This is a genomic window from Brevibacillus fulvus (assembly GCF_016908525.1).
Classification (GTDB): domain Bacteria; phylum Bacillota; class Bacilli; order Brevibacillales; family Brevibacillaceae; genus Brevibacillus_G; species Brevibacillus_G fulvus.
This window is the reverse complement of the sequence record NZ_JAFBEB010000002.1, coordinates 229,387-287,057: the sequence shown is the minus strand read 5'-3', so window position 1 is coordinate 287,057 and position 57,671 is coordinate 229,387. Positions and strand designations below refer to the sequence as shown.

Below are 57,671 nucleotides of genomic sequence, written 5' to 3'. Positions count from 1 at the left end.
AGATCAGAAATTAAAGTTATCCGGATCGGCGCCGAAACGTTTGTTTTGGTTCAACCCATTGATTTTTTCCACATCTTCCGCAGAAAGTTCGAAATCGAAGATGTCGCTGTTTTCGATAATCCGCTGTTCTTTTACCGATTTCGGAATGGTGACCACACCTTGTTGCAAGTCCCAACGCAAGACGATTTGCGCCGGCGTCTTTTGGTATTTTTCCGCCAGTTCTTTTAACAGTGGCAGATCCAGATTGCCTTGCATCAGCGGGCTCCATGCCTCCATTTGGATGTTGTTTTCCTTCGTGAATTGGAGCAGCTCCCTTTGCGTGAGCAGCGGGTGGAATTCAACTTGATCAACCATCGGGACAATTTCGCAATCCGCCATCAAATCTTGCAGGTGATGCACATGGAAGTTGCTGACGCCGATCGCGCGGACAACGCCGTCTTTATACAGCTTCTCCAGCGCTTTCCACGTGTCTTTGTATTTTCCTTTCACCGGCCAGTGAATCAGGTACAGATCAACATATGTAAGGCCAAGCTTTTTGCGGCTCTCTTCGAACGCGCGTAGCGTGGAATCATAGCCTTGTTCGGAATTCCAAATTTTTGTCGTAATAAACAAATCTTCGCGAGCAACGCCGGATTGTTGGATTGCACGTCCAACGCCTTCTTCGTTGCCATAGACAGCTGCCGTATCAATACTGCGGTAGCCGTTTTTGATCGCTGTTGCAACCGCATGTTCCACTTCGCCTTCAGCAGTCACTTTCCAGACCCCGAGACCGAGCCAAGGCATCTTTACGCCATTATGCAGAACAGTGGTATCAGCAATATGTTTGCCCATCCAAACTCTCCTCCAGTTCAATTGGATAAATATAGCAGCACGCTGCTCTTACTATCATACCACAACATTCCGTTCCAACTTACACTTTGCCCCGCAATTCTCCATAAAAAAACCGATCTCCCGTTACCAGGAAATCGGTTGTTTGCTTCGGCTCGTCAGACGAGAATGCCCCCGCCGCTTTTCCGGTATTTCAAAATTCCTTCGGCCGCCCGGTAAGCCAGCGCGCCTACCGTTCCCGTCGGGTTATAGCCGCTGTTATGCGCAAAAGCGGAAGCACCGACCACAAACAAATTTTCCACATCCCACATCTGCAAATAAGAGTTTACGGCAGAGGTGGCCGGATCTGCACCCATAATCACTCCGCCGGTGTTATGGGTCGACTGGTAAGGCGTAATATCGTACGGCCCGAGTTCCTTGGCTGTCTCAACCAGGCTCGGCTTCATTTCTTTGACGATATCCTCGCATCTGGAAGCGAGATATTGCGTCAATTGACGATCCTGCTCCTCAAAATCAAAGGTGATGCGAATGAGCGGATCGCCGTAAGCATCGCGATAGGTCGGGTCAAGATCCAGATAATGATGGCGGAATGGCATGCAAGCGCCTTGTGCCGCGACACTGATCGTACTGTTGTAATACTTGATCGACGCTGCCTTGAACTCTTTTCCCCATCCCGGTGTTCCTTTGGGCACAAGATTGTTTTGAATCGGCCGCTTACCGGTTTGCGTATAGGCAATATTGGCGCCATGGATGAAATTGAGGTCAGAGTGATCAAAGTTGTCCCCGTTGAAATCATCCAGGCAAGCTCCGAGCGATCCGGCACCGGCGAACGTATTGAATTCGGAATCATTAAAGAAGCCGACCGACTGCCCCTTGAACACTTGGTATGCGTAGTTCTTGCCGATCACGCCGGTATTGTTGGCGGCATTGTAGGGACGGCCCAAATTGGACATCAGCAACAGCCGTACGTTATTGAACACAAAGCTGGTCAGCACGACAATGTCGGCCGGCTGTTCAATTTCTTCTCCCGTCGTCACATCAACATACAGCACACCTGTTGCTCTGTTTCCAGTATGTAAAATCCGTCGGACATTGGAATGGGAGCGAATCTCAAATTTGCCGGTCTTTTTCGCCACCGGTATCACGGTCACCACCGGATCAGCTTTCGCTCCGTATTCACAGCCAAACCGCTCGCAGTAGCCGCAATACTGACAAGCGGCTCTGGCTACCCCGTCAGGGTTGGTGTAGTTCTCGGACAGATTGGCGGACGGCACCATATAGGGATGAAGATTAAGCTTCTTGGCCGCTTCAATAAACATGTTGACCGTTGGCGATTTTTTCATCGGCGGAGTCGGATATTTGTCCGAGCGTTTGCCGCCCAGAGGATTCTCTTCGCCAGAAATCCCCGCCATTTTCTCGAATTTGTCAAAATACGGCTCCAGCTCATCATAGGTGATGCCCCAATCTTGAATGGTCATCTCCGCCGGGATTTTATTGGCGCCATACCGTTCGATCGTTTGCGTGCGGATTTGAAAATCATACGGCAAAAAGCGGTACGTTTGTCCATTCCAGTGCACACCCGCGCCACCCAGCCCGTCCCCGAGCAAAAAGGACCCATAGGAACGCATCGGCAATGCCCTGACTTTTTCGTTACTGCGAAATGTAACCGTTTCTCTGGAAAGATCTTGCATCAGTTCATAGCGGAGCGCGTAGCGAAGCTCATCGTGAACCATAAAATAATCTTCGGTTTTTCTTTCTTTGCCGCGCTCCAAACCTACGACGGTCAATCCGGCTTTGGTCAGTTCGGAAGCGAGAATGCCCCCGGTCCAACCAACGCCAACAAGTACTACATCCACTTTCGGAAGTCTCTTCGGCATAATGGACACCTCTTTTACATTAATGAGATAAATGATCTCGCAAACTGGCAGGCTTGATTTGCGGCAGTCCCTCCTTCTCGATGATATTGGCGTAAGACATTTGATTGCCCGGATACTTTTTCAAATTCCAGCCACTCATGTTTTTGTTGCCGCCGTACAACGGATCAGCGTATACCCCTTCCAATGTGTTTGTGACCAACATTTTGAAAAAGCCGCTGGCAGATGTCGTCGTCAATTTGATTTCGTCTTTTTCAAAAGCGGTCAGAACCGCATCTTGTTCTTCCGGAGCCAAATCATAGAAGTTCTTTTTATACTTGCTCATGCTGTAATTCTGCATTTCCCTCAAGCCAATTTCGTAAATTTCCCTTCTGCGCAATCGCCCTTGATACCCTTGAACCTTTTCGCCGGGGAAAAACGGCGGTTGCATATAATCACGGGCATTAAAGCCGTATTCGCCAGCCAATTGGTGGTCAATGAAGAAGGCCACGCCGAGATCACGGGCCCCTGGTCCGTTGTCATCCTTGGGAAAAATTCTTTCAGTTGCAGCGTCGACAACCTTGAATTGCTCCTGGGTAAAAAACATCAATGCCTGGTTAAAATCGGGAGTTTGTTGCGGCGCTGACTGGTTGGGGGCTGGTGTTTGCTGCTTCGGCTCGCGTCCCAGCAAGCTTCCCAGAACGCCGCCGACGACCAATCCCCCGATCGCATAACCGGAGTTTGCTAAAAATTTTCGCCTCGATATTGTGGAAGAATCTTTGTTTTCTTCTTGATTTGCCAAAAGAATCCACCTCCTATTCCTTGGTTTGCTCAAATTTGCCAAAAATTATCCATGCTTCTTGGCAAAAACCACCACCCATACAAAGAACAGTGCAGGGAACGATAGGAAAAGAGAATTTCCACAGAAACTTTGGAGGGATCAATCATGAATCGCAAGCCATTAAAAGCGGTGCTTCCCGCACTTTGTGTCGCCTTAGTCTTGTCGGCCTGTGGAAATCAGAATCAGCAAGGAGCAGGCAACGGCAACAACACGGCTGGAACCAAGGCAACAAACCAAAAGCAGAATAAGTCCGGCCAAGCTCAGGGAGGGCAAGCGCAAGGAAAACAAACGGGGCAAGCGCCAAAATCAACCCACACACAAGGCAGAAACAAACAAGATGCCACCTTGATTCCAAGCATCAACAGCGATAAGAAACGCACCACCAACGAAATGGGGGCGCAACATTATGGAATGGGGGCCAATGTGCTCAGTTCCATCGGCAGCTCCGCTCTGCCGGGCGGAGGTGTCTCCACCAAGCTGGAGTCCATGCTGGGCAGCGCAGGAATCCACGGCGTACAAGTATTAGTGATCGACGACACCGTGATCATCGGTCAAAACAACGATCATCAAGGTTCGGCTATGCAGTATGATGCCATGCAAAACAAACTGCTCAATCGCTTCTCCGGCACATCATCAACGCAATCGGATCAGGACTTCGGCTTTAAAGGAACACCTGGCATGCCCGGTGCAACGATGTCAGGCGGAAATCAGAAGCAGCCAGGCCAAACGGGCGGAGCCGGTTCCGGCGGAGAGGTTTCTGCTGGCGGGGCTTCTGGCGCTGGCGGCGGGGCTTCTGGCGCTGGCGGCGGGGCTTCTGGCGCTGGCGGCGGGGCTTCTGGCGCTGGCGGAGCTTCTGGCGCTGGCGCCGGAACGTCGACCGGGCCTGCAGGCGGCAGCACAGCCGATGCATCCTACGGCAGCGCAAACCTTTATACCGGTGGAAACGGCGGAAATGGCAATGCAGGCGGTAACAACGGCGGAAATACAACCGGCGCTGGCACAGGCGACTCTCTGCAAGCGGCCCGTCAGGAAATCGAATCGATTTTTGGGGGCAATGTCCGTGTGCTGACTGTGACCAACCCTGAGGCTGTTTCCGCAATGCAGCGGATCCGAAACAGTTTGCAATCGCAAAATGGCAGAGACAAACGATTCACCGCCGATCTGGCATTGGTCATGAGAGCGGCTCGCGGAGACAATCAAAGCCAATCCACTCAGCGATCCAACCAACAATCTAGTCAGCAATCCAACCAACAGCAATCACGCTAAACAAAGCCCGTGCGTCATCCGCTCCACTAATTCACAAAAACAAAGACGGCTGCCAGATTGGCAACCGTCTTTTGTTTTTTTCTCTGTTTACGCTTTGGGCAGCTCAAACGAGCTTTTCAAGGAAACCGTCAAATTAAAGACCAATTTTTCTTTGGTCGTATATTTTGGATCAACATTAAAGTAACCATGACGGAAAAACTGAAATTTGTCATGCGGTTTGGCTTCACTCATATTCGGCTCGACATATCCTTGGACTATTTTAAGCGAATTGGGATTCACTTTTTCCAGGAAGGTCTTGTTGTCGTCATCCTCTTCATCGAGAATGAGCGGCTCATACAAGCGAAACTCTGCCGGAACCGCCTGTTTTGCCTCAACCCAGTGGATCGTTCCCTTCACCTTTCTGCCGGTAAAGCCGCTGCCGCTTTTCGTTTCAGGGTCATAGGTGCAATGAATTTCCACAACATTGCCTTCGCTGTCTTTGATCACCTCTTCGCACCGAATGAAGTAAGCGTGTTTCAGGCGAACTTCGTTACCAGGGAAGAGGCGGTGGTATTTGGCTGGCGGGTTTTCCATAAAATCATCTTGCTCAATGTAAATTTCGCGGGAAAACGGGATTTTTCGCGTACCCATTTCCGGATTTTCCGGATTGATTTCCGCATCCAGCCATTCCACTTGTCCTTCCGGATAGTTGGTAATCACCACTTTTAACGGCTGTAGAATTCCCATCGTCCGCGGCGCTTTCAGCTTCAAGTCTTCGCGAATGAAATGATCCAGCATTTTCGAATCGACCAGACTGTTGCTGCGGGAAACTCCCACTTCACGGCAAAAGTTGCGGATCGATTCCGGCGTAAACCCTTTGCGTCGCAGTCCGGAGATGGTCGGCATGCGCGGATCGTCCCAACCGTCCACCACTTGCTCGTCCACCAACGCTTTCAAATACCGTTTGCTCATCACCGTATTGGTCATGTTCAAGCGGGCAAATTCATATTGATGTGGAACATTCTCCATCTCACATTCTTGAATCAACCAATCGTAGAGCGGGCGATGATCTTCAAACTCCAACGAACATAACGAGTGGGTTACCCCTTCGATCGCGTCTTCCAACGGATGAGCGAAGTCATACATCGGATAAATGCACCATTTGTCGCCGGTGTTGTGATGTTTGGTATGGGAAATCCGGTATAACACCGGATCGCGCAAATTTATATTGGGCGAAGCCATATCGATTTTGGCGCGCAACACTTTTTCCCCGTCTTTAAACTCACCATTGCGCATCCGCTCAAACAGTTCGAGGTTTTCCTCAACCGAACGATTGCGGTAAGGACTTTCTTTGCCCGGTTCGGTTAAAGTTCCGCGCGTTTCCCGAATTTGCTCGGCAGTCAGATCACAGACGTACGCTTTGCCTTTCTTGATCAGCAAAACCGCCCGATTGTACATTTCCTCAAAGTAATTGGAAGCGAAGCAGAGATTGTCCCATTCAAACCCCAGCCATTTGACATCCTCTTTAATCGCTTCGACATACTCAACATCTTCCTTCACAGGATTTGTATCATCAAACCGCAAGTTGGTCTTGCCGTTAAACTCGTCCGCCAGTTCAAAATTGAGGCAGATCGCTTTGGCATGGCCAATATGCAGATAACCGTTCGGTTCAGGAGGGAAACGGGTCACGATTTCCTGCACTTTTCCCGCTTTTAAATCTTCCATCACAATCGTACGAATAAAATTCGATGAAGCCGGCTTGTTTTCCACCACAATCAACCTTTCACGATATATCTAGACGAAACCATTTTCCTCTTTCTAAATAATACTGATAATGCCACAAGAGTTCAACCTGCCTTTAAAAGAAACCGCCCTTGCACATTCCGCTCCGTTCTAAGCGGGAACCTTCCCTCTAGTTCTTCTTGTGATATCTGTCTATTTCCTGTTTTGCCGGCAATCGCTAGGTATATACCGTTTCCAAAGCCGCCAGCGGATTCATACTGTACCATATGCCACGCAATATGAAGGAGGAAGAAACATGGCCAGAAGGGAGCTTCCCGAGCGGACAAGAGTCAGCCCTGAATTTCAGGAATGGTTGAGAAGCAATCAAGTGAGCCGCCGGCAGTTGCGCAGGAACCCGGAACTGTTTCACACCTATTATGAACAATGGCAACGCACTGTCGCAAAACCAAAAAGCAACCGAAGATCGCTATCGCTTTTCAGCAAGTTGTCGCGGGTAGACTTGAATCAAGTGAGCAATCACCTTTCAAAAGCAAGCGAAGTGATCGGCATGATTCAAAATTTTAAAGGGATTTTTGGAAGCGGAGGTCGACCGCACGACTTTGACTAAACCGGCCCGCGAACGGCGGTGATTTTGGCCACAACAGGCAACCGTCCAAGCAAACTGGCGCGCCGCTTCATACTCTGTACTATCTTTGTTTAAAAGGAGGTCTTGGCGAATATGGGATTCTTTAACGACTTTGACGACTTTGCCTTGATTTTGGTGTTGTTCATTCTGTTGGTAATCGTTGGTGCCGCTGACTAATAAAAAACGCGAAAAGCCCTTCCTTAGCGAAGGGCTTTTCCTATGTTCGACTAATTGGTCAACGCATTTTTCAGCTGCGAAGAGAGCGTATGCAGCTCGTTTGTTTCTTTGTTGATCTCATTGATTTTCTCATGTTGGGTTTCAGCTGTGGCAAACAGCTCTTCCATGCTGGCCATCGATTCCTCGGTTACATTGGTAATGCTCGACATCGAACAGGCCACTTCTTCCGTTCTTTGCCGGACTTGGACGATACTGGCCAAAACTTGGTCGACCGCTTGCATAAACCCTTCCATTCCGGATTTGACCAACTGAATAGACGAGACCGTTTCCATCGCCAGCTTCTGTCCTTTGGTCACGGAAGCTTCCCCGTCTTGCATCTGTTTTACCGCGTTTTGGCTTTCCTGATGCAAGCTTTCCAGAATGGCCGCAATTTCCTGTGTCGCTTTCGCGCTTTCTTCGGCCAGTTTGCGAACCTCATCCGCCACCACGGCGAATCCTTTGCCGTGCTCGCCGGCGCGTGCCGATTCAATCGCCGCATTCAAGGCGAGCAAATTGGTCTGGGAAGCAATTTGGTTGATCGTTCCGACAATTTGCTCCACTTTGTTTGATTGTTCGTTCAACTGATGAATCGTTTTGGAGGCCACTTTAACCGTTTCCACGATGTAGTTCATTTGTACGGACAAATCATTCATTGTAACAATGCCCATCCCGAGTCGCTCATTGTTTTCCTGAGCTTCCTGCTTCATTCTGTTCGCTTGTTGATTGATATGCAAGATTTCCGTCTCGATCGACTTCACTTCTTCGTCGATCTTGACTGTGGAATTGGTCTGGGTTTCCATGCCGGAAGCAAGCTCACGAAAAGCCACCATCATATCATCGGTCGTTTGTTTTGTTCCTTCTACATGCTGGAATACTTTGGAGCCGGTTTGGTCCAATTGAACCGTCGCTTCTTTAATATTTTGAAAAATGCGTTCGAGCCGCTTTTCATTCTCCACCGCTTCCTGTCGCGATGCTTCCGCCCGCAGCAAAGCGGCTTTTCCCGACAGGCACAAGTAGATCAGACCGATCATCATAAAGACAATGCCGAGAATTTTCAGCACCAGATCGATCTCCGTATTTGTCGACTCAAAAATTTGATAGAAGCCGCTATAGAACCCGACCAAATTGGCGGCAATCTCAATCAATCCTGTGGTGGCGATCAGCTTCCAATCCAGGAAGGCAGCCAACAATCCCAAGATGATAAATGTTATGTAACTTACTTCCGGATAATCGGTGAAATGATCAAATGAAACCGAATAAAAGATGAAACCGAAAGCTACCAAATAACGAATAATTGGACTCTTTCCATTGACAAAATAATAGGGTGAAACAATCAGGGTAGCCAGCAAACCGATGGAAACAACCTTCCAAAAGGAAACATCGAACTGGTAGGCGATCCATCCCCCGATCCAAAGCTGATTCCACAAAATAAAGATCATAAAACCTTCTTTGTCTCTTAGTACCCTTCCAATAAAATTGAGCATATGGTTCCTCCTATTAAGTTGTGCCTACTCATCTATTTTATATGCTGTTAGAAAATAAGACAAACCTAAGTTTCATCCTCTTCATACCAAGGATTCAGATGGACGAGCACTTCATCTACTTCGTTATATTTTTCCATGATCACTCTTTTGATCTCGCGGGAAATATCATGCCCCTGCTGAATTGTATACTCTCCGGGAATGGAGACCCTGGCATCCACCAGAATATAATGTCCGTGTTCTCTCGCCCGCAACCGGTCAATCCGCTTAACCTCGGGAATCGAACGGATCAACTCGGCAAACCGATCGATTTGCTCCTGATCCAAGTTTTTCTCCATCAAAATATCAACCGCTTCTTTTCCCATGTGTATCACCAGTTTGAGCACCAAAATGGAAACGACCAAACCGGCCACCGCATCCCCATAGGCGAAGTAGGGAATATGGTAGGCGTCTCCCACCAATGCCAGGCCAATGCCAATGACAGCAGCGATTGAAGCGTACACATCGGCCAAATGATCGTAGGCAGTGGCAATCAGTCCTTTGCTGTTCTGCTTTTTGCCGATGCGGTAAGTATAGACATAGAGCCATTGCTTCCAAACAAGAGAGATGATCGCAGCAGTCAAAGAAATGTAGCTGGCCGGTGCAGGTTCTTCAAACAGCGCGACAATCGATTCAAATGCAATATAAATGGCGGCGATGCCCAAAATGATGGCAACGCTTCCCGATGCCAACACTTCGGCTTTGCCGTGACCGTACGGGTGCTCCTGATCCGCCGGTTTTTGGGAAATGCGCATCGAACTGAATGCAGCCGCGGTTGCGATCACATCTCCGGCGTTATGGATGCCATCAGCCATCAGCACCTGACTGTTGGTCAAAAAACCGACAATTAATTTAAGCAAAGTAAGAATAATATTGCTTAGTAGACTGAACCACATTGCCATCGATGATGCAGCAGTTGCCGTTGTCATAAAATTGTTCCTCCTGCCAGTTTTATTGCCCTAGGGAAACAAAAGCCCTTGACCATCTTTGGTCAAGGGTTCGCTTTCATTCCATAGTATGTCAAGATTTTGCCGAAAGTATGATTGATCACTCATCATGTCCACCACTTTTTTTAACGTAAAATCTATTATAGCATAAATGGGAGACAATGACCAACAAGTGTCCATTTGGTGATCGTGTGTATAGCTCTCCCTTCTGTTTGGAATCCTAAAATTATCATAAAGCGGGAGGCTTTTACATGGTATTAACCTATGTTCAACAAATGGCTAGTTTTCCAAACGGTTGCAGACTTTCTGGCATGAAGTGAATTGTGATGAAAAAGACGGATTCGATATGGGATAAAGTACTATGGAGCATCGCGATTCCCGGTTTTGGACAATATTTAAACGGGCAGTATGTGAAAGGTACAGTATTGCTTGTCCTGGAATTTTTGATTAACAGCAACGCCCGGCTAAATACGATTATCTTGCTCAGTTTTCAAGGAAAAATTGCGGAAGCGCTCGACAGCACCAATCTCCAATGGCTGATGTTTTATCCCTGTGTCTATATGTATGGAATCTGGGACGCTTACTATGTGGCAAGCGGCGGAAAGACAGAACATTCGGTCTATCCGTTTGTTTTGGCGGCCTACTTTGGAACCGTCGGCATCATCTACGCACCCGTTTTTCGTATCCAAGGCACGCTGCTCGGTCCTGTGTGGCTGCCAATGATTACGGCAGGCATGGGAATTGCGATCGGATTGTTGCTCAAACACTTCCTTCTGCGTTTTTCCCGACAAGAAAAAAAGGAGCCCTCTGAATCCGAGTCTCCCTAATTTCCCTGGCACAAAGGCAATGTGCCATTTTTTTTCGCCAAACGTCAGGCAAAATAGGTCAGCGGTGTTTTTCGCCATTCGCCGAGGAGTCGTTCATCCTCCGCCGAGATCAAAGCTTGTTCTCTCGCGGTTTCTACCAATGACGTATAATCGCTGAGCGTGCGCAACGGAATCCCCGCTTCGGCAAATTGCTCGGCGGCCTGCGGAAACTGATAACTGAAAATGGCTGCCACTCCAACCACTTGGCCCCCTTCAGCCGTTACCGCCTCCGCAGCCTTGAGCGAACTGCCCCCGGTTGAAATTAAATCCTCAATGACCAGCACCTTTTGACCTTTGGCAAGCAATCCCTCGATCTGATTTTTCCGGCCGTGTCCTTTCGCTTTGTCACGCACATAAATCATGGGCAGATCAAGCAATTCCGCCACCCATGCCGCATGGGGAATTCCGGCCGTCGCTGTGCCTGCGATCACCTCGGTCTCCGGAAATTCGCTGCGGATCACTTCCGCAAAGCCGGCGGCAATTTCCCGGCGAACAGCCGGATAGGACAAGGTAAGCCGGTTATCGCAATAAATCGGCGATTTGATTCCCGACGTCCAGACAAACGGTTCCTGCGGCCGCAAATGGACCGCGCCAATCTCTAGTAAACGGGCTGCAATGACCTTGGCGAGATGGTTGTTATTCATTGTGATGCTCCTCCCTTTGCTGTTACCGAATGCAAAGATTGCAAAATTTGTTCCCAGGCCGCCAACGGGTCGGGCGCAGCGGTGACAGCACGCCCGATCACGATATAATCGCTGCCCAAGGCAAACGCTTCCGCCGGGGTCGCAACCCGAGTCTGGTCTCCCTTGTCTGATCCCGCCGGGCGAATTCCCGGGGTGACCGTCACGAATTCGCGGCCGATCCGTTCTTTGAGCTGCGGCACTTCCAGCGGGGAAGCGACCACACCGTCCAACCCCGCCTGTTTGACCAGTCGGGCATACTGGATCACCGTTTCTTCCACCGTACCGGGGATCGCCAGTTGTTCGTTCATCATGCTTTGGCTCGTGCTGGTCAGCATGGTGACGCCGATTAACAATGGCCGCGGCGATCCGGCTTTTGTCCCTTGCTCCAGTCCTTCCCGCGCCGCCTGCATCATCTGTATACCTCCGGCTGCGTGCACGTTGATCATGTCAACGCCCAGTTGAGCCAGACTGCGAACGGCTCCTTTCGCTGTATTGGGAATATCGTGGACTTTCAGATCGAGGAATACGTTCAGTCCCCGTTCCTTAAGTCGATAGATGACCTCCAATCCAGCTGCATAAAACAGCTCCATGCCCACTTTCACATACGCAAGCCGTCCGTCAAGACGGTTGAGGAAATGCTCCATTTCGGTTATATTCGCGTAATCCAAGGCGATAATGATTTGTCGGTTCCAATCCTGTTGGGCCACTGCTCTCTCTTCCTCTCTCTATACGGTTACCCCGATTTTCCCGAGTTGTTGCCGGGGCATGGCATCTGTTGCAAACGTGGTCGTTTCTAACACATGCAGCAAAGCCGTCGCTGTATCCAGCGAGGTCAGGCAGACCGCTCCGTTTTCCACTGCCTCCCGTCGAATGCGGAAGCCGTCACGCTGCGGGGTTTTGCCTTTCGTCAGTGTGTTCAGCACAATATTGGCCTGTCCGCTTTGGATCACGTCAAGCAGATTCGGCGTCCCCTCCGACAACTTTTGCACCCGTGTGACAGGGAAACCGGCTTGTTCCAGAAATTGCGCAGTGCCGGTCGTTGCCAGCAGCTTGAATCCAAGCTGATAAAAACGCTTGACGATGTCAGCTGCTTCTTCCTTGTCTTTGTCAGCCAATGTGACCAACAGGGAGCCGTGTGTCGGGATCTTCATGCCAGCCGCCAGCAAACCTTTGTAAAGCGCCTTGGCTAATGTCCGTTCCCTCCCCATCACTTCGCCGGTCGATTTCATCTCCGGCCCGAGTGTAATGTCGACCCGCCGCAATTTGGCAAAGGAGAAGACCGGTACTTTGACCGAAACCATCTCGTCTTCCGGATGATATCCGGGGGTGTATCCTTGCTCGACGATCGATTGCCCCAAAATGGCCTTGGTGGCAATATTGGCCATCGGAATTCCGGTCACCTTTGACAAGAACGGCACTGTCCGGGATGCGCGCGGATTCACTTCAATTACATACGGCTTGCCTTTGTAGATGACAAACTGGATGTTCAACAATCCTTTGATTTCCAGAGCGCGGGCCAATTTGGTCGTCATCGCGATCAATTCCTGCTTCAAAGCTGGTGACAGGGATTGCGGCGGATAGACCGCGATCGAGTCTCCGGAATGTACGCCTGCCCGCTCGATATGTTCCATAATGCCCGGGATCAACACATTGTCTCCGTCGGAAATGGCATCCACCTCTACTTCGGTGCCGAGCATGTAGCGATCGACCAGCACCGGATGCTCCGGGTTGATTTTGACGGCCTGTTCCATGTAAGAAACGAGTTCCTGCTGGTTATACACTATCTCCATCGCCCGTCCACCGAGAACGTAGGATGGCCGCACCAATACAGGAAAGCCCAGATTCTCCGCCGCGACCTTTGCCGCTTCGACAGTGGTGACCGTCTTTCCCGGCGGTTGCGCCAGTTCCAGTCGCCGCAACAGCGCTTCAAACTTTTCGCGATTCTCCGCCGCATCGATTTGTTCCAGGGCGGTACCGAGAATGCGGACGCCGCGCTTGGCCAGCTTGTCAGCAAGATTGATCGCTGTTTGCCCGCCAAACTGCACAATCACGCCTTCCGGTTTCTCTTGTTCGATGATGTTCATTACATCTTCTATATACAGCGGTTCAAAATAGAGCCGGTCAGAGGTGTTAAAATCGGTGGAGACGGTTTCCGGGTTGTTGTTGATGATCACCGCTTCATATCCTGCTTCTTTCAGTGCCCAGACAGCGTGCACGGTAGCATAGTCAAACTCGATCCCCTGCCCGATCCTAATCGGTCCCGAACCGAGCACGATCACCCGTTTTTTCCCGGTCTCGATCCGTTCGTTTTCTTGTTCATAAGTAGAGTAGTAATAGGGAGTCTGTGCTTCAAACTCGGCTGCGCAGGTGTCCACCATTTTAAACACGGGCGTTACCCCTGCAGCGAGCCGCTGCCGATAGACGGTTTCTTCGGTCAATCCCGTCAATTCGGCGATTTTGCGATCGGTGAAGCCAAGCCGCTTGGCCTCATATAATGTTTCCTGCTCCAATCCGCGCGATCTCAGCTTCGCTTCAAAACCAATCAGCTTCTGCAACTTGTTCAGGAAGAAACGATCGATTTTGGTCAATTCGTGCAGCTGCTCCACGCTCCAGCCGCGGCGCAGCGCTTCGGCCAGCAAAAACAGACGTTCATCATCGGCATTGATCAAGCGTTGTTGCAACAGCTGATCTGTCAGTTCGCCGACACCAGCTGTCTCCAGATGATAGCTGCCTACTTCCAGGGAACGGACCGCTTTCATGATCGACTCCTCAAACGTTCGGCCAATCGCCATCACTTCGCCCGTCGCCTTCATTTGCGTTCCCAGCCGACGGTTGGCGGATTGAAACTTGTCAAACGGCCAGCGCGGAATTTTTGTCACAACATAGTCAATCGTCGGCTCAAAGCATGCATATGTTTGGCCGGTAACCGGATTTTTCAGCTCATCCAGCGTATAGCCAATGGCGATTTTGGCCGCCATCTTGGCGATCGGGTAACCGGTCGCTTTGGACGCCAGTGCGGAAGACCGGCTTACCCGGGGGTTGACTTCAATGACATAGTATTGATAGCTGTGCGGATCGAGCGCATATTGGACATTGCACCCTCCTTCGATGCCAAGGGCGCGAATGATTTTCAAGGCTGAGGAACGCAGCAGTTGATACTCCCGGTCCGACAACGTTTGGCTCGGCGCAACGACGATACTGTCTCCCGTATGCACACCGACCGGATCGATATTTTCCATGTTGCAGACGACAATACAGTTATCGTTTGCATCCCGCATCACTTCATACTCAATTTCTTTCATTCCGGCGATACTTTGTTCAATCAGGCATTGGGTAATCGGTGAATTCTTCAACCCGCTTGCGACAATTTCCCGCAGGCTCTCTTCATTCTCACAGATGCCGCCGCCGGTTCCCCCCAACGTATAGGCCGGACGAACGATGATCGGATAACCGAGCTCATTGGCAAAATCAACGGCTTCCTGCACGGTGCTGACGATCGTCGATTCAGGAACCGATTCTCCCAACTCCATCATCAGGCTGCGAAACTGTTCACGATCTTCCGCCTGTTTAATGGACTGCAAATTGGTTCCCAACAGTTTGACACCCTCCGCTTCCAGCACGCCTGCTTCCGCCAAAGCGACCGCCATGTTCAGCCCTGTCTGTCCGCCCAATGTCGGAAGCAACCCATCCGGCTTCTCCTGCCGGATCACTCGCGCCACAAATTCTGGCGTAAGCGGTTCGATATAGACTTTGTCCGCCATGTTGGTGTCGGTCATAATCGTCGCTGGGTTGGAGTTGATCAAGACCACTTCCAGCCCTTCTTCTTTCAAAGCCTGGCAAGCCTGTGTTCCGGCATAATCAAATTCCGCAGCCTGGCCGATGACAATCGGCCCTGAACCAATCACGAGGATTTTTCGCAAGTTATCGAGTTTTGGCATAAGATTGTTCCTCCTTTGATTTCGTCACCAGTTGCAGAAATTGATCAAACAAGTAGCTGGAATCTTCCGGTCCGGGAGAAGCCTCCGGATGATACTGGACAGAAAAAGCTTGTTTCCCCGGAGCGCTCAAACCTTCAATCGATTCGTCGTTCAGAGCCAGATGGGTAATCACCAGCTCCGTCCCCGTCAAAGAATCTGCTTTTACCGCGTAGCTGTGGTTTTGCGACGTAATGTATGTCCGTCCGCTGGCCAATTCTTTGACCGGATGGTTGCCGCCGCGATGGCCAAACTTCATTTTCCCGGTGTCTGCACCTGCAGCCAGCGCGAAAATTTGGTGTCCCAGACAAATACCGAACAACGGGTATTGACCCAATATTTCCCGAATCGTGTTGATCGCTTGCGGCACATCCTTGGGATCACCCGGCCCGTTTGACAGCAAGATGCCGTCCGGCTGAATCCGTTTGATCTCACTGGCGGTAATATTGTAAGGTGCGACCACGACATCGCAGCCGCGCTTCAACAATTCCCGCAAAATGCCGTTTTTCGCGCCGAAATCGATCAGCAAAATTCGCGGCCCAAATCCTTTGCAGTTGTAAATGCTTTTCGTTGAGACACGAGCGACCTGGTCTGTCGGCATCGGCGTTTGGCGTAGCAGCGCCAGCAATTCTTCGAGCGGTGCCGTGCTGGTGGTAATCAACCCTTTCATCGTCCCGTGATAACGGATCTTGCGAGTCAGCATCCTGGTATCGATTCCGGCAATTCCGGGAATTTCGTAGTCTTTCAGCAGCGAATCCAACGTTTGGCTGTTTCGCCAGTTGCTCGGCTGTTCGCAATGTTCCCGGACGACAAATCCTTTGATATGGGGAACGACGGCTTCAAAATCGTCGCGGTTGATTCCGTAGTTGCCGATCAGCGGATAGGTCATCGTAACGATCTGATCGCGGTAAGAAGGATCAGACAAGATCTCCTGATAACCGGTCAATCCGGTGTTAAACACCACCTCGCCCAACGTTTGCTTTGTCGCTCCAAAGGCTGTTCCTACACATTCCGTACCGTCTTCCAAAATGAATCGTGCGCGCATGTTTTGCCCTCCTGTCGATTAACCGTCTGATTTATTTGCTTGTCATCGTTGCTTGATCGGTTTGCTCATACACGAGTTTACCGGCAACAAACGTTTTCACGGGCCAACCTTTGCATATCCAGCCGGCAAACGGCGTATTTTTTCCTTTGCTGGCGAAAGTAAGCGGATCGATCGCTTGCTCTTTTTCCAGATCGATCACGGTAATGTCGGCGATGGCTCCTTCTTGCAACCGTCCGTATGGCAGGTTGAAGATTTCTGCAGGCTTCTCGGTCATTTTGCTAAGCAGCTCCTGCAGCGTCAGCTCACCGGTCAGCACCAGATGGGTGTACAGCAGTGGGAAAGCCGTCTCCAACCCGACGATGCCGAAGGGAGCCCGCTCCAATCCTTTTGCTTTTTCCTCCGCTGTATGCGGGGCATGATCGGTCGCAATAATATCAATCGTGCCATCTTTCAGACCGGCCAACAGCGCCTCGCGATCCTCTTTGGAACGAAGCGGCGGATTCATTTTCCAGTTGGCGTCAAGAGTTTCGGGTATGTCTTCGTCACAGAGCAGCAAGTGATGCGGCATAACCTCTGTCGTTACGTTGATTCCGGCCCGCTTGCCGTCGCGAACCAGTCTGACCGATTCTTTGGCGCTGATATGGCAAACGTGATAGTGAACCCCTGTTTGTTCCGCGAGCAAAATATCGCGGCCGACATGGATCGATTCCGACTCCGACGGGATGCCCGCAAGACCGTGCCGTTTGGCTACTACGCCATCATGCAAGGCCGCACCGGGCACAAGCAAATCATCGTCCTCGCAATGCGCGACGACAGACAGCCCCAATTCGGCGGCGGCTTGCATCGCTTTTTTCATCATGGCGCTCGACTGGACGCCGACCCCGTCATCGGTTACGGCAAAGACCCCGGCTTCTTTGAGCGCCGCAAAGTCGGTCAATTCTTTGCCCAACTGGCGAACGGTAATCGTGCCGTACGGATACACTCTTGCCAATCCGGCCTCTTCCGCCTTTTGCTTGACAAAACGTACCGCTTCGGCCGTATCGATCGGCGGACGGGTATTGGGCATGCAAGCGACTGTCGTGAATCCGCCGCGCACCGCTGCCGCCGCGCCCGTGGCGATCGTCTCTTTCGCTTCAAATCCCGGTTCGCGGAAATGGACATGCACATCAAAAAATCCGGCGGAAACCAGCTTTCCTTGCAAATCGAATCGGGTGTGTCCCGCGTCCGGGATGACATCAGCGATTTTGGCGATCCGCTCCCCTTCGATTAACATATCTTTCTGAACCAATTGTCCGTTTTGGTCTACAAATTTACCGTTTGCAAGGATGATTCCCATTGTGCTTTTCCTCCTGTCAATAAGCTTTCCAGTACAGCCATTCGGGCGGCAACCCCGTTTTCCACTTGTTTAAAGATCAGTGAGTTGTCTGCTTCCACCAGTTCGGAGGCGATCTCTACGCCGCGGTTGAACGGACCGGGGTGCATGATGACCGCGCCCGGTTTCATACTTTTCGCTCTCTCCAGCGTCAGACCGAATTGCTCATGGTACTCCTCCTTGGTGACCAGCAGCGTTTCGCTGTGACGTTCCAGCTGGACACGCAGCATCATCACCACATCGGAAGTTTGGACCGCTTCGGCCATGTCCACAATTTTGACACCGCTCGGCAACTCTGCTGCATCGCGCATCATGCTTTGCGGTCCAGCCAGAAGCAGTTCGACACCGAGCCGCGGCAATGCTTGCAGATGGGAACCCAGAACGCGGCTGTGGCGCAAATCGCCAATGATCGCAACCCGCAGTCCGGCGAATCGTCCAAAGTGCTGCCAGATCGTCAGCAAGTCAAGCAGGCACTGCGTAGGATGCTCATTGGTGCCGTCGCCGGCGTTGATCAATTGCAACTGCAAGCTGTCGCGAAGCTGTTGCAGCAGATGGTTTTGTTTGGTGCGAATCACCGCTGCCTGCACACCCATTGCCTGCAAGGTCCGCAATGTATCGTAAATCGATTCCCCTTTGCTGGTGGATGAGCTTTCCGCCGCGAAATTCAGCACTTGGGCGCCGAGACGTTTTTCGGCCATTTCAAAGGAAAAGCGGGTCCGCGTGCTCGGTTCCAAAAACAAGTTGGCCACAAAGGAACCGGCTAACGGTTGGCGAATGGTTGCCGGTTGTGTCGCCCAATCGTCAGCGCGTTTGATCAGTTGCTTGATTTGTTCCGTACTCAGATCGTTCATGCTAATCAAATGATTCAGGCAGTTCATCCTAATCCTCCTCTATTTGGCAGAAAAAAAGCTTCTTCCCGTTGTTTGGTGCCCGGCTGGGGCTGGAACGGGTAAGAAGCTGATGCTCCTGCTGCGGTCAACCAGCGGAGTCTCTGCCTGACGGAAATTCAGTCCGTCGTCTTCTCTGCCCCCTTGCCAGCCTCACGGGACCGTATTTAAAGGAAAGCGATGCAGAACGATTATGCAGTTTTCCGTTGAATCTGCGGCTCTTCTTCTCGCGCCGCTTCTTTCCCCGGCAATAACAGATGCAGCAAGATGCCGAGGAAAGTGGAGAAGGCGATGTTATCGATCGTCAAGTTGGTCAGGAACGATTGCCAGAAAGTCACTCCGGTGAAGCTGATTTTATATCCGCCGATACCCGTGACCAAGATCGCCGCAGCAATGATCATGTTGCGCTTGTTGGCAAAGTCCACCTTATTTTCGACGAACATCCGCAGCCCTTGGGCGGCAATAATCCCGAACAGGATGATGGACACGCCGCCGAGCACAGGAGTAGGGATTGTCATCAGCAAGGCATTGATTTTTCCAATGAAGGCAAACAGGATGGCAAAGACTGCCGCCAGGCCAATCACCGCTCTGCTAAATACGCGAGTGATTGCCAACACACCGATGTTTTCTCCGTAGGTCGTTGCAGGCGGTCCGCCCAGCAAAGCGGCCAGTGAAGTCGCAATCCCGTCCCCCAGCAAGCTGCGGTGCAGGCCGGGATCTTTCATCAAATCTCGCTCCATGACTTTGCCGGTAACGAGCAGATGACCCAAATGTTCAGCAAGGGTGACGAAAGCGATCGGGGCGATGACCAGAGCCGGAATCCAGGCAGACGGTGTGCTCATCGCTTCAAACACGGCTCCCGACTTAAAATGCTGTGTAAACATTTCGCCAAACCCAACCAGCCAAGGCGCATCGGAAACGGTTTGCCAGTTGATCAAGTCCGGGTGACGCAGCAAAGTATACAAGTATCCGACGACGATGCCGATCAGGATGGGAATCAAGGCGAAAAATCCGCGCAAAACAACCGCTGCGATAATGGTGACAATAATGGTCACCAGCGAGATTTCAATCGATGTTAAAGAAATGGTCGGCACGTTGTTGACTGTCACCTTGGTCGCCATATCGACAGCCGTCCCGGCAAGGCTCAAGCCAATCACGGCAATCACCGAGGCGATTACCACCGGCGGCAGTACCTTGTCGATCCATTTCACTCCGCTTCTGGCGACAATTGTTGCGACAATGATGTAGACAATCCCGGACAGCAAGCACCCGAGCAGCGCCGTCCCTGGACCATGGGCAGCCGAGACTGTGATGATCGGTCCGATAAAGGCGAAGGAGGAACCCAAGTAGTTCGGGATTTTCCCTTTGGTGATGGCGAGAAAAATCAACGTTCCCAGTCCGCTGGAGAACAGCGCCGTTGCCGGATCAAGACCAGTCAGAATCGGCACAAGCACAGTTGAGCCAAACATCGCGAACAGATGCTGAATCCCCAAGGGGATCAATTTTCCCAACGCTGGCGTCTCATTTACATCGATAAAATTTTTATGATTCATGATTTCCCCTACTTTCTTTTCAATAAAAAACCTCTTTGCAGGCGCAAAGAGGCACACTTCTTCCCTCTGAAGAAGTCGCTCCCCTTGCTAACCTCACAGGACCAGCATTAAAGAGGATTATTTATAATTTGTCATCGTTTGTTTAATCCTATGCTCTTGCCAAGTACTCGCTTTCGTTCTTTTGCTGAATCGTCACCTGGTCGGCTCCGTCCACTTCTGCCAAATGAACCGCGACGATTTCCCCGCGGGAAGTGGGTACGTTTTTTCCAACATAATCAGGGCGGATCGGCAGCTCGCGGTGACCGCGGTCAACGAGCACGGCCAGTTGAATCATCGTCGGTCGCCCATGGTCAATCAGCGCATCGAGGGCGGCGCGGACGGTTCGTCCGGTATACAAGACGTCATCGACCAGGATGACCGTTTTTCCGGTTATGTTCGCGGGCAGCTTGGCGCCTTGCAAAACGGCATCTTCTGATTTGTGCTGCAAATCATCGCGATAAAAGGTAATATCCAGCTCGCCGGCCGGCACTTTCACATTTTCAATCTGTTCGATACGCTGAACAAGCCGTTGCGCCAAATAAATTCCTCTTGTTTTGATTCCCACCACAATGCAATCTTCGATTCCTTTGTTTCGTTCGATAATCTCATGGGCGATCCGCGTCAATGCCCGGCGAATCGCGGCCTCGTCCATAATGACGCTTTTTTCAATCACAGCGGTCTCCTCCCTGCTTCTTGCTTGACGGAACTGGAGCAAAACGTAAAAAAGCTTCTTGCCCAAGGGACAAGAAGCTTTTGTCGGCACAGTCAAAATGGAGCGCGCCACTTTGACCGTCAGCCTAACCGTTGCCCTTGCCAGCCTCTCGGGACTGGATTTAAAGGTTCCTTTGTTCTCTTAGGATTATGACACGAATGACGGAAATGGTCAATCCTTTTTTCAAATGGTATTGATTAGTAATCTTTCAACCGTTTGATCACAGTTTGCAGTTCCTGCGGCAGTTCCGCTTCAAACTCCAGCCGCTCGCCCGTCCGCGGATGGGTAAACCCGAGCGTTTTGGCGTGCAATGCCTGTCCATCAAGCTCCAGCGTATTTTTCGGTCCGTACTTCGGATCGCCCGCGAGCGGGTACCCGATATATTTCATATGTACGCGGATTTGATGGGTTCGTCCCGTTTCCAGTTTCAATTCAACCAGTGTAAACTCTTTGAAGCGATCCAGCACAACAAAGTGCGTGACCGCCGGTTTGCTATTTTCAAATACGACGGCCATTTGCTGGCGGTTTTTCGGATCGCGGCCAATCGGCGCGTCAATCGTTCCCATCTCGTGTGGAATGACTCCATGGACAAGCGCAATGTATTTGCGTGTGACCGAATGTTCTTTGAGCTGTTCAGCCAGACTTACATGTGCTTTGTCGTTTTTGGCGATCATCAGCAAGCCCGACGTGTCCTTGTCAATGCGGTGAACAATCCCCGGGCGAAGCACCCCGTTGATCCCCGAGAGATCTTTGCAGTGGGCCAGCAAGCCGTTCACCAGCGTGCCGCTGTAATGTCCCGGCGCCGGATGCACGACAAGCCCGCGCGGTTTATTGACGACGACGACATCGCTGTCTTCAAAGACAATGTCCAGTTCCATCGGCTCCGGCCGGATGTTCATTTCCTTCGGCGGCGGGATGCGCAAACTGATTTCATCGTCAACCGACAGTTTGTAATTGCTTTTGACCGGCTGGCCATTCACCGTAATACGCTCTTCCTTGATCCAGCCCTGAACCTGGGAACGCGACCAGTCTTCATTTTGCAAGGTGATGAATTTGTCGATCCGCTCTCCGGCGTCTTCCTCTTCCACTGTCCAATCATAACGTTCAAATAAAACCGTATCGTTCATCGAGAAACTCCTGTCTTCATAAATTCACTTTGTTACTTAGTATGAACCGCTTCCTTGCTCTTCATTAAGCTCCTTTGCGGCGGGATTCAAGCAGAATATCCAGCAACAGCAGCACCACTCCAAACGTGATCGCCATGTCAGCGACGTTGAAGATCGGAAAATTGATCAGCTTGATATAGAGGAAGTCAACAACTTGTCCGGTTGCAGCCCGATCGATAAAATTGCCGATCGCTCCGCCCAAAACGAGCGCAAGAGCAAGCGATGTCCTCGGTTGCTTTTTGCCGATTCTTACCAAAGAAACAATAATCCCGATGACCACCACGAGCGTGATGGCGATAAACAGCCAGCGCTGGTTTTGCAAAATTCCAAAAGCAGCCCCCATGTTGCGGTGGGAGGTCAAATGAAAAACTTCCGGGATAAGCGGAATGGATTCGCCGATTTGCATATGCGTCGCTACCAGATACTTCGTCCATTGATCCAGCAAAATAATTACGATGGCGATAATGAAATAAATCAAGATAAAAGCCTCCTATCTCTCGCTTGCATAAACCGTAAACAGCATACCATAGTCTCTACTATGCAACAAGCATTCAACCGAGCCATCGCTTCAGCTTTTTGTAGTAGCGGTACCCTTTGCGAATCCCGTCGAGAACCCACAGCGGAATTTTCCAGCCGCGGTCTTTGAGAAACGGCAAATAAAGCTTGTAGTACGCCTTGCGCAGATCCCGCCATTTGGTGTCAAGCGACTGTTTGTAATAATCAGAGACGTCAATCAAGTACCCCCTGCCCAAATGCATCAATACGTTTTTGGCATGAACGTCATGGGGGTGCAGTCCTTTTGCTCTCGCTTCCGCCAGCGCTTGCTCCACATCTTCCATCACAGCCGGCTGGATCGGTATCCCGTATCGCAGGCAGTCAAACAGCGAAATGCCGCGAATCCGTTTAAGCACAAGATAATTTTCTCCGGTTTGGTAACAGACCGGAAAAGACTGGGTCTCCCCCAGTTTTCGGTATACGTCAATCTCCTGTTCGATACCCGGCCGGCCGGGAGCGTATAGTTTGACCACCAGATCGGGGTAATCGGGATGGCCGAATACCGCTGCATAATTGCCTGTTCCGACCAATTCCCACGGTTCAGGGGTATAGCTCACGACTACCGGATCATCGGGCGAATGGCTCGCCAGCTTCACTTCCCGCAGCAATTGTCTCAGGACCATTTGATCCATTTTCATGTTATCTACTCTCATTTCTCTGAGACGTTTTTCCCTAAAGATCCATCATGCAAAAATTTTCGCGCTTGCCAGGCTCTCTCATTTATATGAAATGAATTATAGCTTATCCTTGCTGCTGGATGCCACTTGCATTTCCGCACTTGGCAACGAAACAAAAACAGAGAAGAGCCGCCTCCCGCTGCAGACGGCCCCTCTATGTTTGAACCATGAATCCTAAATCGCCGCTTCCGCAAACCACTCCTGGATGCCCTCCCTGATTTGTTCCAACGCTTGCTGATCAGCAGCTTCACAATAAACCTGCAGTTTCGCTTCCGTTTCCAGCGGCTGAATACAGATCCAATGCCCTCCGGCAAGCAACAGCTGCAAATCGGCCGATTCGCGCACATCCGCCACCCAATACGGCCCCACCTGTGCCGGAACAGAGAGCGGCAATGGTTTCTGCCGCTGCCCAGCTTTCCGCTTTAATGGAACCGTAAAACGGCAGTCGGATACATCGCCGAATTGTTCGTGCAGCTCCTCGACCAGTTGATCGAGACCTTTCTCTTCCCAAGCGCACATTTCCCATAACAATAAATTGGCCAGCAGGCCATCCCGCTCCGCGATGTGTCCGCCAAAACAGCACGCTCCGTCCTCCGCGCATCCCAGCAGCAGGTCGCCTTGCAGCGACTGCGCGCTGACATGTTCGAATCCGGCGGGCGTTTCAACGAATGGCAGCCGGTAGTGCTCGGCAATTCGATCGAGCATGTGGGAGGCCGCCAGCGATCGAACGATCCTGCCGTTGCTTTTGCGATTTTTCAGCAAGTGCCAAGCCAGCAGACAAGCGACTTTGTTCGGGGAAAGCCAACGCCCCTGGCGATCGACCGCGCCAAAGTGCGAAGCATCTCCGTCGTTGGCCAGGCCAATCGCGGCTTTTCGCCGAGACACCTCAGCCCCCAATTGCTGCAGATTGCGTTCGTTGATCTCCGGCGACAATCCGCCGAACAGCGGATCGGGCAGATCGTGTATGGAGTGAAACGGCACGCCGGCTTCTGCCAGCAAGTTGCTCAAATATCCGCCGCTCGCGCCAAACAAAGGATCGATGACGACAGGCAAGCCGGCTTCTTTCAACAAAGGAAAATGGATTATTTGACGCAACCGGGCTTCATAGTGCGGCCGCAAGAAAAGGTAGCTCATCCGTCTCAGGGAAAGGGCTTCCTCCAGCGTCAAGATTGGCACTTCGCCGCTGCGCTGCACTTCCGCTAGCAACTGTTGCAGCCGGCTGTTCACCGCGCCCGAAGCCATCCCGCCATGCTCGGGAATATAGCGGAGACCGTTGTATTCCGCTCCTAGCCCGCCTGCTGACACCATGATCGCCCCGCTTGCCGCAAAGTGTTTGACGGCAAAAGCAACCACCGGGGTTGGGGTCGGCTCGTTGGAAAGATAAACCGCGATTTCGTTGGCAGCCAAAACTTTAACCACTTCTTCCGCAAAATAGCGACCCATAAACCGATTGTCATAACCAACAATCAAACGATTATGCTGCAACTGGTTTTCTTTCAAATACAGTGCGATCGCCTGGGCAACCAGGCGGACATGTTCCACCGTAAAACCGTTGGCGATCACATCTCGCCACCCTTCACGACGATAGACAATACGATTCGGCAATGATGTCCCTCCTTTCGGCTTGCACCTTATGGAAAACAGAAGAAACCCACTCGGTACAAACCATGCTTAACCGAGCGGGAATTCGCTGTTGCAGTTTGGCTGTCGCCGCCGCTTCACGATGGCTGTTGGACAAACCCGGGCGGTTGCCTTCTTTCCATCTCGCGGCTGAGCAATTGCTCCATTGTCAGTTGGTGTATCTCCAAATAATCGAGAATGGTCAGCAAGTTGCAGATCGGATCGGCAGTCTTTTGCCGTACTCCCGCGGTCGGCTCGAACACAGACCGCAGCAAATCCGGCCATTGCGCAGAGCCGATCACTTCACCGTCAGCAGTCACGATAGCAAAATCAGCGCCGTGTTCCAACAAAAGAATCGTGAGTGCCACCTTCGTTCCCTCGGCCAGCGGATCTGCGGCAAAACAGACGGAAACGCCGACAGCCTGCAAAATGGCGGCAAGACGAAACGAAAGCTCAGTTGGCGCCGAATCGATCCGTACGGTGCAAGACCGCTGCCGGGGCCTGATTTGCGAATGAAGCTTTTGACAGTACAGCGACAAACTGTTGTGTTCCACTTGCAGTTGTCCCAACGAGCTGCCGAACTGTTGGCGCGCGTGTCTCCTGAACAATTGCATCATTTTCCGTTCATCCTCACCGCTGAAGGGCCGCCCGTGGCGATCAAAAAAATGCAGACGGATGCTTCGCGGATCGGCTGGATCAGCAACAGAAAAATGGACGCCGCCATCGCAGGCAAAATGTTCCACCGAAAATTGGGTGACAACAGGCAAGGAGATGCCCAGGTCGAGGCAATGAATCCCCTGGCAGCACAGACTGGTGAGCAGCCCGTGTTTCAACAATTGGGCCAATGGTGAATCACATGCCGACAAAGCCACCTTGCCATTCGATTGCAGCAGAGCACCATAGACGGCTCCAAGCCGGGCGATCAATTCCGGGGTTATCCGGTTACCTTCAAGCCCAAACAGTCGGTCTGTTGCGCTTTCCAGCTCGACGCAGGAGACGTTATTCGCACAGACTGCTTCTGTTCGAAGCCCCGGGTCTACGAAACGGAAAACCCGCTTTCCCTGATTCAATAGATGCCTTAACAGAAAGCGGTGAAGGTCAGATGGCGCGACGTGATGTTCCCAATTGATCGCGCAAGGTTCAAGCAGATAAATGCCGGGATCAATCGTTGCCTGAAACAACTCCTGGCTGTCGGTTTGTTCGGACATTTGCGTGAGGCGTCCGCTGGCATCGGTCACCATCGTTTCAACTGCCGATTGCCAGGAACAGGATTTGAGAACAACTGTCAGTTGCGACTGGTTGCGTTCATGGAAGGCAAGGGCGCCATTCAGATCAATCTCGGTAAACGTCTCGCTGCGAATTACGAGCAGACGCTGCTCAAACAGACCATCCAGTATGCGTCGTTCAACCTGTTTGCGCTCAACCACAACGATCTCTTTCACTGCAAATCTGCCCAGAAAACGCAAGATCGCAGCCATATCAACATGCGATGGCGGCTGATCGCTTAACCCGGTTGATCTTTCCAGACGGGAATGGGCTGTATGTTCGTCCGTCAGGATCAGTGCTCTCACAGTTGTTCACTCCTTTTCAGATGTGCCTCCGATTCTGTTCCGCACTTTCACAATACAGTCCTATCCTTTTCCACATGCTGCATCAAGCCCACTTTATGCCGATGTTTGTGTAAATAGCACTGTGAGATCATTGGTCTTGACTCAATTTTGAAATGTAGCGAAGAAACAAAAACAAAAAGAACGTTAAGACGGAAATGGAAGCAAAAATAACCGTTATGCCGATAATTGACGGGATCATTGGGGAACCTCTCTTCCTACACTGAATACGGGAAAATATATGCGCTGAACAGCCGATGTTGACCTGCGTTTTTGACGTAGCTTGACCTCAGCATGCCGACGCCACATCATCGGGGATGGCGAGCGGTTCTGACCGCAATATCGGACAAAAGCGGTTCTTTTGATTGGTCTTATCCGTAAAAAACAGTCCGAAATCAGCCTGGTAGATCAATCCTGGCCGCAGTCCGAGAAAAAACAAATGGTCGGACTCCCGATCATCCAGGATCACGTCATGGCAAGCTTGTCCATCGCTGTTTGACGAATTCCAGTTTGCACTGCCTCTTTCATAAATCCGGACTCCGGTATAAATCTCCTGATGTGCCGGAAGATAAGAGGCAACCATTCCAATGCGTGGTTGACTAATATTCCACTTGATCAACAAGATTTCCGGGGAAACCATGGTTACATGCATCTGCTGCCCTGAAATCTCGGACAAAGAATCTTCAACGGACGGAGGAACGCTTCTCTGTTCCTGGACCAGCTCTGAATATGGTAAAGCGAGAGAACTATGTTGGCTCATTCCTTTTTTCATCTCGTTGCGCTCCCTTCCTTCGTCATTTCGTACATCCAAGCACAGTATAACGGAATGGGAAAACGAAGACTGTCGAACGTTAGGCGCATATCTCTTCTTCTTTTGTCGAGCGGAAATAAATTCCAAGTGCGTTTGTCGAAATTGTCAAAGGAAATTGGAGAAATGCTGTTTTCTAATCAGCCGAGATAAGGTATCTTTATGGAGTACGAGGTAAAATTCGTTCAATCCGCAGCAGAAAAATCGGAATAGGTGTGTTGAAGATGTATGATTATTGGATAGCGGTCGTTCAAGGGATCATTGAAGGGCTGACTGAATTTTTGCCTGTTTCCTCGACAGGCCACTTGATTCTCGCCGGCGAATTGATGCAATTTACAGGCGATAAGGCAGAAACATTTGAAGTTATTATCCAGCTTGGAGCGATACTCGCGGTGGTCATTTTGTACTGGGGACGATTTATGCAACTGCTCGGTTGGTCGAAAGCCGGGCGAAAAGCTGGCCGTTCCCTCAATTTGCTGCATATCATCGCAGCGATTGTGCCGGCCCTGATTCTCGGATTGCTGCTTCATTCCGTGATCAAAGATTACCTGTTTTCTCCCTATACCGTTTTGATCGGTTTGGTGATCGGGGGACTGTTCATGATTTTTGCGGAAAAACGGCGGATGCCGGTACGGACAAGCAATTTGGACCAGCTGACCTACCGTCAGGCTTTCTCGATCGGCTTGTTTCAATGTCTGGCCCTTTGGCCTGGGTTCTCGCGGTCCGGGGCAACGATCGCCGGCGGACTGCTGGTTGGCGCCAACCACAAAACGGCAGCGGACTTTTCCTTTTTGATCGCTGTTCCCATGATGGTAGCTGCCAGCGGTTACGATATGCTCAAATCGTACCAAAACTTGAGCAGCGACGATTTGCTGTTTTTTGCCACCGGCTTTGTCGTCTCGTTCATTGTCGCTTTGCTGGCAATTGTCTCCTTTCTGAAGCTGCTGGAAAAATGGAAGCTGACGGCATTTGCCTATTACCGCTTTGTCGTCGCCGCGCTGTTTTGGTTGTTTTTGTTGCACTAAAGCCATACCTCATTTAACCAGTCGAACGGCAAACAACCCCCGCGCATCCAAGAGCAAAAGCTCTCTTGTTTGCCGGGGGTTGTTCTATTTATTCAAAGGCAAAGGACACGTTCTGCCCATCCCAGCGCAGGTAGGCGTCAAACGTTTTGTCTCCTTTTTTGAAACCTTTCAATTTGCCGGATTTGCCGCTCTCCAACATTTTTTTCACCTGAACAGCCGAAATTGTCTTGTTCAGGATTTTTTTCGGAATGGTTACTTTACATTGTTTTTGCTGGTAGTTCGCACAGCCGTATAATTTTCCTTTGTCGACAATCTCTCCGCCGCATAGCTGGCATTTGCCGACCGCGGTTCCCCGCGTCGACTGGCGGGAAGCTGATTTGGCCACAGGAGTAAACTGATAGTCGGCAAGATTCCATTGCGCCGATTGTTCCAGCGCATCCTGCACAATTTTTTGCGTCAATTTCCTGGCCTGCTCCATGAATGACTCTGCTGGCGCTTCGCCTTGGCCGATTTCCGCCAATCGCTGTTCCCAGCGTGCCGTCATCTCCGGTGACGCGAGGATTTTGTCCCCGATCAGATCGATCAACAGCATCCCTTTTTCCGTGGCAAACACCTGATTTTTTTTCACTTCAATATATTTCCGCTCTTTCAGCATCGTAATGATTCCCGCTCGCGTCGCTTCCGTGCCCAATCCCTCGGTTTTCATCAGCACCTTTTCCAGTTCCTCGTTGTCCAAGTGCTTGCCGGCGGTTTTCATTAAGGTGATCAATTGCCCTTCTGTATAGCGTTTGGGCGGCTGTGTTTTTCCGGCTTTCACCTTGACGGTCTTCACTTTCCCGCTTTCCCCTTCAGCCACGGCGGGCAATGCCTTTTCCTCATCGCGCTCGTCCGTCTCATGCGGCATGATCACTTTGCGCCAGCCTTCATTGATTTGCACTTTTCCCTTGCTGATGAATTCCGCCCGGCCATCCACGAGCGTCGTGATTGTCGTGTAATCGAACACGGCGGCATCGTAATGCGCGGCGATCAGTCGGCGGGCGACAAGATCATAAAGCTTGGATTCCTCACTGGAAAGTTTGGCCAAGTCCGGAACTTGTTCTGTCGGAATGATCGCATAGTGATCGGTTACCTTTTTTTCGTTGACATAGCGTCTGTTGTTGCGAAGCGAATGCACCGGCGTTGGGAAAAGCGAGGCGTATTCCTGTTTCCGCTTGAGCTTGGCCAGGATGTCCGGAAATGTTTGCGCCTCTCCGGCAGTCACAAAGCTGGAATCGGAGCGGGGATACGATAAATATCCCTTGAGATAAAGCTGTTGCGCGATATCCAGCGTTTTTTTCGGTGAAAATTTGTAGAGACGGTTGGCCGTCGCCTGCAAGGAAGAGAGATTGAACAAAAACGGCGGCTGAAACTCCTTGCGCTCCGTGTTTACCTTTGCAACCTCCGCTGGCTTCCGCTCGCAGAAAGCGGCGATTTTTTGCGCCATTTCCTCATCATCGAGCCGGGATTCTCCCCGATTATGCCATGTTCCTTCATAACGCTTGTCGTCAATCTGAAACGTGGCGACTACCTCCCAAAAATCTTTCGGTTGAAATGCGGCGATTTCTTTCTCCCGTTTGACGACCAGCGCCAAGGTCGGCGTCTGCACACGTCCGGCGGAGAAAACATCCTTGATTCCTTTTTCCTTCAGCAAAATGGTATAAATCCGGGAAGCATTCATCCCTACCAACCAGTCGGCGCACGCCCGGCTAAATGCTTCATGGTACAAGTTCCGTGTCTCCTGCTCGTCCAACAAATGAGCGAAACCATCGCGAACCGCTTTATCGGTCAGAGACGAAATCCACAGCCGCTTCATCGGTTTGCGGGTACCGGCCACAGAAAGGATCGTTCTGACAATCAGCTCTCCTTCCCGCCCGGCATCGCCGGCATGAATAATCTCGGTCACATCTGCTCTTTTCAGCAACTGCTTGATCACGCCGAATTGCTTCGCTTTCCCTCTGATCACCCGATGCTGAAACCGCGGCGGGATCATCGGCAATGTCTGTTTGGACCATTTTTTCCAGGCTGGATTGTATTCTTCCGGCGGCAGCAGCTCACAGATGTGCCCGATCGCCCAGGTAATCAACGCTCCCTGCGGCAAAAGCGGATCGGGAGCAACCTCGATATATCCTTGCTGCTTTTTATGTCGAAACGGCTGAGCCAGTTTGGCCGCTTGATCCGGTTTCTCGGCAATAATCAGCTTCATGTGGTTTGACTACTCCTTACTGTATGACGATGTTCTTCCATTATAAACGAAACCCGAGCAGGAGCGGCAGTTTTTCCGCCGCTGCAGTTAGTCTTTTCCTTTGTGGATGAAAGCCGCAAGTCGGGGACACTAACAGCGAGGTGAACAAACCGCATGGATGTCTCAAGCTTTCTTACAGCGTTACTGGGCATTGTGATGATTGATCTGTTTTTGGGCGGAGACAACGCGATCGTCATCGGCCTGACCGCCCGCAATTTTCCCGAGAAGCGGAAGAAACAGGTGATTTTATGGGGAACACTTGCCTCGATTCTCGTGCGCTCGCTGGCTACCCTGCTCGTCGTCTGGTTATTAAACATTCCTTATTTGCTGGCGGCAGGCGGTGTTGTTTTGCTATGGATAGCCTATCAGTTGCTGACAGAAGAACATCAGGCGGAGGAAAGCGCATCCGCCAATAGTCTGCTGGGAGCAATCCGCACGATTGTCTTTGCCGATCTGGTCATGGGCCTGGATAATGTGCTGGCCGTAGCCGGGGCCGCGCAAGGCTCGTTTCTGCTTGTGATTCTTGGGCTTTTTATCAGCATCCCGATCATGATCTTCGGCAGTACCGTGATTATGCGATTTATGGAACGTTTCCCCTTTTTAATTTATGTGGGAGCGGGGATTATCGCCTGGACGGCCGGACGAATGATTGCCGACGAACCGAGATTTGCTCCATTGTTCGACCCTGCCTGGATTCATTGGGGGTTCACGCTTTTCGTGACAGCCGCCGTGCTTCTTGTCGGCAGGTGGCAAAATGTTCGTCGTGCTGCGAGGCGCTCCTCTCCTTCGTGAATCGTTTCTGCTGCGCGCTTTCACTTGAACTTACGCGGTGAAAACGGTAGTCTTAAAGTATCAACCTTAGTTTTGGTGGAATCGGAAAAGGGGAAACCATTGTGGAAAACGTGCAAGTACTGATCGTTGGCGGTGGTCTGGCTGGCATTTCGGCAGCCCTCTGGTGTCAGCGTCTGGGACTCGCTTGTGTGTTGATTGAAGCGGAACCAACGTTGGGCGGACAATTGCAGCAAATTCATAATGAAATTTGGGATTTTCCGCCCCATATCTATAAAAACGGGCAAGCATTGCTCGCGGAGTTGCAGCAAAACCGAAAACTGGCGCAGCTTGATTGCCGTTTTTCTGAAGAGTTGAAGTCGATCGATTATAAGCACAAGGTGGTCACAACCAGCAAGCAGCATTATCATGCTGATTATGTGATAATCGCCACCGGCGTTCGCCCGAATACCGTTCCAGCTTTGGCCGGCAGCAAGCGGCTCTTGCCGCCGCGCTTCTCTACCAGCGCACAGGCGGAGTTGTTTCGCCAAAAAAAAGTGCTCGTGATCGGCGGTGGCGATCGGGCGCTGGAAAGCACCTGGAACTTGTCCGCCTTTGCCGACAAAATCTGGCTGATCGTCCGCAGCGATACGTTTCGCGCCCGCAACGAGTGGGTGGAACGTGTTGCCCAGCTCTCCAACGTGGAAGTATGGATGCAAAGCGAAGCGGTTGGCTATCGCGATGAGCCAGCGGAAACGGTGGTGGAGATCAGGCGGACTGTTGCGGCTGTACCCGCTTCGCTGACGTTGGCGGTTGACTGGATCTTGCCCCGCATCGGCGTCCGTCCGGTGACCGGGGCCCTTGCTTCCTTACATACCGATGAGCACGGCTATATCGTGGCAAATACGTTTCAACAAAGCAATTTGGACTGGATTTATGCGATTGGCGATGTAACCGCCGGTGCGGCGTACGCCAGTCTTTCGCTTGCTTTGGGCCAGGCGATGAAAGCTGCCAAACATATTTCCTTGCGGATAAAGGAGAATTAGCATGTACCGTTTTCAAGATGATTTTGGCCTACCCGTAGAACTTACCTTTGATCCTGCCGTTTACAGCAAACGAACAGCAAAGCATGTGTTAATTTTTCCTTTCCTCGAAGGAAACCTGATGTTTACCCGAAACACCCGACGAGGCATCGAACTGCCTGGGGGAAAAATTGAACCTGGCGAAACGAGCCTCGCTGCCGCCGTTCGCGAAATGTACGAAGAAACCGGTTACTCGCTGTCCGCGATAGAGAAAATCGGGCAGTACGTGGTCGACGAGTCTATGGTCAAAGATATTTATGCCGCTCGCGTAGACCGTTTCATTACTGAGATGATCGGCGGAACCGTCGGCGGCGTCGTCCTGTTTGAGCAAATCCCGGAGCAAATCAAAGGAAACGCGCAATTTAGCCGCATCCTTCATGATGACGTCTATCCGCTGACCTTAAAGTTTCTTCGTTCCGACACGGCGCTTTGGAATCGCCTGAATCAGAAAAACCCCGCTCGGTAGCGCACTACCAACGGGGTTTTTGCTATTTTCCTTTCTCCTTCTTTCCTCCGCGCAGCAAATGCTCAACCAGCCCGTCGGCATCAAAGCCGAGCTTTTCTTTCGCTTGACGCTGCTGCTTTTCTTCGGGGGACTCTGTTTTGATCTGCAAAATCTCGGCAACTTGCTTCAACCCCGCCGACTCGATTTCCGCCTCGTCTGCCTGTTCCCCCTGTTTGGCAGCGGCACCTTGTTTGGACTGGTGCGCTTGGGTTTGCTGCGGTTTCAGCCAGATAAAAGCGACGATCGCGAAGAGCAGGGAAAGGCCGGCGATCGAGTAGAACATCACGTTGCGAGAGATGCCTTCCAACCAGGTAAAGATCGGCGGTCCGATCGCCACCCCGACAAAACGAACCCCGCTGTATAAAGAAGTAATCATCCCGCGTTCGGTCTTTTTCACCGAACCGACGATCATACTGTTCAAGCAGGGCAAGATGATCCCGGTTCCCACGCTGCCGATCAATAATACGCCGATTAACAAATAGGCTCCTTGTACGAAGCTGGCAATGAAATAGGAGACGGCCAACATGATCATCCCGATAATGACAAATGCCCGCATTAAATTCAATTTTTTCTTGATGACAATACCGGTGATATAAGCGGTAATGCTCATGGTCAGCAAGGGAATGGCCAAAAACAGCCCTTTTTTCACACCATCAATCTTATATTTGTCCTCCAACAAATCGGAGAGGTAAACGAGCACGCCAAACAACGTGAACAGACAGATCGTACCAATAAAAAAGGCCGGGACCAACCATCTGCCGTGCTGATGGAATACCTGCTTGATCGAATGCAGGTATTGTTTTACTTCCATCGCTTTCTTCTGCTGCTTCTTTTCTTTCACCATGAAGAAAAACAACAGCAATACCGCGCCACAGATGATCGGGAAAGCGAGAAACACCATGTACCAGGCAATCAAAGCGAGCAGGGAACCGACGATCGGACTAAGCACCTTCCCCAAGCCGTTTGATGTTTCCATTAATCCCAAGGCTCTGCTTTCCGACGCGCCGTTGAACAAGTCGCCAACCAGCGCCAGTGCGATCGGAGCGGTACCAGCCGCACCGATCCCTTGCAAGACACGGCCTGCCATGATGACTCCGTACGGCTGATCCAGCCATAAGGAAGCCAGACCAGCGAGCAGTCCGCCAATTCCGTACAGCGCCAGAGCAATCGTGATTACGACTTTGCGATTAAAGCGGTCGGACAAATAGCCAGCAAACGGTATCACCAATCCGGCGGAAATGGAAAAGGCCGTAATCAGAAAGCTCGTTTGAAAGGAGGTGAGATCCAGCTCTCCTTTCATGGTCGGAAGGACAGGAATTAACATCGAGTTACCTAATACCATAACCAATGGTACACCTGTTAAGCCAACTAAGTTCTTCGTACTCTGCGCCATGTTCTTCTTTCTCCCTCTTTTTTACACGTATGTGCTGCCATTCCAGCGATAAGCATTCAGCCGTTCCCGATCGAATTCCATTCCGATGCCCGGTCCGTTCGGCAACTTAACCGTTCCGGCGACTGGCTGAAGCGGCAGGAGATGTGTGAACGGATTTTCCATCACATCCCATTCAATCGGTTCGATTTTCTCTCCGCTCATCTTGCTCCACGGTTGCAGGCAGGCTTGCGCAAACAAGGCGTACAACCGGGAAAGCACCCCATCATAGGCATGGGGAGAAACGCGAAGGCCAAAGCTGCGCCCCAGTTGTAAAGTTGCCCGAAAGCCATCCACACCGTCTTGGTGCATACTGTCCGGCTGCAGGATATCCAAAGCATTGGCTTGCAGCAATGGAACGAACTGTTTGGCAGAAAGCAAATTTTCGCCGCCTGCTACCGCCAATGGCAGTTGCCCGCGCAGCAATCGATATTCGGCAATGCTGCTCAATGGCATCGGTTCCTCCAGCCAGAGCCAATTTTCATAGCGATGCAACAGCTTTTGCCACTGTAGAGTGGTTGCCAGATCATAGCTTTGGTTGCCATCGATAGCGATCTGAACCTCATTGCCAACCATCGCCTGCAAACGGGTAATGTGCGCCTGATCTTCTTTCAGTGTCCTGCCGCCAATCTTGACCTTAATCTGGCTGAATCCAGCGGTTACCACTTTTTCCACCAGTTGCAGCGAGCGCTCCATCCATGTCTGCTCATCGCAATAGGATTGAAACGAGGCATAAACCGGAATTGACGTATGAAACCTGCCTCCCCACAAATCACATATGGATAACCCTGCCTGCTTGGCGACGATTTCCGTCAACGCCATGCTGATCCCGGCTGCCGCCCGTTGATGCCACTTTTTGATCACTTTCACCAACTGGAGGCGGTCTGTCGCTTTTTTTCCCAACAGATAAGGAATAATGCGTTCCTGCATCCCTTTTTCCAACGTCGGCAGCCAATCGATAATCTCGCCCCAGCCGTCGATACCGGAGCGCGTTATAATCCGGATCAAATAACATGACCGATATTTTTTCAGCCCGTTGGCATCGCCGTATGGCTGTTCTAACCGGTGCAGCAGAGGGTATGTTTCAATCCGCTCGATTTCCATGGAATCTCCCTTCTTCCGTTACTCGTCAGGCTCTCCCTCGGCTCGCTCTTGCAAATACGTCTCGTAATCAATAAAATTTCCTTTTCCTTCATGTCTATTCATATAACTTTCATACAAGCCGCTGCGCATAAATTGAACGCTATCCGGACCATGATACCCAGTGATGTCGGTATAGCCCAATTCCTCGACCGGTTCCACAAAGCCATCCGGTTCATTGGATTCGATATACATCTCGTTGTAATCGGTTTTACGATTATCCGCAAACGAAAATGGCGTTTCGGATGTACCAAACTTCTCCACGATTTGCCAGGCATCCTCGCCGTCGAAAAAATTGGCGTCGGCCCGGTCATCAAGGGAAGATCGCCCGAACGGCGGCTGCAGGAATTCTTCCTCCACCGGTCGTTCATGGTTAATATTAGGGGCGGGAGCGTGTTCCTTGCAGGTCATCGCCATCGGAAAAGCTTCCAGCCTTTCTTCGGGAATCGGTTCACCGCAAACGGTACAAACGCCGTATGTTCCTTGCTCGATCCGCTCCAGCGCCTGATCGATCTCGCGCAGTGTCTCGCGATCAAGGCTATACAATGCCAAGTCCTTTTCCCTCTCAAACATTTCTGTGCCAATATCGGCGGGATGGTTGTCATACATCGAAAATTCATGGAAAGAATCGGACATTTGCTCTTCCAGGCTATAGTTCAGCTGTATGCGTTGTTCGACATCGGTCTTTTCATCCATCAAACGCTGTTTAAAATAGGCCAGCTTTTGCTTATCCACGCCAACACCATCCTTTTTTACGTTTCCCTTTTCCGTAGTATGCCTCAGTAAGCCAGAAAAAAAAGCCTCTCCATTATTCACCAATAATGGAGAGGCTTCTCGATTGTAAGCTGTTAGTTGTTATTCGTTTCCTCCACGACAGCCGCACAGCGTCCGCAAATATGCGGGTGTGCCGGATTGATGCCAACATCTGTTTTCACGATGCGGCAGCGTTCGCATTTTTCGCCATCTGCCGGTGTCACGAGCACCGTAATGCCTTCCAGTTGAACTGCTTCCGCCGGTGCCGTTGCGCCGACCGGATGCAAATCAACGCTGGCGACGATGAACAGATCAGCCAGATCGTCCATTTGCTGCAGTACGGCAAAGACTTCTTCTTTTTCCGGATAGAGCGCCAGCTTCGCATCCACCGAGTTGCCGAATACTTTGTTGCGGCGAGCTTCTTCCATCGCTTTCAACACTTCATCGCGGACGGCCAGGAACTGTTCCCATTTGCTTTCCAACTCTTGGCCAAAGCTGAGGTGCTGTTCGTTCGCATCCGGCAGATCGGTCAACTGGACGCTGATTTCACTCACGCCCGGAATATAGCGCCAAACTTCATCGGCGGTGTGCGGCAAAATCGGCGTAATCAATTTGACCAGATCGAGCAAGATTTGATACATAACCGTCTGGGCAGCACGGCGTTTTACACTGTCAGGCGCTTCCACATACAGGCGATCCTTGCAAATGTCCAAATAGAAAGCAGACAGGTCGATCGTGCAGAAATTATGAATCGTGTGGAATACCGTATGGAACTGGTATTCGTCATAAGCTTTGCGCACACGCTTGACCACTTTTGCTGCCCGAGCGAGGATAAATTGATCCAATTCGCCCAGTTGCGCATAGCTGACTTGATCTTTGGCGTAATCAAATCCATCCAGGTTGCCGAGCAAGAACCGGAACGTATTGCGGATCTTCCGGTAAACCTCGGCGATTTGCGCCAAAATCGCATCGGAAATGCGCACATCCGCTTGATAATCGACGGAAGCGACCCACAACCGCAAGATGTCCGCACCCAACTTATCGATTACTTCTTGCGGGACGATGGTGTTCCCTAGCGATTTGGACATTTTGCGTCCTTCTCCATCAAGGGTAAAGCCATGGCTTAATACGGACTTGTACGGTGCATGTCCGTAGACGGCTACCGAAGTGGAAAGCGATGAGTTAAACCAGCCGCGGTATTGGTCTGAACCTTCCAGGTACAAATCGGCCGGGCGAGTCAAATCGTCGCGTTCCGCCAAAACAGCTTCATGGCTGGAGCCAGAATCGAACCATACATCCATGATGTCGGTCTCTTTGCGGAATTCATCCGCGCCGCATTTTGGACAAGTCAATCCTGCCGGTACCAGTTCTTTAACCTCTTTGGCAAACCAGGCTTTGGAACCTTCTTTGCGGAACAGATCGGCAATGTGATTGATCGTCGTATCGTTGATGATCGGTTCGTTGCAATGCTTGCAATAAAAGATCGGAATCGGCACACCCCAGACACGTTGACGGGAAATACACCAGTCACCGCGGTCGGCGATCATGTTGGCCAGGCGGGTTTCTCCCCAATGCGGCAGCCATTTTACCTTTTTGATCTCATCGAGCATTTGCTGACGGAAACCGTCGATCGAAGCAAACCATTGCTCGGTAGCCCGGTAAATGACCGGTTTTTTCGTCCGCCAGTCATGCGGGTACGAGTGCGTGATAAATTTCAGTTTCAGCAACGCGCCGACTTCATTCAATTTTTCCGTAATCGGTTTGTTGGCATCATCATAAAACAATCCTTCAAAGCCAGGCGCTTCACTGGTCATTTTTCCTTCATGGTCGACCGGGCAAAGGACGCCCAGACCGTATTTGGCTCCGATATTAAAGTCATCTTCCCCGTGACCAGGAGCAGTATGGACACAACCGGTACCGGCATCCAGTGTCACGTGTTCCCCTAAGAGCAATGGCGATTCACGGTCATAAAACGGGTGCTTGGTGACAACCCCTTCCAGTTCCGCCCCTGTAAAGGTTTGCAACACTTCGACCTGTTCCCAGCCGATTTCTTTCGCTGCCGCTTCCAGCAAACCGCTGGCCAGCATATATTTTTTGCCGTCCGCTTTTACGACGCTGTACGCAAATTCGGGATGGATGGAAATCGCCAGGTTGGCCGGGATGGTCCATGGCGTGGTCGTCCAGATGACGACGCCGGTTTCGTTATCCAGCTTGCCCTTGCCGTCCTTGACCATAAAACTCACATAGATGGACGGAGAGCGTTTATCTTTATATTCGATTTCAGCGTCAGCCAAAGCCGTTTCCGAAGAAGGCGACCAGTAGACACAACGCAAACCTTTGTAGATGTAGCCTTTTTTGGCCATTTCCCCGAAAACCTTAATTTGTCGCGCTTCGTATTCCGGTTTCAGCGTGACATATGGATTTTCCCAGTCGCCGCGTACGCCCAGCCGTTTAAACTGGTCGCGCTGTTTGTCGATATAACTCCAGGCATACTCCTCGCAGCGTTGACGGAAATCGTTGACTTCAATATTGCGGCGATCCAGTCCTTGCGCGTTGATAATCGCTTGCTCAATCGGCAGGCCGTGGGTGTCCCAGCCGGGAACGTACGGGGCGTTGAATCCTGCCATCGATTTGTAGCGCACGATAAAGTCTTTCAAAATTTTGTTCAAAGCGTGCCCGATATGAATGTCGCCATTGGCGTACGGCGGACCATCATGCAAAATAAACATCGGCCGGCCGGAAGTTCGCTCTTGAACTTTTTTGTAAATGTCGATTTCTTCCCACCATTTTTGGACTTCCGGTTCCCGGGTCGGCAAATTTCCTCTCATCGGAAACTCGGTCTTCGGCAGATTCAAAGTTTTGCTGTAATCGATAGCCATTATGGTCACTCCTATCTTTGATAAAAACCGCCTTTCCGCGGATGAAACGCGCAGCGGCGGACAACAAACAAGGACAAATAAAAAAAGCCTCTTCATCCCCTTAGGGACGAGAAGAGACTCCCGCGGTACCACCCTAATGAACAAACCGCAACAAGGGTTTGTTCACTTTTGCCATTCGTAACGTGAATGATGCGCGCACTTAATAGTCTGCTTGCTCCAGACGTTCAGCTGTTGGACTCCCGGGTGATATTCAGCGACTACAACTGACCAGGATCTCACCATCTTCCCGGCTCTCTGCACAGTGTTCCCTCGCTTACTCGTCCCGTTCATCGTCTTCCCCTATGAAAGAAAATGATTGCCTTAAATTATAAAGCCATTCTGTTCAAAAAGTCAATTTTTTATTCGGCAATGAGCGAATCGGCCTGCTCAATGTCGTCCCACGCGCCGTTGTCCAACATTTCCAATTGAGCCTCAAGCAGCGTACGGAATCGCATCCGATAGACGGAAGCGCGTTTTTTCAACTCTTCGATCTCGATGGCAACCTTCCTCGATTTGGCCAATGCTTCGTTGACAATGCGATCGGCATTTTTTTCGGCTTCTTTTAAAATCAGTTGCGCTTCCTTGCGTGCATTCGCTTTGACATCTTCTGCCGTTTCTTGCGCCACCAAAATCGATTTGCTCAAGTTTTCCTCGAGCGACTTGTAATGATCGACACGTTCATTCAAGAGCGCCACACGCTCTTCCAGTTCTTTTTTCTCTTTGATAAGCAACTCGAAATCTTTGATTATCTGATCGAGAAACTCGTTAACCTCATCCACATTATAGCCGCGAAACCCTGTACTGAATTCCTTGTTGTGAATATCCAAAGGTGTTAACGCCACATGAACCCCCCGCTTCCTGCATTATGGTAAACCAAATTTTCGACAGTCTCCCGCCAATTTCCTGCCATTTTATTAATTTTTTTCCCTTTTCCCCCATGAGGGGAGCGGCAAAGCTGGATTTGGCCAATGACGAGCCCTTGGCTACACAGATGGAATTTCACTTCTTTCAGGCAAATATGCCCACCTTGATTCGCTGCCGGCCGGTACGGGTTGTGCCGCTCACTTCCAGCACCTGAAAACGGCCAAATCCGGCCACAGACAAGATATCGCCCGCCTCAATCTGATGGGAAGGATCTTCTGCCACTTTCCAGTTCACTTTTACTTTTCCGGCCCGAATCGGTACCAGCGCTTTCGCTCGCGACAAATGATAAACCTCGCCAATCAAGGCATCGATACGCGGCGAAGCTACCGTTACTTGCTTTTCGATCAGTGCAGGAACCGTCGGACGAATGTCCTCCAGGGAGCGTTCGGTCAACTGTACCGGCACTCGATGGATGTGGCTGATTTGGGCGCGAACAAAATCGACAATCTCAGCCGCCAGAACCACTTGCGCTGTTCCTTCTGCCAGCAAAATATCGCCAAATTTTTCCCGTTTGAGTCCAATATGTAAAAAAGCCCCCATCACATCACGGTGCTCCAGCTTGATAAAGCGCTGGTCTGCCTCGATCTCCAGCATCGCCAGTTGAAAATCTTGCCGTTCGACTGTCCAGTATTCGGGATAGAGCAGCACCCTGACGCGTTCGGCACCGTCATATCCGCCATCAGCGGCAATCTGCACCCCGCTCACCTGAGAATGAACACTTTGAAAAATAAACAATTGCCGAGGATCGAGAAAATCGGTCAAACGACTGACCTGTTTGCTTTCCACCAATGTGAGCAATTCAATCGCCCGCTCGACAAAGGGCCACTCTTCTTTGCGAAAATGATCATATAAGCTCATGGTTTCCTCAAAGCAACCGCCCCAGCAAACTGTAAAGGCCGTTTTCAGCAAAATACAAGGCGATCAGCGCCACAATCGGCGAAATGTCAATAAATCCGAGCGACGGGATAAACCGCCGGAAAATGGACAGATAGGGGTCAACGAGCCTTTCCAACAACTGACCGATTCCAGTATCGCGCATTTGTGGAACCCAAGACATTAGCACGTACGCGATTATCATATAGTAGTAAACCTGGAACACGAAGTTGATAATCGTATAAAGAGCCATGGATTCACCTCTTACTTATTTTCGAAATGCTGTCTATTCTTCTACTACACTGGAGATCGTTCCCTGGATATCAACATGTTCCGGTGTGCAGACAAATATATGGTCGCCTACCTTTTGAATATCTCCGTTCAGTGCGTATACAGTTCCGCTCAGAAAATCGATAATCCGCTTCGCCTGATCTTTTTCCACTCGCTGCAAATTGACGACAACAGGCCGGCGTTGGCGAAGGTTGTCGGCAATATCTTGCGCATCGCTGTAATGCCGCGGTTCAAACAGCATCAAGCGGATCCCTTCCTTCTCTCGGGCAGCGTGGATCGGCACTACATTGCTCGCGCGGGAAAAAGTATTGCGGCGCGGATAGGCTTCTTCCTCTTCTTCGCGCTCTTCTACTACTTCTTCCACATATTCTTCGTTTTCCAAGCCGAGAAAACCCATGATTTTATGCATGACACTCATGGTCATCTCCTCCTTTCCTTTGATGAGTTATGACAATTCGTCCGGCTTCACCAGTATCGAACCAAGACGGATATAAGTTGCACCTTCTTCAATCGCTACTTCAAAGTCGCCTGACATCCCCATGGACAATTCTCGTATGTGCGCGTGAGGATATGCCCGAAGATTGATTTTCTCTTTCCATTCGCGCAGTTGACGAAAAATGGGACGTACCTCTTCTTGATTATCGACATTTGGTGCCATTGTCATTAGCCCTATCACATTTATATGTTTCATATTACTGGTTTCGTCCAAAAAAGCAAACAGTTCCTTGGTACTAAGCCCAAATTTTGTCGGTTCTTCGGCGATATTTACTTGCACAAAACAAGGAACTACCAGATTTAACGTCTCCGCTCTCTTATTGATCGCTTCCGCCAGGGAAAATCGATCGAGCGAATGGATATAGGAAAATCGACCTACGACATCTTTTACTTTATTCGTCTGGAGATGTCCGATAAAATGCCATGTTCCCCGCTCGCCATACATCTCATATTTCGGCAAGGCATCTTGCACGCGGTTCTCGCCGATGTGCTGAATGCCGGCCGACAAGATTTCTCCGATTGCTTCGCCATCCACGTACTTGGTAACGGCAATGATGTTCACCTCTTCACGCTTGCGGCCGCTTCGCTGACAAGCAGCCGCAATGCGCGCTTCCACCTGGTCCAGTTTTTTGCGAAGTTGTTCCTGATAGGTTAGCGTGTTCATGAATCCTTCCTTACTCCTTCCTGCTGCCAAGCGATAAACGACGCCATCCGCCCGGTTTTGCCTGCTTCCTTGCGGTGGGAGTAAAACAGGTCGGTTCGGCAGCTCGTGCACCAGTTCGTTTTGCTGATTTGTTCCTGGCGCAGCCCAAGTTCCAACAGAAGCAACCGGTTCAGCTGTCCGAGATCGAGCAAATATTTGCCCGGTTCAGTTGGGTGCACCGCCTGTTGCCACTGCTTCGTCGTGCGTTCGATCTGGACGATGACCCGCTCGTCCACCTCGTAGCAACAACCGCCGATTGATGGCCCAATAGCAACCAGCAACTCCTCGCGCTTGCTGCCATATGCTTGCTCAAACGCTTCGACCATTTTTTCCCCAATCCGTCCGGCCGTTCCCCTCCAGCCAGCATGAGCCAAACCGATCGCCCGTTGACGGGGATCAAGGAAAAACAAGGGAACACAATCGGCATAAAACGAGGTAAGCAAAACCCCCGCCTGATTAGTATGCAAGCCATCGGTACCGGGAATGACGGTATCCAGGCTGTCGCGGCCCGCTCCTGTCCATTCTTCGCTCACCTGCTGCACGGTTGTTCCATGCACTTGATCGGCACAGGTCCAAGCCTCAAAAGGCAAGCCCAGCTGTTTTGCCAGCCGCCGCCGATTGCTGACCACGTCGTCCGGGTTGTCCCCGACGTGCAGCCCCATGTTCCATGAAGCATAAGGTGTCCGGCTTGTTCCACCGACGCGTGTGGTAAACCCGGCAAGCAAACCGGTAAAACGGTTTTCCCAGCTTTGCAGATGCATCGTATTTGTCGAATTGGATTGTACAAACGGTTCCACCGCTTCCTCCTTCACCTTTCGCCATTTGATTCGCACTTTATTTTCTAACGCCATCATACCACAGTCGGGCTTGATGCGTGAGAAAAACTCGCTAAGAAAAGAGAAGATCACTATGCCCGAAATTCATCGTCGGTGCCATGGCGTGAGTCAATTCGCTGGTTTTCTTCAACTCGTACGAGAACGACATCTTTTCCGATCTTCACGATATTGCGCCACGGAATGACCAGATCATTGCCAGAGGAAAAAAATCCGAGAAACTTTCCTGGGCCCGGAACGACGATGGCATCCACGCGGCCATTTCGTAAATCGATTTCCAAATCAGAGATTTGTCCGAGCCGTCTGCCATCCAATATGTTGACAACCTCTTTTGTTTGAAAATCCGAGATTTTCACCACTGATTTCACCTGCTCTCTTCACCGTTACTTTTAGTATATGAATCGGTGTGCGAATATGTCCGAATCGTCGGAAATTCGTCGTCACAGGGTGGGGCAAGCAGGCTGCCTGTATACCATAAAAAAAACTTCTGCTCGTGGGCCAGCAGAAGTTTGAACAATCGTCTAACTTTGCACATGTTTTTGCATATGGGCGATCGCGGCCTTCTCCAACCGGGAAACTTGCGCTTGCGAGATGCCAATCTCTTCTGCTACTTCCATTTGCGTTTTGCCTTCATAAAAACGCATGGACAAGATCATTTTTTCCCGTTCGCCCAATCGCTCCATTCCTTCCCGCAGAGCGATTTCTTCTACCCAAGTGGTATCCTTGTTCTTGTCATCGCTGATTTGATCCATCACATAAATGGGATCGCCGCCATCCTGATAGATCGGTTCAAACAGGGAAACCGGATCTTGGATCGCATCGAGCGCGAACACCACATCTTCCTTGGGCACATTCAGCTCGTCGGAAATCTCCACGATGGTGGGTTCGCGGGAATGCTTGTTGGTCAAATTGTCACGAACCTGCAGCGCTTTGTAGGCGATATCCCGCAGGGAACGGGAAACGCGGATTGGATTGTTGTCCCGGAGGTAGCGACGAATTTCACCAATGATCATCGGAACGGCGTACGTGGAAAACTTGACATTTTGTCCGAGATCAAAATTGTCGATGGCTTTCATAAGTCCGATACACCCAACCTGAAACAGATCATCCACATACTCGCCGCGATTGTTAAACCGCTGAATTACGCTTAATACGAGTCGAAGATTGCCATTCACCAACTTTTCCCGAGCTGCATGCTCGCCGCCTTGCAATCGTTCAAATAACTCTCGCATCTCCTTGTTTGTTAGAACGGGAAGTTTGGAGGTATCTACTCCACAAATCTCTACCTTGTTGCGCGTCACGTCATTCCCTCCTCTGGAGCACTGGCAACCTGTCACATGAGCCTTTAGCAATTGCAGCGAGGTCGCTGTTGTGCCATTCAACCCGCGAACATGAATGGGCACAAACAAAAAAGTTCCTATCCCGGATGTCTTGAAAGGCCGCGTGTAAGCGCATTGGCCGTCAAGAAGGGGTATGAGCTCATACCCGCGTTCTGGTACGGTTTAGGAACAGTATCCCCCAGAGTTGGGAAATTATGCGTCAGACCATTTTGTTGAACTCTTTTCGCAACCGTTTTATAATTCGTTTTTCCAACCGGGAAATGTACGATTGCGAGATTCCCAGCAGGTCGGCGACATCTTTTTGTGTTTTTTCTTCCTCACCAGCCAGGCCGAAGCGCAGCTCCATGATGATGCGTTCCCGCTCGCTCAGTTTATCCAGCGCCTTTTTCAGCAATTTGCGGTCCACCTGGTCTTCAATGTTTTTGTAGATCGTATCGTTTTCTGTGCCCAACACATCCGATAACAGCAATTCGTTGCCGTCCCAATCAATGTTTAACGGCTCGTCGAACGAAACTTCCGAGCGAATTTTGTTGTTGCGGCGCAAATACATCAAAATCTCATTTTCAATGCATCTCGATGCATATGTAGCCAGTTTAATATTTTTTTCCGGATCAAATGTATTGACCGCTTTTATCAGCCCGATGGTGCCGATGCTGACCAGATCTTCGATGTTGATGCCCGTATTCTCGAATTTTCGCGCAATGTACACAACCAAACGCAAATTTCGTTCAATCAGCATGCTGCGGACAGCGGCATCCCCAGACGGCAGGCGAGCTAGCAAGATCTCTTCTTCTTCACGTGTCAGCGGCGGCGGCAAAGCTTCACTGCCGCCGATATAATAAATCTCTTCCGCACGAGCACCAATCATCAGCAAAAAACGGTACCAGAGTAATTGGATCGAAAGGCGAATTTTAACGTACATCGCTAGCCCTCCTGTTCTAAAGATTTTTCCTTTTGTTCTGTGGCATTTTGCACCAATGCGGGGTGAACAATCGCTTGATACTGTTGATCTGCGGCCAACGCGACCGGATTTAAGCCGATCAACACCTTTTCCGTCACGAACCGACTCCCGTGCTGGACGACGACGACTTGATCCGGCTTGAGCGCAACGAGAAAATCCATTCCCCGGGAAACGCTGCGGAACGGTATCAGGCGGATGCGCCCTTGCCACTCCGTCGGCAAATCATCCAGCAGCCTTTCCAACCGTTCCAATTTTCCGTCTTCTTCCGCGGCAAACGCCAGCAGCCCGGCCGGAAGCATATGAGCCAACATTTTGCTTTCCATCACCATCACGGGTGTTCGTGAGATCGGTTCATGCAATTGATTTCCGGTGTCGACCAATCCGCGGCACAAAATAGTCTCCCCCTGCAATTTGACAATGACCTCAACCAAAAATGCTTCCACCTTGCGCGGTCCCTCAATCGCCTGATAACTTCGTCGACTCAAATACCCGACGAGCAGGAAGCCGACAAGCAAAATCAACAAGGTAGGCTTGGTCCCAACACCGAAACTGTCGTTATGGGTCACAAGAATCCCATTGACAATTTCATTATGAGAAGTGAGAAAGTATTGCAGCGCGAATACTCCTCCCCCAAAGACAAAAGCAACAAAGTAAAAGATCACGAGATTGTGCAGAAAAGCGAGCATGCGGCGAAAACCAAACGCAATCAACAGCATCAACACGGAAAAGAGCAGTTTGACAAACCACTGATAAAATCCGGCAAACTGGGGGAGAAAGAAAAAAGCCACATAGGTGGAACCAAAAAGTGCTGCCAGCAGCATTCGCCACCATTTGAACCGTTCCTTGCGAAAGTAAGCAGTAAACCAGAGCAGCAAGGTATCAATTGCCGCATTCAAGAGTAGAATGATATCAAGGTAGATTACCACACTCTCCTCACCCCCGCCAGCAAGGACAGTATATCTCAATATTTATTCCGAAGTCTGTCATTTCTTGACCGTATTTTTTTAGTTTTTTTGTAGATTTCGTCGGGCAAACTGCTTGCAGGAATTAAAGTGAGCGGTTTGCATGCTTTCTGGCCAGCGGCGCCGGAAGGGCCCGTTGGAGCCGCCCGCTTTCCTTTCTCTGAAAAAGCATAAAACGCCTTGTCTCCCAAGGAAACAAGGCGTTTTTTACGTTGAAACTTGCTGTTATTTTTTATTGCGGCGACGATTGCGCAAAAAAGCTGGAATATCGAGATTATCAAGATTGTTCATCGAGAAGATCGTTTTTTCTTCTTCCTCTTCACGGCCGCGTCCGGCTGTCGGAGTCGTGCTGGCACTCGGCCGGTTTTGCCCCGCGCCTTGCTGCGGGCGACGCACCGCTGCGTTTTGCCGTTGGCTTTCTTCAAAGCCGGTGGCGATGACCGTTACCACAATTTCATTTTTCAGCTCTTCGTTGATGACCGCACCGAAAATCATATTGACATCAGGATCTGCCGCAGAAGAAACAATGTCAGCCGCTTCGTTTACTTCATACAAGCTGAGATTGCTGCCGCCCGTGATGTTCATGATGACGCCGCGAGCCCCTTCGATCGAAGTTTCCAGCAGCGGACTGGAAATCGCCCGTCTTGCCGCTTCCGCAGCACGATTCTCCCCGCTTCCTACCCCGATTCCCATCAAGGCAGAACCGCGTTCGGTCATAATTGTTTTTACGTCAGCGAAGTCCAGGTTGATTAACCCAGGTGTCGCAATCAAGTCGGAAATCCCTTGGACACCTTGACGCAAAATATTGTCGGCTTCCCGGAACGCTTCCAGCATCGGAGTGTTTTTATCCACGATCTCCAACAAACGATCGTTCGGAATGACAATCAATGTGTCTACTTTTTCTTTTAGTGCTGCGATACCCGCTTCGCCTTGCAAGGCGCGTTTGCGTCCTTCAAACGAGAATGGGCGTGTAACGACACCAACTGTCAACGCGCCTAGTTCCTTGGCGATTTCCGCTACGACCGGTGCCGCACCGGTTCCGGTACCGCCGCCCATCCCTGCAGTCACAAAGACCATGTCCGCTCCGCGCAAAGCGTTTTCAATCATGTCCCGACTTTCTTCCGCTGCCTTTTTTCCGATTTCCGGGTTGGCCCCTGCACCGAGTCCGCGAGTCAACTTCTCCCCGATTTGGAGTTTTGTATCCGCGCTTGACAGATGAAGCGCCTGCGCATCGGTATTGAGTGTAATAAACTCAACGCCTTTTACTCCGCCCGCAATCATTCGATTGACAGCGTTGCTTCCACCGCCACCGCACCCAATCACCTTTATTCGTGCAAATTGTTCAAGATCTAAGTCAAACTCCAGCATTTTGCCAGTTCCTCCTCATAATTTCAGTCAGAAGAGCATCCCATTGCATCTTTCAGCTGCGGAAAGGCGTTGCTCCTGTTTCCCCGTTTACGATTGCGTCACGATTGCCACCTAGCCTGGCCTTAAATAAATTCACTAAACCAATTTTTCACTTTTTCCAACAAATTTCCCTGCTCTTTTTGTTTGCTGCTCAGTCCCGGTTTGCTTTCTTTTTTGAACGGACTTGCCACCTTCTTGCTGGATCGCTCCATTTGATGAAGAGCGTACTGGATCAACCCGACACCTGTTATATAAGAAGGATCACGAACCCCGATATAGTCAGGGATGGCGATGCGAACTGGAGCATTCAATTCTTCCTTGGCTAATTCAAGCATACCAGGCATGGCGACAGTACCACCGGTAAGAACATAACCGCCGGCAATTTCATCGCGGAACCCCATTCGGAATACAGCTTCTTCTACCAATTGGAAAATCTCTGCAGCCCGCGGTTCGATAATATTGGCCAAATCAACCTGAGTGAATTGTTTTTCCACCTCGCTGCCAATTCGTGAAACCTTAAATTTCACATCCTCCGATGCCTCATCAATCAAGGCACAACCATTCTTGATTTTGACTTTGTCAGCCACTTCCGTTTGAGTGCGCAATCCAAGAGCGATGTCGTTAGTAATATGGTCGCCACCAATGCCAATTACCGTGGTGTTTGCAAGTTGTCCTTGTTCAAACACTCCGATCGTAGTTGAACCCGCTCCTATGTCAACGAGTACGACACCCATGTTTTTATCATCTTTGGACAAAGCGACATAGCTGGATGCCAACGGTTGCAGAAAAATCCCAGAAACGCGCAATTTGGTTCTTTCCGCACAGCGCACAATATTATGTACTACTGTCTTGGAACCGGTGACGATGGTTCCTTCCATTTCGAGACGCACGCCAATCATTCCGCGTGGGTCTTTTATCCCACATTGACCATCAACGATATACTCCTTTGGCACCACTTCGATTATTTCACGATCAGGCGGTATCGCAACCACTTTCGATGCCTGAATGACACGTTGGATATCCTCATCACGGATTTCCCGATCTTCGCTGGAAACAGCGACAACCCCTTGTGTTTCATGCAGCTCAATATGATTTCCGGTGATTCCCACATACACTTCTTCAATCGAAACGCCAACCATACGCTCAGCATGGTCAACAGCTTCTCGGATGGCATGCACGGTTTGGTCAATGTCGACAATGGTCCCTTTTTTGATCCCTTCAGAGTGGGCTTGTCCAACTCCAATGATGTTAATCGTACCGTTGTTCACTTCACCAATCATGACGCGAACTTTTGACGTTCCGATATCTAAGCTGACGATAAGTTCGTTGTTGTTACTCACCAAACCTGTGACACCTCCCTTGCTACAGAGTAAAAATATCTTTTATGAAGACACCTGCATAATTTATTCCACACAGGACAACCATTCCCTTTTTTCCTGATGAATTTTTTTGGAAAATAATTATATTTACCTATACTTTACTCCTTTTGGCTTATCCATTTATACAAAATGATTCGGCGAATCACGGCAAGATTGTTAAACAATCTTACACCGAACGCTACAATCGCGGCCAGATACAAGTCGATGCCCAAAAATGCACCGATAAACGCCAAACCAGCTGCAAACAAGGTATTGAAGAAAAATCCTGACATAAATATTCTCACATTAAAGGTACGCTCCAGATAGGAGCGAATGCCGCCAAAGATCGTGTCCAGTCCGGCAAGAAGTGCAATCGATAAATAACTGCTGTATTCTTGAGGCACTCGCCAATCGAGCAGAAAGCCTATCACGATCCCGAAAACAAGTCCTAGAACGGGAAGCCACATGCTTATTGATCTCCTTTTGACTTAACTGGTTTCATAAATCGGATCGTCCGTTGTTCACTATAGGCGGGAACGACAAGGCGGTCGCTTTCTTCAAAGACGATTTTTTTGTTGGCGAGCTGAAAGTTTTCCTCGATCCCTTCCAGCTTAAGACCGGAGATCAGGACGTCCGGCTCTCCCAACGCCTTGAACTCGTACGGGGGCTGAACAAATTTGGTATCCACCTGAATCGACTGGCCAACGCTGCGGATGGCCGTTGTCGAAATGAGCCGATGGCCGTTGAGGGACACGGCTTTGGCCCCGTTGGCAAACAAGCTGTTCGCGACCCAACGCAAATCTTCGTCATCGATCTGATAGCTAGTCTGATTATCTCCGCTCATCAGATCACCGTCAACTGCCGCTTGTTCCGGCAGCGGAGGAGCATCCACGATCCGAATGACTGCGCCCTTCCCTTCGACGCTGACCAGACCCGCCAACCGCCGCGTTCTTGACAGCTCCTCCTTCATCACAGAAACGCTCTCGTCCGTGTCAAGGGCTGTCTCGTATTGATAAAACAGCTGGTTATATTTCGATATATCGGCCAACAAGCTTTTATGTTTTTCCAATTCTTTCTGCAAAGTCGTTCTCAGTTCAGAAACACTTCGTGATTCAGCCTTGATCGGATGTAAATTGCTGCGCAATTGAACAGTCAACATAATACCTATAATAGCACTAATGATCGTAAGAATAAATGCAATTTTACGGTTTTTGGGCAACATAGCAAACGCTTCCTTATCCGATTTGATCAGAAGTTTCAAACTTGACATCACCGACAAACGCCGGCAATTGAACCTTATCCTTTTTGGCTACGTCAATCTGGACAAAATCTTGCAAACTTTGCAGAACACCGCCTGGCAAATTCAACGCGTTTTCCATTGTATTCGGATCGCCGATTGCGGTTATGACAAACGGTGCGGCAGATTTGATCCCGTTCACAATAATGGTTGGCCCGACACAGCGGATGGCTGAGTTGCTGACCAGCCGTTGGCCATTGATGCTGATCGCTTCCGCCCCTGCCGCTCGCAGTTCGTTTACAACCAGGCGCACATCCTGCTCGTGGACGATATAGTTGATCACATCCGGCGCTTCGGATGCTTTTTCGTTGTCCTGCATGGTCACTTCAATGCCGGGACCTTCGACCGGAACGACACCTGCCAACATCCGCGCCGCTTCCAGCTGGTCGAGGATACCAGCCGCTTCCGACTGGCGTTGCGCCATTTCCTCTTCCACTTTGCCGACCGATTTCTGCAAGTCGAGCAACTGCTGTTCCAGATCTTGATTCCGTTCCTTTTCAGCCAAAATCCGTTCGGTTAATTGGGTCTCTTGCTCCTGCTGCTGGCTGTTCTGTTGCTGGGTCCGGCTAAACTTGGTCGTTTCGATCGCACTGGCCATCAAAAATCCGGTCGCGAATGTTACAAGCGTTAGATAGAGATGAAATTTGTGTTTTCCCATCTGCTTTCACCTTTTATTCAAAGTTAATCTCTGTCGATTGGTCAGTCTGATCTTGCCGCTCCGATTCCGCTTCCTGGTCTTCGTTTGGCTGTTCTTCCGCCTGCGTCCCGCCCTCAGCGGAAATCTGTCCGGATGTCTCGGATGTTTCATCAGCCGCGGAATCCGGCGACTGCCCGCTATCGGTGTCCGCTGCCGTTTGTTCCGGTGTGCCATATTTGACAAACCAAGGTCGTTCAAACAAGGAGACAATCCCTTTTTCCCCCTCGGGAATCTGCTTGACAATCCCCGGATACCAAACGATCATTTGATCGAGTTTGTACAAAACGCTGCGCACTTCGTTGCCATCGCGCATATGCAGGATAATTCGCTGTTTATCATATGCCGTCGGCGTTAAGGAAATATCGGAAATCTCTCCAAGGATTGCCGGCGAAATGTTGGCCAACGCTTTGGCTAGCTGCGGCAGCAATTCAGGCGAGTTCCACTGCAAAATCAATGGCCTGTCCAACATGCGCTTGGAAAAGTCGACCTGTTTGAGCACTTCCCCATTCTGCAGCAACGGATAGCGCTGCCCTTGCGAAGTTGTCGTGTAAGCTACCCGATCGAATTCTTCGACCCGCAGCTGAATGATGCCGGGAAATTGGCGCACAAGGGAAACGGCACTGATCCCCTTCAGGCTCTTCAAATTCTCTCTCACCTGGCTTTCCCAGACATTTAAAAACTGCATGCCAACGTTCAAGCCCGAGGCTTTGACGATTTCTTCCTTGGTATACGTGTCGTTTCCGTAAACCTGAATTTCGCTGACTTTGCTATAAGGGGAACGAATAAAGATTACGACTAAGATGGCCAGAAAAAAAAGGAGTAAAATGAACAAAAGTTTGCGGTTGCTTCTTTTCTTTGGCAATTGCTGCTTCACATGCGGGATTCGTTCTTGGTAAACGGCCATGTTCACCCCTCCGGTTACCTCTGGATTGATGATAATTGATCAAATTTTGCCAAAGCGGTCCCTTCGGCCTGCGCCTGGCCAGGCTGAATACTGCCGCCTCGCCGGTTTCTCAAGCAGAAAGAGGGAAAGCGGCATAAGGGATATGCCGCTTTTCTCTTTGATCTGCAAAGTGAATACCTGTGGATTCACTTTATATGTTATAGAAAGATCTTACATGGATACGCGCGCAATATTTGCTCCCAACTGCTGCAACTGCAGTTCCAGCCGATCGTAACCACGATCGATATGATGGATTTGTTCAACGGTCGTCGTTCCCTCGGCGGCCAAGCCGGCCAGTACGAGCGCGGCTCCAGCGCGCAAGTCGGTCGCTTCCACTGTCGTGCCGGTCAATTTGTTCACGCCCCGGACAATCGCCGAACCCAAATCCACATAAATGGAGGCACCCATTCGCGTCAATTCATTAACATGTCGAAACCTTCCGTCAAAAACGGTCTCCTTGATCACACTAGTCCCTCTTGCTTGGGAAAGAAAAACCATAATCTGCGCTTGCAGATCTGTGGGGAATCCCGGATAGGGAGAAGTAATCACTCGATCATACGAACGTGATCGGGAAGTGCTTTTGACTTCCATTATATCATGGTGGGTTTTGATTTCAACACCACAACTTCGGGCAATCTCGATCAATGCTGTCAGGTGTTCCGGGATGGTGTTGCTTAGCTGAATGTGGCCTTGTGCCGAACCGACAGCGAGGATATGCGTACCGGCGACAATCCGGTCCGGTATCACCCGATAACTGACAGGACGCAGCTTGGGAACGCCGTTTATTTCAATCGTATCCGTTCCTGCTCCGCGAATTCGCGCGCCCATTGCATTCAAAAAGTTTTGCAAATCGACGATTTCCGGTTCACGAGCGGCATTGCAAATACGTGTCGTCCCTTTTGCCAGCACTGCCGCCATCATAATGTTCTCGGTCGCTCCCACGCTGGGAAAGGAGAGAAAAATCGTGGCGCCGCGCAATTGTTTCGCTCGAAAAACAATGCACCCTTCCGCTTCCTCCATTTTTGCTCCCAGCGATTGCAAGCCGGAAAGATGCATATCAATCCGCCGTTCACCAATCATGCATCCCCCCGGACGGGATATGGTTACTTCCCCCAATCGAGCCAGCAGCGGTCCGGCAAGAAAGATGGAAGAACGCATCTGCCCCATTAAATCTTCCGGTATTTGCGAACGGGAAACCGAGGTTGTATCGAGTGTGACACAGCCATCCTGATGCGTCACGGTTGCTCCGAGAGCCGTTAAAATTTGCGCCATCACTTCAATATCTTTCAGATGGGGAACGTCATAAATATGAAATTGCCCTTCTGCCAATACAGAGGCGGCTAAAATTGGGAGGGCAGCATTTTTTGCTCCTTGGATTCGAAGAGAGCCGGATAATGGTTTTCCTCCTTCGATAGTAAAAGTATCCAAACTTTCACCTCCGTGTTACCCCTCGCCCACCACCAATACTTCTGGATGCAGATCAAAGCCGAATTTTTCTTTGACTGTTGTCTGAACATGCTCCATCAGGGTGAGGACGTCGGTAGCCGTGGCACCTCCGCGATTGACGATAAAGTTGGCGTGAACTTCTGAGACCTGCGCGCCTCCATAGCGGTATCCTTTTAATCCTGCCGCTTCAATCAAGCGTCCTGCATGATCGCCTGGAGGATTGCGAAAGACACTGCCCGCACAGGGCAACTGCAAAGGCTGTGTTACACGCCGCCGATCTTTGTATTTTGCCAAAACAGCTGCAATCTCCTTGCGATCTCCGCTTTGCAACTGGAAGGTCGCCTCCAGCACTACGCCTTTTCTTTTTTGTAACAGCGATGTGCGGTAGCTGAATTCCATTTGCGCTTTTGTCAGCACCATAGTCTCGCCAGTGTCGAAGAGGATTTCGGCTTCTTTAAGAATACGTGAAAGATCTGATCCGTGTGCACCCGCATTCATGTAAACTGCGCCGCCAACCGAACCGGGTATCCCCCCCGCAAACTCCAATCCTGTTAATCCTTTTTTGCCAGCTTCCATCGCCAGGCGGATCATGGAATACCCGGCACCAACACACACCTCTTCGCCCCTGAATTCGCAGTGACTTAAGCCCTCAGCCACTTTAAGCACGGCTCCGCGAATCCCTCCATCCCTCACTAGAAGGTTAGAACCGCGCCCGATAACACTCCAAGGAATACTGTGACGATGGATGATTTGAACGGCTAACTGCAATGCAGCTTTATCTTTTGGTTGGATTAACAAATCAGCAGGACCCCCGATCCGCCATGTCGTATGGTTGGCGAGAGGTTCATGGCACAATACTTTTCCAACACCTGCTTGCATGAGCTCTTCTGCGATCTGTTTCATAAAGAACCTCCTGAGTTGAAATGCTAGGTCGGACCTAGGCCTTATCACGTGTTTGCTCCATACTATGCGAACGCCTAAAAGGGCGTGACAGTCGCCCATCATGTTTTGAAAAAGGTAAAAACAGGGTGAAAAGCGCTGCAAAAAATCGCGCTTTTACTCAGTTCGCCTGCAACGGCAAAACTCCTCCCCGCGAAGGCCGTCTTTGTCTTTGTCTGAACAAAAAGGGAGCTTGCGACAAAAGTCTGCCGCAAGCGCCGGAAATCAGTCATGGATTTGCTTGTTTTCACCAGGCTACCTGGAAAACCGCGAAATGTTGAGCAGCACGCCAACCCCGGTCAGTATCAAGGTAAGCGATGAACCGCCATAGCTTAAGAACGGCAGGGTAATACCAGTCACCGGAAACATGCCGGTAACGACCCCGACATTGATCACGACTTGAATCGCGATCATGCCGATGATGCTGAGCGCCAGCAAATTGCCGAACAGATCGGGTGCCGTGATCGCCGTCCGCATCCCTCTCCAGAGAAGCAGCAAGAACAAGAGCAGGACGATCGTGCCGCCAACGAATCCCAGTTCTTCGGCAATGATCGAGAAGATGAAATCGTTGTACGGCTCGGGCAGATAAGAAAACTTTTGTCGGCTTTGTCCCAATCCGAGACCTAGCAAACCGCCCGGTCCGATCGCATAGAGCGACTGAATGATTTGATAGCCCGCGCCCAACGGGTCCTGCCACGGATCAATAAAGGCGGTAATTCGCGCCATCCGATACGGAGCGGATAAAATCAACCCGACAAACCCGGCGACACCCAGCATACCGAGAGCGAGATAATGGCTGATTCTCGCGCCCGCCACAAAAATGACCAAAATGGCGGTTCCCATTAATACGGTTCCTGTTCCCAAATCCGGCTGGAGCATAATCAGGGCAAAACAACTGAGCGGAATCGCCAAAGCCGGCAGCAGTCCAGTGCGAAACAAAACGATTTGTTTCTGATTGTCGCTCAGCCATTTGGACAAAAAAGCAGCGACGCCCAACTTGGCAAACTCGCCCGGCTGAATGCCGAAGGAACCGAAACCGAGCCAGCTTCTCGAACCGTTGACTTCCCGGCCGATTAACAAAACGAGCACCAGCAGGGCAATGCTGATCAAAAAGCCGGTTTTTGCCCACTTTTTCCATACCCAGTAATCAATGTTCATGGTGATATACATCGATGTAATTCCCAGCAAGGCAAATATCAGTTGCCGCTTTGTAAAATAGTAGGGGTCCTGAAACGTATTTTGCGCATAAACCGCGCTTGCGCTATAAACCATGACGATACCGATTCCCAGCAAAAAAAGGGTAGCGAAAATCATCACAAAGTCAGGGGCCGATCTTACCTTGTTCATCCAGGGACATCCTTTCTTCCTCCGTCCCTTTCACCCCAATCAACGGGCAAACTTGCAGGACGGTCGTTATGCTAGGCTTGTTTTAAGTCTATGCACACCGTCCTTAAACATGCTTCCCCTTACCTCAAACGATGGGAACATGTCCCAACTGGCACAGGCGGGACTGAGCAACACCACATCCCCCGGCTTGGCAATGGAAGCCGCTGCAAGAACGGCGTTGTCCACAGTATCGACAAGGATGCGCTCGCTAATTCCCGCCTCCGCCGCCCGCGCCATGAGAATTTCGCCTGTTTGCCCCAAGGCGATCAGCGCTTTCAGATGCTGCTTAAACAAGGGGACCAATTCGTGAAAGTCCACGCCGCGATCCAATCCGCCGGCGATCAAGACCACCGGTTCCGAAAAGGCCTGGATGGCACGCGAGGCCGCTTCCGGATTGGTCGCTTTCGAATCATTGTAATATTTCACACCGTTTACCGTATCCACATATTCCATGCGGTGTTCTACCCCAGGAAACGTCGACAGCACCTGGACGATCGACTCGTTGTCGGCACCGGCCAATTTGCAGATCGCAATCGCCGCCAGCGCGTTGTCCAGATGCGGAACCGACAATTGCGCGACCGGCATGATTTCTTCGACCGCTCCCGAATGGGAACTGAACCAAATCTTGTCTGCTTCGACATAAACGCCGGGCGACACCTTTTGCTGTTTGCTGAAGTAGTAAGTTTGCGCCGCCAAATGTTCAAAGTTGCCGCGCAGTTCCGGCTGATCATACGGCACAATCGCAAAATCGTCAGCGGTCTGATTGGCGAATATTTTCATTTTTGCCGCCAAATATTGCTCCATGCCGTGATGATAATCAAGATGGGCCGGATAAAGGTTCAGCAGCGCGGCAATATGCGGACGAAACGCTTGCGTCCCCATCAGTTGGAAACTGCTCAACTCGGCGACCAGGTACTGGTCTGCCGTTACCTTTTCCGCTAATTCGCACAAAACCGTGCCAATATTGCCGCCGACGACAGCGTCAACCGCCGCTTGCTGCAAGATAAGCCCCACCAATGTCGTCGTGGTCGTCTTGCCATTGGAACCGGTTATCCCGATAATCGGCGCCTTGGAAAGCTGGTAGGCGATCTCCACCTCGGTTACGACCGGTATCCCCAGGCTGAGCGCTTTGGCCACCGGCGCAGCTTCATAAGGAATACCCGGGTTTTTCACGACCAGCGCAACACCGGAATGGACGATGTTGTCCGGATGGTGGCCGGTAATCACCTCGATGCCCAACGCTTCCAGCTCTTCAATTCCGTTTGCCTGCTCCCGCGGTTTTTGGTCATTCACGACAACATGAGCGCCAAAGCGGTGCAACAGTTTGGCAACTGCTACACCGCTTTTCGCCAGGCCGAGTACAACGATGGTTTGATCTTGAACGTTTTTCATTGTCCTGTTCACCTCGAAAGGAATACCCCAAGTCCGGCAAATACCATGCCAACCAGCCAGAAAGTCACAACAACCCGCCATTCCGACCAGCCGGTCAATTCAAAGTGATGGTGAAGCGGACTCATACGGAAAATGCGTTTT

At 50.7% G+C, this 57,671-nt stretch carries 54 protein-coding genes and 1 other annotated feature (1 of these 55 running past the window's edge); of the genes, 8 read left to right on the top strand and 46 right to left on the bottom strand.

Features of this window, described 5'->3' with window-relative positions; translation table 11 throughout:
* Window positions 1-3 precede the first annotated feature (3 nt).
* The 3 genes from JOD01_RS04750 to JOD01_RS04740 all read right to left on the bottom strand — a co-directional run bounded on the left by JOD01_RS04750 (window position 4) and on the right by JOD01_RS04740 (window position 3,483).
* A complete protein-coding gene (locus JOD01_RS04750) occupies window positions 4-831 on the bottom strand; it encodes an aldo/keto reductase (protein ID WP_204517095.1) in 828 nt (275 codons plus the stop codon).
* 155 nt (window positions 832-986) lie between these two features.
* Window positions 987-2,705 (bottom strand): GMC family oxidoreductase, encoded by a 1,719-nt coding sequence (locus tag JOD01_RS04745; protein WP_204517094.1) that lies wholly within the window; start codon window positions 2,703-2,705, stop codon window positions 987-989.
* Window positions 2,706-2,724: 19 nt separating this feature from the next.
* Window positions 2,725-3,483 (bottom strand): gluconate 2-dehydrogenase subunit 3 family protein, encoded by a 759-nt coding sequence (locus tag JOD01_RS04740; RefSeq protein WP_204517093.1) that lies wholly within the window; start codon window positions 3,481-3,483, stop codon window positions 2,725-2,727.
* Window positions 3,484-3,627: 144 nt separating this feature from the next.
* Here JOD01_RS04740 and JOD01_RS04735 point away from each other — a divergent pair, with 144 nt between their 5' ends.
* Window positions 3,628-4,788: a hypothetical protein gene (locus JOD01_RS04735; protein ID WP_204517092.1), complete on the top strand. Its 1,161-nt coding sequence runs from the start codon at window positions 3,628-3,630 to the stop codon at window positions 4,786-4,788.
* Window positions 4,789-4,875: 87 nt separating this feature from the next.
* Here JOD01_RS04735 and JOD01_RS04730 read toward each other — a convergent pair whose 3' ends face one another.
* Entirely contained in the window at window positions 4,876-6,546 is a 1,671-nt protein-coding gene (locus JOD01_RS04730) for a glutamine--tRNA ligase/YqeY domain fusion protein (RefSeq protein WP_239565196.1), read from the bottom strand.
* A 259-nt stretch (window positions 6,547-6,805) separates the two neighbouring features.
* Between JOD01_RS04730 and JOD01_RS04725 the strand changes: the two genes are divergently transcribed.
* Together JOD01_RS04725 and JOD01_RS04720 are read left to right on the top strand one after the other, a co-directional pair.
* Window positions 6,806-7,117 carry a hypothetical protein gene (locus JOD01_RS04725; protein ID WP_204517090.1) on the top strand — a complete coding sequence of 104 codons (312 nt, stop codon included), beginning with the start codon at window positions 6,806-6,808 and terminating at the stop codon, window positions 7,115-7,117.
* A gap of 111 nt (window positions 7,118-7,228) precedes the next feature.
* Entirely contained in the window at window positions 7,229-7,312 is an 84-nt protein-coding gene (locus JOD01_RS04720) for a YjcZ family sporulation protein (RefSeq protein WP_204517222.1), read from the top strand.
* Window positions 7,313-7,362: 50 nt separating this feature from the next.
* Here the strand turns inward: JOD01_RS04720 and JOD01_RS04715 are convergent, their stop codons facing one another.
* Window positions 7,363-8,835: a methyl-accepting chemotaxis protein gene (locus JOD01_RS04715; RefSeq protein ID WP_204517089.1), complete on the bottom strand. Its 1,473-nt coding sequence runs from the start codon at window positions 8,833-8,835 to the stop codon at window positions 7,363-7,365.
* A 65-nt stretch (window positions 8,836-8,900) separates the two neighbouring features.
* Complete coding sequence (locus JOD01_RS04710) at window positions 8,901-9,800, bottom strand: cation diffusion facilitator family transporter (RefSeq protein ID WP_204517088.1); 900 nt, start codon at window positions 9,798-9,800, stop codon at window positions 8,901-8,903.
* A 344-nt stretch (window positions 9,801-10,144) separates the two neighbouring features.
* On the opposite strand from JOD01_RS04710, the gene JOD01_RS04705 reads away from it, so the two are divergent.
* Entirely contained in the window at window positions 10,145-10,645 is a 501-nt protein-coding gene (locus JOD01_RS04705) for a hypothetical protein (RefSeq protein WP_204517087.1), read from the top strand.
* A 44-nt stretch (window positions 10,646-10,689) separates the two neighbouring features.
* Here JOD01_RS04705 and pyrE read toward each other — a convergent pair whose 3' ends face one another.
* From pyrE to JOD01_RS04635, 14 genes are all read right to left on the bottom strand, one after another.
* Window positions 10,690-11,328 carry an orotate phosphoribosyltransferase gene (gene pyrE, locus JOD01_RS04700; RefSeq protein WP_204517086.1) on the bottom strand — a complete coding sequence of 213 codons (639 nt, stop codon included), beginning with the start codon at window positions 11,326-11,328 and terminating at the stop codon, window positions 10,690-10,692.
* On the bottom strand, window positions 11,325-12,074 hold the full coding sequence (gene pyrF / locus JOD01_RS04695) for an orotidine-5'-phosphate decarboxylase (protein WP_338028523.1): 750 nt from the start codon (window positions 12,072-12,074) through the stop codon (window positions 11,325-11,327). The genes pyrE and pyrF overlap by 4 nt, the downstream gene beginning before the upstream one ends.
* An 18-nt stretch (window positions 12,075-12,092) precedes the next feature.
* A complete protein-coding gene (gene carB, locus JOD01_RS04690; protein ID WP_204517085.1) occupies window positions 12,093-15,305 on the bottom strand; it encodes a carbamoyl-phosphate synthase large subunit in 3,213 nt (1,070 codons plus the stop codon).
* The gene (gene carA / locus JOD01_RS04685; RefSeq protein ID WP_204517084.1) at window positions 15,289-16,386 is read right to left on the bottom strand and encodes a glutamine-hydrolyzing carbamoyl-phosphate synthase small subunit; all 1,098 of its coding nucleotides are present in this window, start codon (window positions 16,384-16,386) and stop codon (window positions 15,289-15,291) included. The genes carB and carA overlap by 17 nt, the downstream gene beginning before the upstream one ends.
* Before the next feature lie 31 nt (window positions 16,387-16,417).
* Window positions 16,418-17,722, bottom strand: a complete 1,305-nt coding sequence (locus JOD01_RS04680; protein WP_204517083.1) for a dihydroorotase — start codon at window positions 17,720-17,722, stop codon at window positions 16,418-16,420.
* Window positions 17,689-18,636 carry an aspartate carbamoyltransferase catalytic subunit gene (locus JOD01_RS04675; protein WP_275581920.1) on the bottom strand — a complete coding sequence of 316 codons (948 nt, stop codon included), beginning with the start codon at window positions 18,634-18,636 and terminating at the stop codon, window positions 17,689-17,691. Before JOD01_RS04675 ends, JOD01_RS04680 begins: the two co-directional genes overlap by 34 nt.
* A 200-nt stretch (window positions 18,637-18,836) precedes the next feature.
* Window positions 18,837-20,198: a solute carrier family 23 protein gene (locus JOD01_RS04670; RefSeq protein WP_204517082.1), complete on the bottom strand. Its 1,362-nt coding sequence runs from the start codon at window positions 20,196-20,198 to the stop codon at window positions 18,837-18,839.
* Between the two features lie 148 nt (window positions 20,199-20,346).
* Window positions 20,347-20,910, bottom strand: coding sequence for a bifunctional pyr operon transcriptional regulator/uracil phosphoribosyltransferase PyrR (gene pyrR, locus JOD01_RS04665; protein WP_204517081.1), 564 nt, complete (start codon window positions 20,908-20,910; stop codon window positions 20,347-20,349).
* A 236-nt stretch (window positions 20,911-21,146) separates the two neighbouring features.
* The gene (locus tag JOD01_RS04660; RefSeq protein ID WP_204517080.1) at window positions 21,147-22,076 is read right to left on the bottom strand and encodes an RluA family pseudouridine synthase; all 930 of its coding nucleotides are present in this window, start codon (window positions 22,074-22,076) and stop codon (window positions 21,147-21,149) included.
* Window positions 22,077-22,140: 64 nt separating this feature from the next.
* A complete protein-coding gene (lspA, locus tag JOD01_RS04655) occupies window positions 22,141-22,593 on the bottom strand; it encodes a signal peptidase II (protein WP_204517079.1) in 453 nt (150 codons plus the stop codon).
* 73 nt (window positions 22,594-22,666) lie between these two features.
* Window positions 22,667-23,308: a serine/threonine protein kinase gene (locus JOD01_RS04650; protein ID WP_204517078.1), complete on the bottom strand. Its 642-nt coding sequence runs from the start codon at window positions 23,306-23,308 to the stop codon at window positions 22,667-22,669.
* Window positions 23,309-23,521: 213 nt separating this feature from the next.
* On the bottom strand, window positions 23,522-24,952 hold the full coding sequence (locus JOD01_RS04645) for a phosphohexomutase domain-containing protein (RefSeq protein ID WP_204517077.1): 1,431 nt from the start codon (window positions 24,950-24,952) through the stop codon (window positions 23,522-23,524).
* A gap of 113 nt (window positions 24,953-25,065) precedes the next feature.
* Complete coding sequence (locus JOD01_RS04640; protein WP_204517076.1) at window positions 25,066-26,538, bottom strand: phosphohexomutase domain-containing protein; 1,473 nt, start codon at window positions 26,536-26,538, stop codon at window positions 25,066-25,068.
* Between the two features lie 325 nt (window positions 26,539-26,863).
* The gene (locus tag JOD01_RS04635) at window positions 26,864-27,346 is read right to left on the bottom strand and encodes a hypothetical protein (RefSeq protein WP_204517075.1); all 483 of its coding nucleotides are present in this window, start codon (window positions 27,344-27,346) and stop codon (window positions 26,864-26,866) included.
* A 260-nt stretch (window positions 27,347-27,606) separates the two neighbouring features.
* Here JOD01_RS04635 and bacA point away from each other — a divergent pair, with 260 nt between their 5' ends.
* Entirely contained in the window at window positions 27,607-28,407 is an 801-nt protein-coding gene (gene bacA / locus JOD01_RS04630; protein WP_204517074.1) for an undecaprenyl-diphosphate phosphatase, read from the top strand.
* An 88-nt stretch (window positions 28,408-28,495) separates the two neighbouring features.
* On the opposite strand, the gene JOD01_RS04625 is transcribed toward bacA, so the two are convergent.
* Window positions 28,496-30,649, bottom strand: coding sequence for a DNA topoisomerase III (locus tag JOD01_RS04625; protein ID WP_204517073.1), 2,154 nt, complete (start codon window positions 30,647-30,649; stop codon window positions 28,496-28,498).
* A 153-nt stretch (window positions 30,650-30,802) separates the two neighbouring features.
* Here JOD01_RS04625 and JOD01_RS04620 point away from each other — a divergent pair, with 153 nt between their 5' ends.
* The 3 genes from JOD01_RS04620 to JOD01_RS04610 all read left to right on the top strand — a co-directional run bounded on the left by JOD01_RS04620 (window position 30,803) and on the right by JOD01_RS04610 (window position 33,004).
* On the top strand, window positions 30,803-31,480 hold the full coding sequence (locus JOD01_RS04620; RefSeq protein WP_204517072.1) for a TerC family protein: 678 nt from the start codon (window positions 30,803-30,805) through the stop codon (window positions 31,478-31,480).
* 101 nt (window positions 31,481-31,581) lie between these two features.
* Window positions 31,582-32,502 (top strand): FAD-dependent oxidoreductase, encoded by a 921-nt coding sequence (locus tag JOD01_RS04615; protein ID WP_204517071.1) that lies wholly within the window; start codon window positions 31,582-31,584, stop codon window positions 32,500-32,502.
* Window position 32,503: 1 nt separating this feature from the next.
* On the top strand, window positions 32,504-33,004 hold the full coding sequence (locus JOD01_RS04610) for an NUDIX domain-containing protein (RefSeq protein WP_204517070.1): 501 nt from the start codon (window positions 32,504-32,506) through the stop codon (window positions 33,002-33,004).
* A 22-nt stretch (window positions 33,005-33,026) separates the two neighbouring features.
* On the opposite strand, the gene JOD01_RS04605 is transcribed toward JOD01_RS04610, so the two are convergent.
* From JOD01_RS04605 to mraY, 25 genes are all read right to left on the bottom strand, one after another.
* A complete protein-coding gene (locus JOD01_RS04605; protein ID WP_204517069.1) occupies window positions 33,027-34,436 on the bottom strand; it encodes an MFS transporter in 1,410 nt (469 codons plus the stop codon).
* 21 nt (window positions 34,437-34,457) lie between these two features.
* The gene (locus JOD01_RS04600) at window positions 34,458-35,576 is read right to left on the bottom strand and encodes a mandelate racemase/muconate lactonizing enzyme family protein (protein WP_204517068.1); all 1,119 of its coding nucleotides are present in this window, start codon (window positions 35,574-35,576) and stop codon (window positions 34,458-34,460) included.
* Window positions 35,577-35,594: 18 nt separating this feature from the next.
* On the bottom strand, window positions 35,595-36,347 hold the full coding sequence (locus JOD01_RS04595) for a TraR/DksA C4-type zinc finger protein (protein WP_204517067.1): 753 nt from the start codon (window positions 36,345-36,347) through the stop codon (window positions 35,595-35,597).
* A gap of 113 nt (window positions 36,348-36,460) precedes the next feature.
* Window positions 36,461-39,238, bottom strand: a complete 2,778-nt coding sequence (ileS, locus tag JOD01_RS04590; protein ID WP_204517219.1) for an isoleucine--tRNA ligase — start codon at window positions 39,236-39,238, stop codon at window positions 36,461-36,463.
* A gap of 105 nt (window positions 39,239-39,343) precedes the next feature.
* Window positions 39,344-39,583, bottom strand: a binding site (T-box leader).
* Window positions 39,584-39,642: 59 nt separating this feature from the next.
* Window positions 39,643-40,125: a DivIVA domain-containing protein gene (locus JOD01_RS04585; protein WP_204517066.1), complete on the bottom strand. Its 483-nt coding sequence runs from the start codon at window positions 40,123-40,125 to the stop codon at window positions 39,643-39,645.
* A gap of 166 nt (window positions 40,126-40,291) precedes the next feature.
* On the bottom strand, window positions 40,292-41,065 hold the full coding sequence (locus JOD01_RS04580; RefSeq protein WP_204517065.1) for a YlmH family RNA-binding protein: 774 nt from the start codon (window positions 41,063-41,065) through the stop codon (window positions 40,292-40,294).
* A 7-nt stretch (window positions 41,066-41,072) separates the two neighbouring features.
* Complete coding sequence (locus tag JOD01_RS04575) at window positions 41,073-41,333, bottom strand: YggT family protein (protein WP_204517064.1); 261 nt, start codon at window positions 41,331-41,333, stop codon at window positions 41,073-41,075.
* Window positions 41,334-41,366: 33 nt separating this feature from the next.
* Window positions 41,367-41,789, bottom strand: coding sequence for a cell division protein SepF (locus JOD01_RS04570; RefSeq protein ID WP_204517063.1), 423 nt, complete (start codon window positions 41,787-41,789; stop codon window positions 41,367-41,369).
* Between the two features lie 27 nt (window positions 41,790-41,816).
* Window positions 41,817-42,530, bottom strand: coding sequence for a YggS family pyridoxal phosphate-dependent enzyme (locus JOD01_RS04565; RefSeq protein WP_204517062.1), 714 nt, complete (start codon window positions 42,528-42,530; stop codon window positions 41,817-41,819).
* Complete coding sequence (gene pgeF, locus JOD01_RS04560; protein ID WP_338028522.1) at window positions 42,527-43,366, bottom strand: peptidoglycan editing factor PgeF; 840 nt, start codon at window positions 43,364-43,366, stop codon at window positions 42,527-42,529. The genes JOD01_RS04565 and pgeF overlap by 4 nt, the downstream gene beginning before the upstream one ends.
* Window positions 43,367-43,476: 110 nt before the next feature.
* Window positions 43,477-43,761 carry a YlmC/YmxH family sporulation protein gene (locus tag JOD01_RS04555; protein WP_204517060.1) on the bottom strand — a complete coding sequence of 95 codons (285 nt, stop codon included), beginning with the start codon at window positions 43,759-43,761 and terminating at the stop codon, window positions 43,477-43,479.
* 162 nt (window positions 43,762-43,923) lie between these two features.
* Entirely contained in the window at window positions 43,924-44,703 is a 780-nt protein-coding gene (sigG, locus tag JOD01_RS04550; protein WP_204517059.1) for an RNA polymerase sporulation sigma factor SigG, read from the bottom strand.
* A gap of 238 nt (window positions 44,704-44,941) precedes the next feature.
* Window positions 44,942-45,664 (bottom strand): RNA polymerase sporulation sigma factor SigE, encoded by a 723-nt coding sequence (sigE, locus tag JOD01_RS04545; RefSeq protein WP_204517058.1) that lies wholly within the window; start codon window positions 45,662-45,664, stop codon window positions 44,942-44,944.
* 2 nt (window positions 45,665-45,666) lie between these two features.
* Entirely contained in the window at window positions 45,667-46,629 is a 963-nt protein-coding gene (gene spoIIGA / locus JOD01_RS04540; protein WP_204517057.1) for a sigma-E processing peptidase SpoIIGA, read from the bottom strand.
* Between the two features lie 261 nt (window positions 46,630-46,890).
* The gene (gene ftsZ, locus JOD01_RS04535) at window positions 46,891-48,033 is read right to left on the bottom strand and encodes a cell division protein FtsZ (protein ID WP_204517056.1); all 1,143 of its coding nucleotides are present in this window, start codon (window positions 48,031-48,033) and stop codon (window positions 46,891-46,893) included.
* 122 nt (window positions 48,034-48,155) lie between these two features.
* A complete protein-coding gene (ftsA, locus tag JOD01_RS04530) occupies window positions 48,156-49,352 on the bottom strand; it encodes a cell division protein FtsA (RefSeq protein WP_420829070.1) in 1,197 nt (398 codons plus the stop codon).
* A 197-nt stretch (window positions 49,353-49,549) separates the two neighbouring features.
* Entirely contained in the window at window positions 49,550-49,897 is a 348-nt protein-coding gene (locus JOD01_RS04525) for a small basic family protein (RefSeq protein WP_204517054.1), read from the bottom strand.
* Window positions 49,898-49,899: 2 nt separating this feature from the next.
* A complete protein-coding gene (locus tag JOD01_RS04520) occupies window positions 49,900-50,652 on the bottom strand; it encodes a DUF881 domain-containing protein (RefSeq protein WP_204517053.1) in 753 nt (250 codons plus the stop codon).
* 13 nt (window positions 50,653-50,665) lie between these two features.
* Window positions 50,666-51,385, bottom strand: a complete 720-nt coding sequence (locus tag JOD01_RS04515; protein ID WP_204517052.1) for a DUF881 domain-containing protein — start codon at window positions 51,383-51,385, stop codon at window positions 50,666-50,668.
* A gap of 13 nt (window positions 51,386-51,398) precedes the next feature.
* On the bottom strand, window positions 51,399-52,328 hold the full coding sequence (locus JOD01_RS04510; RefSeq protein ID WP_204517051.1) for a cell division protein FtsQ/DivIB: 930 nt from the start codon (window positions 52,326-52,328) through the stop codon (window positions 51,399-51,401).
* A gap of 210 nt (window positions 52,329-52,538) precedes the next feature.
* Complete coding sequence (gene murA, locus JOD01_RS04505; protein WP_204517050.1) at window positions 52,539-53,795, bottom strand: UDP-N-acetylglucosamine 1-carboxyvinyltransferase; 1,257 nt, start codon at window positions 53,793-53,795, stop codon at window positions 52,539-52,541.
* 15 nt (window positions 53,796-53,810) lie between these two features.
* Window positions 53,811-54,716: a UDP-N-acetylmuramate dehydrogenase gene (gene murB, locus JOD01_RS04500; protein ID WP_204517049.1), complete on the bottom strand. Its 906-nt coding sequence runs from the start codon at window positions 54,714-54,716 to the stop codon at window positions 53,811-53,813.
* A gap of 291 nt (window positions 54,717-55,007) precedes the next feature.
* Window positions 55,008-56,099: a stage V sporulation protein E gene (gene spoVE / locus JOD01_RS04495; RefSeq protein ID WP_204517048.1), complete on the bottom strand. Its 1,092-nt coding sequence runs from the start codon at window positions 56,097-56,099 to the stop codon at window positions 55,008-55,010.
* A gap of 66 nt (window positions 56,100-56,165) precedes the next feature.
* Complete coding sequence (murD, locus tag JOD01_RS04490; RefSeq protein ID WP_204517047.1) at window positions 56,166-57,530, bottom strand: UDP-N-acetylmuramoyl-L-alanine--D-glutamate ligase; 1,365 nt, start codon at window positions 57,528-57,530, stop codon at window positions 56,166-56,168.
* An 8-nt stretch (window positions 57,531-57,538) separates the two neighbouring features.
* A protein-coding gene (mraY, locus tag JOD01_RS04485) for a phospho-N-acetylmuramoyl-pentapeptide-transferase (protein ID WP_204517046.1) crosses the window boundary here: on the bottom strand, window positions 57,539-57,671 show its final stretch. Its footprint extends 827 nt past the window's final position; the window shows 133 of its 960 coding nt (coding positions 828-960); its start codon lies beyond the right edge, outside the window; the stop codon is at window positions 57,539-57,541.

Bases quoted from the DNA above. Each gene is read 5' to 3' on its own strand.
- JOD01_RS04650 (WP_204517078.1), bottom strand. From the start codon at position 23,308: ATGAAAATGGATCAAATGGTCCTGAGACAATTGCTGCGGGAAGTGAAG.
- JOD01_RS04635 (WP_204517075.1), bottom strand. From the start codon at position 27,346: ATGAAAAAAGGAATGAGCCAACATAGTTCTCTCGCTTTACCATATTCA.
- JOD01_RS04725 (WP_204517090.1), top strand. From the start codon at position 6,806: ATGGCCAGAAGGGAGCTTCCCGAGCGGACAAGAGTCAGCCCTGAATTT.
- JOD01_RS04675 (WP_275581920.1), bottom strand. From the start codon at position 18,636: ATGAACTGCCTGAATCATTTGATTAGCATGAACGATCTGAGTACGGAA.
- pyrE (WP_204517086.1), bottom strand. From the start codon at position 11,328: ATGAATAACAACCATCTCGCCAAGGTCATTGCAGCCCGTTTACTAGAG.
- JOD01_RS04735 (WP_204517092.1), top strand. From the start codon at position 3,628: ATGAATCGCAAGCCATTAAAAGCGGTGCTTCCCGCACTTTGTGTCGCC.
- carA (WP_204517084.1), bottom strand. From the start codon at position 16,386: ATGCGCGCACGATTCATTTTGGAAGACGGTACGGAATGTGTAGGAACA.
- JOD01_RS04600 (WP_204517068.1), bottom strand. From the start codon at position 35,576: ATGGAAATCGAGCGGATTGAAACATACCCTCTGCTGCACCGGTTAGAA.
- JOD01_RS04525 (WP_204517054.1), bottom strand. From the start codon at position 49,897: ATGTGGCTTCCCGTTCTAGGACTTGTTTTCGGGATCGTGATAGGCTTT.
- JOD01_RS04570 (WP_204517063.1), bottom strand. From the start codon at position 41,789: ATGAGTGTCATGCATAAAATCATGGGTTTTCTCGGCTTGGAAAACGAA.
- sigE (WP_204517058.1), bottom strand. From the start codon at position 45,664: ATGTACGTTAAAATTCGCCTTTCGATCCAATTACTCTGGTACCGTTTT.
- JOD01_RS04705 (WP_204517087.1), top strand. From the start codon at position 10,145: ATGAAAAAGACGGATTCGATATGGGATAAAGTACTATGGAGCATCGCG.
- murD (WP_204517047.1), bottom strand. From the start codon at position 57,530: ATGAAAAACGTTCAAGATCAAACCATCGTTGTACTCGGCCTGGCGAAA.
- ftsZ (WP_204517056.1), bottom strand. From the start codon at position 48,033: ATGCTGGAGTTTGACTTAGATCTTGAACAATTTGCACGAATAAAGGTG.
- JOD01_RS04680 (WP_204517083.1), bottom strand. From the start codon at position 17,722: ATGGGAATCATCCTTGCAAACGGTAAATTTGTAGACCAAAACGGACAA.
- JOD01_RS04580 (WP_204517065.1), bottom strand. From the start codon at position 41,065: ATGAGCTTATATGATCATTTTCGCAAAGAAGAGTGGCCCTTTGTCGAG.
- JOD01_RS04575 (WP_204517064.1), bottom strand. From the start codon at position 41,333: ATGGCTCTTTATACGATTATCAACTTCGTGTTCCAGGTTTACTACTAT.
- JOD01_RS04660 (WP_204517080.1), bottom strand. From the start codon at position 22,076: ATGAACGATACGGTTTTATTTGAACGTTATGATTGGACAGTGGAAGAG.
- murB (WP_204517049.1), bottom strand. From the start codon at position 54,716: ATGAAACAGATCGCAGAAGAGCTCATGCAAGCAGGTGTTGGAAAAGTA.
- ftsA (WP_420829070.1), bottom strand. From the start codon at position 49,352: ATGATTGGTGAAGTGAACAACGGTACGATTAACATCATTGGAGTTGGA.
- JOD01_RS04610 (WP_204517070.1), top strand. From the start codon at position 32,504: ATGTACCGTTTTCAAGATGATTTTGGCCTACCCGTAGAACTTACCTTT.
- bacA (WP_204517074.1), top strand. From the start codon at position 27,607: ATGTATGATTATTGGATAGCGGTCGTTCAAGGGATCATTGAAGGGCTG.
- JOD01_RS04620 (WP_204517072.1), top strand. From the start codon at position 30,803: ATGGATGTCTCAAGCTTTCTTACAGCGTTACTGGGCATTGTGATGATT.
- JOD01_RS04715 (WP_204517089.1), bottom strand. From the start codon at position 8,835: ATGCTCAATTTTATTGGAAGGGTACTAAGAGACAAAGAAGGTTTTATG.
- JOD01_RS04745 (WP_204517094.1), bottom strand. From the start codon at position 2,705: ATGCCGAAGAGACTTCCGAAAGTGGATGTAGTACTTGTTGGCGTTGGT.
- JOD01_RS04515 (WP_204517052.1), bottom strand. From the start codon at position 51,385: ATGGGAAAACACAAATTTCATCTCTATCTAACGCTTGTAACATTCGCG.
- JOD01_RS04710 (WP_204517088.1), bottom strand. From the start codon at position 9,800: ATGACAACGGCAACTGCTGCATCATCGATGGCAATGTGGTTCAGTCTA.
- JOD01_RS04720 (WP_204517222.1), top strand. From the start codon at position 7,229: ATGGGATTCTTTAACGACTTTGACGACTTTGCCTTGATTTTGGTGTTG.
- carB (WP_204517085.1), bottom strand. From the start codon at position 15,305: ATGCCAAAACTCGATAACTTGCGAAAAATCCTCGTGATTGGTTCAGGG.
- JOD01_RS04510 (WP_204517051.1), bottom strand. From the start codon at position 52,328: ATGGCCGTTTACCAAGAACGAATCCCGCATGTGAAGCAGCAATTGCCA.
- JOD01_RS04750 (WP_204517095.1), bottom strand. From the start codon at position 831: ATGGGCAAACATATTGCTGATACCACTGTTCTGCATAATGGCGTAAAG.
- spoVE (WP_204517048.1), bottom strand. From the start codon at position 56,099: ATGAACAAGGTAAGATCGGCCCCTGACTTTGTGATGATTTTCGCTACC.
- JOD01_RS04520 (WP_204517053.1), bottom strand. From the start codon at position 50,652: ATGTTGCCCAAAAACCGTAAAATTGCATTTATTCTTACGATCATTAGT.
- JOD01_RS04605 (WP_204517069.1), bottom strand. From the start codon at position 34,436: ATGGCGCAGAGTACGAAGAACTTAGTTGGCTTAACAGGTGTACCATTG.
- JOD01_RS04625 (WP_204517073.1), bottom strand. From the start codon at position 30,649: ATGAAGCTGATTATTGCCGAGAAACCGGATCAAGCGGCCAAACTGGCT.
- JOD01_RS04670 (WP_204517082.1), bottom strand. From the start codon at position 20,198: ATGAATCATAAAAATTTTATCGATGTAAATGAGACGCCAGCGTTGGGA.
- JOD01_RS04565 (WP_204517062.1), bottom strand. From the start codon at position 42,530: ATGAACACGCTAACCTATCAGGAACAACTTCGCAAAAAACTGGACCAG.